Source organism: Thiocapsa bogorovii (genome assembly GCF_021228795.1).
GTDB classification, from domain to species: Bacteria; Pseudomonadota; Gammaproteobacteria; order Chromatiales; family Chromatiaceae; genus Thiocapsa; species Thiocapsa bogorovii.
On record NZ_CP089309.1, the window covers coordinates 1,441,247 to 1,498,917 of the forward strand.

The 57,671-nt window shown below is 63.6% G+C and carries 49 protein-coding genes (2 of these 49 running past the window's edge); 18 read left to right on the top strand and 31 right to left on the bottom strand.

Going from position 1 to position 57,671, the window contains the following annotated elements:
- The 9 genes from hrpA to LT988_RS06500 form a co-directional block, all read right to left on the bottom strand.
- On the bottom strand, window positions 1–3,693 hold the 5' portion of the coding sequence (gene hrpA, locus LT988_RS06460) for an ATP-dependent RNA helicase HrpA (protein ID WP_232409391.1). The gene continues 351 nt to the left of window position 1, outside the view; only the first 3,693 of its 4,044 coding nucleotides appear in the window; the start codon lies at window positions 3,691–3,693; its stop codon lies beyond the left edge, outside the window.
- A 172-nt stretch (window positions 3,694–3,865) separates the two neighbouring features.
- Window positions 3,866–4,015 carry a hypothetical protein gene (locus LT988_RS06465; protein ID WP_232409392.1) on the bottom strand — a complete coding sequence of 50 codons (150 nt, stop codon included), beginning with the start codon at window positions 4,013–4,015 and terminating at the stop codon, window positions 3,866–3,868.
- Window positions 4,012–4,314 (bottom strand): nucleotidyltransferase family protein, encoded by a 303-nt coding sequence (locus LT988_RS06470; RefSeq protein WP_232409393.1) that lies wholly within the window; start codon window positions 4,312–4,314, stop codon window positions 4,012–4,014. The genes LT988_RS06465 and LT988_RS06470 overlap by 4 nt, the downstream gene beginning before the upstream one ends.
- Before the next feature lie 313 nt (window positions 4,315–4,627).
- Window positions 4,628–6,316 (bottom strand): hypothetical protein, encoded by a 1,689-nt coding sequence (locus LT988_RS06475; protein WP_232409394.1) that lies wholly within the window; start codon window positions 6,314–6,316, stop codon window positions 4,628–4,630.
- An 83-nt stretch (window positions 6,317–6,399) separates the two neighbouring features.
- The gene (locus LT988_RS06480) at window positions 6,400–8,217 is read right to left on the bottom strand and encodes an alkaline phosphatase PhoX (protein ID WP_232409395.1); all 1,818 of its coding nucleotides are present in this window, start codon (window positions 8,215–8,217) and stop codon (window positions 6,400–6,402) included.
- Window positions 8,218–8,369: 152 nt separating this feature from the next.
- Window positions 8,370–10,382 carry a response regulator gene (locus LT988_RS06485; protein ID WP_232409396.1) on the bottom strand — a complete coding sequence of 671 codons (2,013 nt, stop codon included), beginning with the start codon at window positions 10,380–10,382 and terminating at the stop codon, window positions 8,370–8,372.
- Between the two features lie 135 nt (window positions 10,383–10,517).
- Window positions 10,518–11,522: a S49 family peptidase gene (locus LT988_RS06490; RefSeq protein WP_232409397.1), complete on the bottom strand. Its 1,005-nt coding sequence runs from the start codon at window positions 11,520–11,522 to the stop codon at window positions 10,518–10,520.
- A 237-nt stretch (window positions 11,523–11,759) separates the two neighbouring features.
- A complete protein-coding gene (locus LT988_RS06495) occupies window positions 11,760–12,443 on the bottom strand; it encodes an HAD-IA family hydrolase (RefSeq protein WP_232409398.1) in 684 nt (227 codons plus the stop codon).
- Window positions 12,440–13,435, bottom strand: a complete 996-nt coding sequence (locus tag LT988_RS06500) for an RluA family pseudouridine synthase (protein ID WP_232409399.1) — start codon at window positions 13,433–13,435, stop codon at window positions 12,440–12,442. The genes LT988_RS06495 and LT988_RS06500 overlap by 4 nt, the downstream gene beginning before the upstream one ends.
- 772 nt (window positions 13,436–14,207) lie before the next feature.
- Here LT988_RS06500 and rne point away from each other — a divergent pair.
- The 4 genes from rne to LT988_RS06520 all read left to right on the top strand — a co-directional run bounded on the left by rne (window position 14,208) and on the right by LT988_RS06520 (window position 20,669).
- The gene (rne, locus tag LT988_RS06505; RefSeq protein WP_232409400.1) at window positions 14,208–17,450 is read left to right on the top strand and encodes a ribonuclease E; all 3,243 of its coding nucleotides are present in this window, start codon (window positions 14,208–14,210) and stop codon (window positions 17,448–17,450) included.
- Between the two features lie 85 nt (window positions 17,451–17,535).
- Window positions 17,536–18,816, top strand: a complete 1,281-nt coding sequence (locus LT988_RS06510; RefSeq protein ID WP_232409401.1) for a sulfotransferase — start codon at window positions 17,536–17,538, stop codon at window positions 18,814–18,816.
- A gap of 7 nt (window positions 18,817–18,823) precedes the next feature.
- A complete protein-coding gene (locus LT988_RS06515; protein ID WP_232409402.1) occupies window positions 18,824–19,945 on the top strand; it encodes a glycosyltransferase in 1,122 nt (373 codons plus the stop codon).
- Window positions 19,932–20,669, top strand: a complete 738-nt coding sequence (locus tag LT988_RS06520) for a polysaccharide deacetylase family protein (protein ID WP_232409403.1) — start codon at window positions 19,932–19,934, stop codon at window positions 20,667–20,669. Before LT988_RS06515 ends, LT988_RS06520 begins: the two co-directional genes overlap by 14 nt.
- An 82-nt stretch (window positions 20,670–20,751) precedes the next feature.
- Here the strand turns inward: LT988_RS06520 and LT988_RS06525 are convergent, their stop codons facing one another.
- Complete coding sequence (locus LT988_RS06525) at window positions 20,752–21,258, bottom strand: low molecular weight protein-tyrosine-phosphatase (RefSeq protein ID WP_232409404.1); 507 nt, start codon at window positions 21,256–21,258, stop codon at window positions 20,752–20,754.
- A gap of 239 nt (window positions 21,259–21,497) precedes the next feature.
- Here LT988_RS06525 and LT988_RS06530 point away from each other — a divergent pair, with 239 nt between their 5' ends.
- The 5 genes from LT988_RS06530 (at window position 21,498) to LT988_RS06550 (ending at window position 28,791) form a co-directional block, all read left to right on the top strand.
- Window positions 21,498–22,643 carry an SPOR domain-containing protein gene (locus tag LT988_RS06530; protein ID WP_232409405.1) on the top strand — a complete coding sequence of 382 codons (1,146 nt, stop codon included), beginning with the start codon at window positions 21,498–21,500 and terminating at the stop codon, window positions 22,641–22,643.
- Between the two features lie 37 nt (window positions 22,644–22,680).
- Window positions 22,681–24,837 (top strand): HAD-IIB family hydrolase, encoded by a 2,157-nt coding sequence (locus LT988_RS06535; RefSeq protein ID WP_232409406.1) that lies wholly within the window; start codon window positions 22,681–22,683, stop codon window positions 24,835–24,837.
- Window positions 24,834–25,673, top strand: coding sequence for an HAD-IIB family hydrolase (locus tag LT988_RS06540; RefSeq protein WP_232409407.1), 840 nt, complete (start codon window positions 24,834–24,836; stop codon window positions 25,671–25,673). Before LT988_RS06535 ends, LT988_RS06540 begins: the two co-directional genes overlap by 4 nt.
- Window positions 25,674–25,683: 10 nt before the next feature.
- Window positions 25,684–26,604, top strand: a complete 921-nt coding sequence (locus LT988_RS06545) for a PfkB family carbohydrate kinase (RefSeq protein ID WP_232409408.1) — start codon at window positions 25,684–25,686, stop codon at window positions 26,602–26,604.
- Between the two features lie 192 nt (window positions 26,605–26,796).
- On the top strand, window positions 26,797–28,791 hold the full coding sequence (locus LT988_RS06550; RefSeq protein ID WP_232409409.1) for an alpha-amylase family glycosyl hydrolase: 1,995 nt from the start codon (window positions 26,797–26,799) through the stop codon (window positions 28,789–28,791).
- A gap of 48 nt (window positions 28,792–28,839) precedes the next feature.
- Here the strand turns inward: LT988_RS06550 and sohB are convergent, their stop codons facing one another.
- The 5 genes from sohB to gpmI all read right to left on the bottom strand — a co-directional run bounded on the left by sohB (window position 28,840) and on the right by gpmI (window position 33,287).
- Complete coding sequence (gene sohB, locus LT988_RS06555) at window positions 28,840–29,856, bottom strand: protease SohB (RefSeq protein ID WP_232409410.1); 1,017 nt, start codon at window positions 29,854–29,856, stop codon at window positions 28,840–28,842.
- A 163-nt stretch (window positions 29,857–30,019) separates the two neighbouring features.
- On the bottom strand, window positions 30,020–30,367 hold the full coding sequence (locus LT988_RS06560) for a nucleotidyltransferase family protein (RefSeq protein ID WP_232409411.1): 348 nt from the start codon (window positions 30,365–30,367) through the stop codon (window positions 30,020–30,022).
- On the bottom strand, window positions 30,349–30,747 hold the full coding sequence (locus tag LT988_RS06565; RefSeq protein ID WP_232409412.1) for an HI0074 family nucleotidyltransferase substrate-binding subunit: 399 nt from the start codon (window positions 30,745–30,747) through the stop codon (window positions 30,349–30,351). Before LT988_RS06565 ends, LT988_RS06560 begins: the two co-directional genes overlap by 19 nt.
- Window positions 30,748–30,896: 149 nt before the next feature.
- Window positions 30,897–31,736, bottom strand: coding sequence for a thymidylate synthase (locus LT988_RS06570; RefSeq protein ID WP_232409413.1), 840 nt, complete (start codon window positions 31,734–31,736; stop codon window positions 30,897–30,899).
- A gap of 3 nt (window positions 31,737–31,739) precedes the next feature.
- A complete protein-coding gene (gene gpmI, locus LT988_RS06575; RefSeq protein ID WP_232409414.1) occupies window positions 31,740–33,287 on the bottom strand; it encodes a 2,3-bisphosphoglycerate-independent phosphoglycerate mutase in 1,548 nt (515 codons plus the stop codon).
- Window positions 33,288–33,499: 212 nt separating this feature from the next.
- Between gpmI and LT988_RS06580 the strand changes: the two genes are divergently transcribed.
- Window positions 33,500–34,759: a glucose-1-phosphate adenylyltransferase gene (locus LT988_RS06580; protein WP_232409415.1), complete on the top strand. Its 1,260-nt coding sequence runs from the start codon at window positions 33,500–33,502 to the stop codon at window positions 34,757–34,759.
- Between the two features lie 20 nt (window positions 34,760–34,779).
- Window positions 34,780–35,652: an SDR family oxidoreductase gene (locus LT988_RS06585; RefSeq protein ID WP_232409416.1), complete on the top strand. Its 873-nt coding sequence runs from the start codon at window positions 34,780–34,782 to the stop codon at window positions 35,650–35,652.
- 63 nt (window positions 35,653–35,715) lie between these two features.
- Here LT988_RS06585 and LT988_RS06590 read toward each other — a convergent pair whose 3' ends face one another.
- The 16 genes from LT988_RS06590 to dsrA all read right to left on the bottom strand — a co-directional run bounded on the left by LT988_RS06590 (window position 35,716) and on the right by dsrA (window position 50,460).
- A complete protein-coding gene (locus tag LT988_RS06590) occupies window positions 35,716–35,925 on the bottom strand; it encodes a DUF2061 domain-containing protein (RefSeq protein ID WP_232409417.1) in 210 nt (69 codons plus the stop codon).
- Window positions 35,926–36,219: 294 nt separating this feature from the next.
- A complete protein-coding gene (locus LT988_RS06595; RefSeq protein WP_232409418.1) occupies window positions 36,220–37,338 on the bottom strand; it encodes a sulfur reduction protein DsrS in 1,119 nt (372 codons plus the stop codon).
- A 20-nt stretch (window positions 37,339–37,358) separates the two neighbouring features.
- Window positions 37,359–37,673, bottom strand: a complete 315-nt coding sequence (locus LT988_RS06600; RefSeq protein ID WP_232409419.1) for a HesB/IscA family protein — start codon at window positions 37,671–37,673, stop codon at window positions 37,359–37,361.
- A gap of 248 nt (window positions 37,674–37,921) precedes the next feature.
- Window positions 37,922–39,304, bottom strand: coding sequence for a cobyrinate a,c-diamide synthase (locus LT988_RS06605; protein WP_232409420.1), 1,383 nt, complete (start codon window positions 39,302–39,304; stop codon window positions 37,922–37,924).
- A 137-nt stretch (window positions 39,305–39,441) separates the two neighbouring features.
- Window positions 39,442–40,695: an NrfD/PsrC family molybdoenzyme membrane anchor subunit gene (gene nrfD / locus LT988_RS06610; protein WP_232409421.1), complete on the bottom strand. Its 1,254-nt coding sequence runs from the start codon at window positions 40,693–40,695 to the stop codon at window positions 39,442–39,444.
- A gap of 21 nt (window positions 40,696–40,716) precedes the next feature.
- Complete coding sequence (dsrO, locus tag LT988_RS06615) at window positions 40,717–41,517, bottom strand: sulfate reduction electron transfer complex DsrMKJOP subunit DsrO (RefSeq protein WP_232409422.1); 801 nt, start codon at window positions 41,515–41,517, stop codon at window positions 40,717–40,719.
- 1 nt (window position 41,518) lies between these two features.
- Window positions 41,519–41,992 carry a sulfur reduction protein DsrJ gene (locus LT988_RS06620; protein WP_232409423.1) on the bottom strand — a complete coding sequence of 158 codons (474 nt, stop codon included), beginning with the start codon at window positions 41,990–41,992 and terminating at the stop codon, window positions 41,519–41,521.
- Between the two features lie 17 nt (window positions 41,993–42,009).
- Complete coding sequence (locus LT988_RS06625; protein WP_232409424.1) at window positions 42,010–43,974, bottom strand: NAD(P)-binding protein; 1,965 nt, start codon at window positions 43,972–43,974, stop codon at window positions 42,010–42,012.
- Window positions 43,975–44,085: 111 nt separating this feature from the next.
- Window positions 44,086–45,618, bottom strand: coding sequence for a sulfate reduction electron transfer complex DsrMKJOP subunit DsrK (dsrK, locus tag LT988_RS06630; RefSeq protein ID WP_232409425.1), 1,533 nt, complete (start codon window positions 45,616–45,618; stop codon window positions 44,086–44,088).
- Window positions 45,619–45,656: 38 nt separating this feature from the next.
- A complete protein-coding gene (locus LT988_RS06635) occupies window positions 45,657–46,388 on the bottom strand; it encodes a respiratory nitrate reductase subunit gamma (protein ID WP_232409426.1) in 732 nt (243 codons plus the stop codon).
- Window positions 46,389–46,467: 79 nt separating this feature from the next.
- Window positions 46,468–46,806 (bottom strand): TusE/DsrC/DsvC family sulfur relay protein, encoded by a 339-nt coding sequence (locus LT988_RS06640; protein ID WP_232409427.1) that lies wholly within the window; start codon window positions 46,804–46,806, stop codon window positions 46,468–46,470.
- 28 nt (window positions 46,807–46,834) lie between these two features.
- Window positions 46,835–47,143 (bottom strand): sulfurtransferase complex subunit TusB, encoded by a 309-nt coding sequence (gene tusB / locus LT988_RS06645; RefSeq protein WP_232409428.1) that lies wholly within the window; start codon window positions 47,141–47,143, stop codon window positions 46,835–46,837.
- A gap of 9 nt (window positions 47,144–47,152) precedes the next feature.
- On the bottom strand, window positions 47,153–47,563 hold the full coding sequence (gene tusC / locus LT988_RS06650; protein ID WP_007193784.1) for a sulfurtransferase complex subunit TusC: 411 nt from the start codon (window positions 47,561–47,563) through the stop codon (window positions 47,153–47,155).
- A gap of 12 nt (window positions 47,564–47,575) precedes the next feature.
- Entirely contained in the window at window positions 47,576–47,968 is a 393-nt protein-coding gene (gene tusD / locus LT988_RS06655; protein WP_232409429.1) for a sulfurtransferase complex subunit TusD, read from the bottom strand.
- A gap of 53 nt (window positions 47,969–48,021) precedes the next feature.
- Entirely contained in the window at window positions 48,022–49,092 is a 1,071-nt protein-coding gene (gene dsrB / locus LT988_RS06660) for a dissimilatory-type sulfite reductase subunit beta (RefSeq protein ID WP_232409430.1), read from the bottom strand.
- A gap of 114 nt (window positions 49,093–49,206) precedes the next feature.
- Complete coding sequence (dsrA, locus tag LT988_RS06665) at window positions 49,207–50,460, bottom strand: dissimilatory-type sulfite reductase subunit alpha (protein WP_232409431.1); 1,254 nt, start codon at window positions 50,458–50,460, stop codon at window positions 49,207–49,209.
- A 412-nt stretch (window positions 50,461–50,872) separates the two neighbouring features.
- On the opposite strand from dsrA, the gene LT988_RS06670 reads away from it, so the two are divergent.
- The 7 genes from LT988_RS06670 to LT988_RS06700 form a co-directional block, all read left to right on the top strand.
- Window positions 50,873–51,844, top strand: a complete 972-nt coding sequence (locus tag LT988_RS06670) for a TauD/TfdA dioxygenase family protein (protein ID WP_232409432.1) — start codon at window positions 50,873–50,875, stop codon at window positions 51,842–51,844.
- Between the two features lie 156 nt (window positions 51,845–52,000).
- Window positions 52,001–52,192: a sulfur relay protein DsrC gene (locus LT988_RS06675; RefSeq protein WP_093028002.1), complete on the top strand. Its 192-nt coding sequence runs from the start codon at window positions 52,001–52,003 to the stop codon at window positions 52,190–52,192.
- Between the two features lie 49 nt (window positions 52,193–52,241).
- Window positions 52,242–52,961, top strand: a complete 720-nt coding sequence (locus tag LT988_RS06680) for a hypothetical protein (RefSeq protein WP_232409433.1) — start codon at window positions 52,242–52,244, stop codon at window positions 52,959–52,961.
- Between the two features lie 59 nt (window positions 52,962–53,020).
- Window positions 53,021–53,722 carry a type I-MYXAN CRISPR-associated protein Cas6/Cmx6 gene (cas6, locus tag LT988_RS06685; RefSeq protein ID WP_232409434.1) on the top strand — a complete coding sequence of 234 codons (702 nt, stop codon included), beginning with the start codon at window positions 53,021–53,023 and terminating at the stop codon, window positions 53,720–53,722.
- A gap of 284 nt (window positions 53,723–54,006) precedes the next feature.
- Window positions 54,007–54,345: a TusE/DsrC/DsvC family sulfur relay protein gene (locus tag LT988_RS06690; protein ID WP_232409435.1), complete on the top strand. Its 339-nt coding sequence runs from the start codon at window positions 54,007–54,009 to the stop codon at window positions 54,343–54,345.
- Window positions 54,346–54,807: 462 nt separating this feature from the next.
- Window positions 54,808–56,016, top strand: coding sequence for a carbohydrate porin (locus LT988_RS06695; RefSeq protein WP_232409436.1), 1,209 nt, complete (start codon window positions 54,808–54,810; stop codon window positions 56,014–56,016).
- A gap of 278 nt (window positions 56,017–56,294) precedes the next feature.
- Window positions 56,295–57,671, top strand: partial view of a protein adenylyltransferase SelO gene (locus LT988_RS06700; RefSeq protein ID WP_232409437.1) — the 5' portion only. Its footprint extends 111 nt past the window's final position; 1,377 of the gene's 1,488 nt are visible here — the first part of the coding sequence; it begins with the start codon at window positions 56,295–56,297; its stop codon lies off the right edge, out of view.

Here is a 57,671-nt window from a genome sequence, read left to right on the forward strand (position 1 = left end):
ATCCTGTGCCGTCGGCTGCCAGTTGACCTGGGTGATGGCGGCGAGACGTTGGCGCAGCGACTGGTAGGCGGCGAGGATCTCGGCGGCGAGCCGGGTGACCTCGTCGGCCGTCGGCTGAAGCCGGCCACGCGAATCGGCGAGGCGGTCCTCGAAGTCGCCCTGCTGTCGGATCGGCGGACGGCCGTCGAGGAAGGTCCGATCCAGGATCAGGGCCAGCAGTTCGTCGGAGAGGTCGGGTGGGCGGGGCTCGGCTCCACGCGACAGGCGCGACACCTGCCCGCCTGTGGTTGCCGCTGTCGGTGATCCGGGGCGCACCTTCTCCGGACTGGCTTTCTCCGTGCCGGCGCTCTCCGGGGTGTCCGTGACGGGCGCCTTGGCGTAGAGCAGACGCAGCCGGTCCAAACCTTTGAGCGATTGGCGGATCGGGCGCAGGGTCGCGCCGAGCGTGAGGGTCAGAAGCCGGCGCAGGCCCGCACGGTGGGCGCGCGCGGCGGCTTCGGGCGAATCAAGCACCCGCACCGCCACGTTCTGGCCTTCGTCGACCAGGGCCGGGAAGCCGCGCATCCGGATCCCGCCACGAGTGATCTCGACCTGCTCAGGCAGGTCTCCGAAGTCCCAACGCGTGAGCTCCTCGCGCTCCAGCTCGGCGTCCGGGATGCGGGCAAACCGCGCCTGCCCCGCTTGGCCGAAACGTTGCTTGAGCCGTTGCGGATCCTCGTCCAGCGCGAGCGCCCTGCCCGCCTCGTCGACGAGTCGGACCTTCATGCGCAGATGCGCCGGGATGGCGTCGTGGTCCCAGGCGTCCTCGGGGATACGCAAACCAAGCTCGGCCGCGATCCGCTCGGCGAGGACCTGCGTCAATGGCCGATCGATCGGTGCCTTGCCCTCGGCGAGCGCGGCCTTCAGCCCGCCGGCCAGCCGTGCGGCGTTGTCCGGCACCGGGACCAGCGCCGTGCGCAGGCCTTTCGGCAGACCGCGCAACAGGGCCGTGATGCGCGCCTCCAAGAGACCCGGCACCAGCCAATCCAGCCGCTCGGCGGTCACCTGATTGATGAGAGGCAGGGGCACGATCAGGGTCAGACCGTCGGCCGACTCGCCGGGCTCGAAACGGTATTCGAGCGGCAGGGCGGTGGCGCCGACCTGAAGTCGGTCGGGGAAATGCTCCGGCGTAATCCCGTCGGCATCGTGCTGCATGAGGTCGGCCGGACGCAGATGCAGGAGCTTGGGATCCGTGCGGGTCGCCTTGCGCAGCCACTGCTCAAACTGTGGTGTGGAATAGATCCCGGCGGGGATGCGCTGATCGTAGAAGGCGTAGAGCGCCTCCTCGTCGACCAGGATATCGCGGCGTCGCGACTTGGCTTCGAGCTGATGGATCGACGCGATCAACTCCTGGTTGTGACGCCAGAAGGGTGCGCGGGTGCTGAAGTCGCCCTCCACCAATGCGAAGCGGATGAAGATCTCGCGCGACTCGGCCGGATTGATGGGGCCGTAGTTGACCCGCCGCTTGGGCACCAGGGTGACGCCGAACAGGGTCACCTTCTCGTAGGCCGCGACCTGTCCGGACTTGGCCTGCCAGTGCGGCTCGAAATAGCTGCGTTGCAGCAGATGCTGCCCGGCGGCTTCGATCCAGGCGGGTTGCACGCGTGCGACGATCCGCCCGTAAGCGCGGGTGGTCTCGACCCGCTCGGCCGCCAGGATCCATTTGGGCGATGCTTTGAAGAGAGCCGAGCTCGGATGAATACGGTAGCGGCTATTGCGCGCCCCAAGGTACTCGTGATTGGTGTCGAGCGCGCCGATGTGATTCAGGAGTCCGGTCAGCAGTGCCCGGTGGATCTGCTCCTCCGTGCCGGCGGTCTGGTTCTCCTTAAAACCCATCTCCAAGATCTGCTCGCGCAGTTGGGTCTCGATGTCGCGCCACTCCTGAACCCGGTTGTAAGAGAGGAAGTGACGCTGACAGAGGAGACGGAACTGGTTGCGCGAGCGCGCCTTGCGCTCCTTCTCCAGGAAGCGCCAGAGGTTGAGAAAGCTCAGGAAATCCGAATCCGGATGGGCGAAGGTGGCGTGGATCTGATCGGCGGAGGCGCGTTGCTCGTGCGGGCGCTCGCGCGGGTCTTGGACGCTCAGTGCGGCGGCGATCACCAACACCTCGGCCAGACACTGCTGCTCGGCGGCGGCGAGCAGGATGCGCCCGATCCGCGGGTCGACCGGCAGCCGGGCGAGCCGACGCCCCAGCTCCGTCAACTCGCCGCGGGCATCGAGCGCGGCCAGCTCCTCCAGCGTGCGCTCGCCGTCGGCGACCAGACGCGGATCGGGCGGATCCAGGAAGGGAAAGTCGGCCACGTCGCCGAAACCGAGCAGCTTCATGCGCAGGATGACGGCGGCCAGATTGGTGCGCTGGATCTCGGGCTCGGTGAAGGGCGCCCGCGCGGCGAGGTTGTCCTCGCTGTAGAGCCGGATGCAGATGCCGGAGGCGACCCGCCCGCACCGCCCCTTGCGCTGATCGGCCGAGGCGCGCGAGATGCGCTCCACCGGCAGACGCTGGAGTTGGCGGCGATGGCTGTAGCGGCTGATCCGGGCAAAACCGGGGTCGATGACGTAATGGATGCCGGGAACGGTCAGCGAGGTCTCGGCAACATTGGTCGCCAGCACCACGCGTCGGGTGCCGTGCGACTGGAAGATCCGCGCCTGCTCCCGCGGCCCTTGGCGGGCGTAGAGCGGCAGGATCTCGGTGGCGGGGGGATGATGCTTGCGCAAGGTCTCGGCGGTCTCGCGGATCTCGCGCTCGCCCGAGAGGAAGACCAGCACGTCGCCGCGTCCGACGCGCGCCAGCTCGCCGACCGCTTCCGAAATCGCCTGCTGCATCGTCTCGTCGCGCTCGCCGACCGACTCGTCCTCGGGCGGGCGATAACGCACCTCCACCGGATAGGTCCGACCCGAGATTTCCAGGATCGGCGCCGGTCGGCCCTGCGCGTCGGCGAAGTGCGCAGCGAAGCGCTGCGGATCGATGGTCGCGGAGGTGACGATGAGCTTCAGATCCGATCGGCGCGGCAGCAGACCCTTCAAATAGCCGAGCAGGACGTCGATGTTGAGGCTGCGCTCGTGAGCCTCGTCGATGATCAAGGTGTCGTACTCGTTGAGCAGCCGATCCTGCTGGATCTCGGCGAGCAGGATGCCGTCCGTCATCAGCTTGATGGCGGTCTCGGGACGCACCCGGTCGTGAAAACGCACCTTGTCGCCAACCAGCCCGCCGGCTGTTCCGCCGAGCTCCTGCGCGATCCGATTCGCCAGGGTACGCGCCGCGATGCGCCTCGGCTGGGTATGGCCGATCCGCCCGGCGAGCCCGCGTCCGAGCTCCAGACAGAGCTTGGGCAGCTGGGTCGACTTGCCCGAGCCCGTCTCGCCGCAGAGGACGATGACCTGGTGGGCCGAGATCGCTTTGGCGATCTCCTCGCGGCGCTCGCTGACCGGAAGCTCGGGCGGATAGGCAATGACCGACGGCACGCCGGCCCGGCGGCGTTCGAGAACGGCTCGGGATTCGCACAGCGTCTGCCAAACCGCGAGCAGACCGCGCTCGAATGGCTCACCCGCCCGTGCACGGCGTCGCAGACCACGCAGACGCTGGCGCAGCCGATGGCGGTCCTGGATCAGACAGGTGCTGAGATCGGCGTCGGAGGGAAACGATAGGTCGGTCAAGGATGTTTAAACCGCGCCCGGCGCGCTATGCGATGTCGTTGGATGAGATCGGACTCGGCAGACTTGACGACTGTAGGAGCCGGCGCGGTTTAAAAAATTAAAGCACTGATCATTTTAAACCGCGTCCCCGCCAAGGGTTGTGGATGCGGTTAGCGTCGAAGTCACTCGAAATTCAGCATTTCGCTCGGGGCGCGGTTGAAATCAAGAGGTCCAGGTCGCCTGCGATGGCCGTGAACTCTTCGGCAAAATCGTCGTGGAGCGGCAGGATGCCAAGTAGCCCGGCACGGTGCGCGCGTTCGACATTCAGCGCTTGGCTCGTCATGGATGAGCCTCCAGGCGGACGGCAGCCGCCCGCACGATGCGCCGAAAGGGTGTCGGCTCTTCGTCCCGCGCGTGGGAGATGACATCGACCGGAAGCCCCAGCCTTTCCTCCAGCTCAAGCTTGAGACGCGCACGTTCGAGGAGCATCAGGCCCTGCGGGGTCTCGATCAGCAGGTCGACGTCACCACCTCTGGCCCGTTCGTCGAGCCGCGAGCCGAAGAGATAGACCACAGCCGTCTCCCCCGAGAGACGTGATGCCGTGCCGAGGATGGTGAGTACCTGATCGGATGTCAGTCGCATGGATGAAGTCGCTCGCTCAGCACGAATCCGGAGCGTGGGATCCTCGTCCGGCTAGCGACAGACTAACGCCGATCGGAGTCCCACGCTACGGCACCCCGACCTTCGCAACTTCGCTTCCAGGCGGTAAGCCGGGGCTCGCCGGGCTCGCCGCGCTCGCCCCGGCCTCCTCATCGCAGCGTCGCACATGACTGGACGCCGGCATTGCGTCACGAGGACGCTGGCTTTGTCCCTGGGCCTCCCGATCCGGAGCAACGTGCCGGGCCCGGATCGCGCCAGGCATCGAGTCGTTCCAAAGACTGCCGACGGATCCAGGTCAGAGACCGGAAACCGCCTCTTGCACACCGGTTGCCGTGCCGCCCTCGACGACCTCGTGGACGTTGCCGAACGGCGCAAGGGTTGCGTCGCGCCCCAAGACAAAGCCCTGTTCCTTCACGATCACGCGGTAGGCCTTGTTGAGGGCCAAGGCGCGCTCGGGAGAGGCATACAGCAGCTCGGCGATGTCCTGCCGCAGCGCGTCGAGACGCTCGGGGATCAGGTCCCCTTCCGCGGTGAAGAAGCGCGCGCGCACCTCTTCATTCTCGCGCAGCTCGTCCCCTGCCCCGTTGGTTTCCAAGTAAAAGGCGTACTCGGGTAGGCCGTCGCGACGCACCGGTTCCGGCAGGCCACGCAGACCACGCTGACTCCAATGATACCAGCCCCTTCGATAACCGTCCGCGTCGAGCTTGCGCGGAAAGGCGAAGCTCGAATCCGTGGTGGCGCCGATCCCGCTGTGGCAACCGATACAGAACACCAGCTCCTCGTAGCTTTGCGGCCGCAGCGCACCGTCGGCATCCTCGATCATCGCGGCATAGACCCAACCCTGGTCATTGCTGACACCGGCTTCGAGATTACCGCGAACAGTGCGGATGCGATCCGGAAAGTCATGCTTCTCTTTGAGCTCGCCAGCCATCCGGCTCTCGAGCCTGGCATAGCTCATCCAGTAGCGCTTGCGGGCGTAACGGACCTCCTTCATCCGCGCCGAGAGGCGGTTGTCGGCGATCTTCACGGATTCTCCGTATGCAACCGGACCCTCGGTCTCGGTATACCGCACCGTATGGAGAAATTCGGTGCCCTCCGGATAGAGACGCGCGGCGAGATGGATCCGGCCGGAGTGCTGCTCCGCCAAGGCCTGTCCGACATACCACATCGAGCGGCCTTCGAGCGGCGCCCAGTCGTAGACGACCTTTTGCGCAACCCCGAGCGAGCCGTTCTTGTCGAGATCGACGCCACCGATGCCGATCTCGTCTACAGGATCGATAGGGACGTCGGCCTCTCGGACCAAGGCCTCGACGATCGCGAGATTGGTCTTGTAGACGCCGAGGTCCAACGCTCCATCGGTGTTGCGTCGGAACGGCTCGGGCAAACGGATCAGCACATCATCGGTCGAGCCGTTGGTCGGCCAGAAGCTCCCGAGGAACGGGGAGTAGGCAAAGGCACGCCAGCCGGTCAAGGTGCCGTCGGGTGCGCGATCGAATCCCTCGGCATCGAACCGGAAATAGGCATCCGGGACGAAACCCTCCCATTGGCCGTTGTCGTCGTAATCCCAATCCGGCGGCACCGAAGCGAGGGTCGCCGCGGGAATGATGTTGCCGTCGTCGTCGAGATAGTTGCTGCGCCGAATGTAGGCCAGGATCTCCTCGTCGCTGATCGCCTGGACGGCTTCCCTGCGATCCTCGAAGAGATTTCGCCAGGGATTGCGCTCGGCAGGCAGAGGAAAATCGTAGGCGAGCTGAAGATCCCCGTCATTGAGGTAGTTCGGGGTATCGGATGGTGTGTGGCATGCATAGCAAGGGTTGTGCGCTCCCCCGAGTACATCCTCGGTCTTGGTGTAGCACTGAGCGGGTATATGGGCTGTCTCGTTCGACAGGATCCGCGCCTTTAATGGCAGGGGCTCCGATCCACCGCCGGCGACGGCAGTGCCGACCACTGCAGCACACAGCAGCATGCCGTATCGAATGATCATCGTCTCGCTCCGAAGGATGCTGCGCGGTCACGGCGGGGCTTCGAATCGAGCGCCCGCCGAGACCCATGGGTTACCGCGATTGGTTACCGCGGAAATACGAAGTAACCCGTGTAGCCGCGCGCGTCCGCCGGATCCTCGAGCTTGTCGCTGTCCGACTCTCCGTAAGGATGCTGAATGACCGACATCAGATAGGCGAAGCCATTGATGTTGGGATAGAGGTACGGCGAGGTGGTCTCCGAGCCGTAAGGCGTGGTCTGGATCCGGGTCAGCTCGCGAGACGTCAGGTTATAGGCCCAAACCATGTCGTTCTGATGCCCGCTGCCCGTGTCTTCACCAATGATCAAGGTGTCGTAAGTCGGCACATAGGTGATGTTGTCGGGATTGGCGATGCCCTCGACGTCGCACTTGTTGATGCCGTCATAATCGGGCGACTCCGCGCTCGCACCGTAGTCCGTCGTCATCGGCGTGCCTTGCACCAGCCCCCAAATATTCCAGGCCGTGTAGTTGCTGTCCAGGTCGAGTGCGTAGACGGCCCCGCAGACGTTGCCGGACGGGAGCGCGATGTGATTGGGACCGCCGATGTCGTATTTATCGTAGACGCCGTCGCGACCGACTCGACCGAAATCGAGCATGCCTCGATCGACCTCGGACATCGCCAGGTAGAGTCGATTGTGGTCGGCATCGAACGTGATCCCTTCCATCTTCCGGAACTCTGTCGTCATGCCCTGCATCGCGCCCCAGCGACGAGTCTCGAGGCGCGACGCGATCAGTTCGTCGTCCCAGCCGATCACGCCGTCTTGATTGACGTCTCTGAGCTTAAGGCACTGATGATCGCCGTCTTCGTGCCCGGCGTTGATGGAGGTGAATCCATCCGGGCAGAAGCCGCTGCCCTCGTCCGGCTCGACTTCATCGAAGATATCTTCGAAGCGATAGCTGGCGATCCATTCCTTGACCTGCTCGGCGGTCGCATAGCCGAGATTGATCCAGTTCAACTTTGCGTTGCCCACGCCCTGCTGAGGTCCGACGGCCTTCCACTGCGCACCCCAGAGCGTGCCTGCGCCGAGGTTGCCCGGAATCGATGCCACGAACCGGTAGAGGCCTACGTTCGTTCCGTCGTCCGAGAGATAGACGGTCTTTCTGTCCGGCATCACGTAGGCGAGCTCCAGCGCAACACGACCCATCGCGTATTGCTTGCGGACCGTCGCGCTCTCGAAGCTTTCGACCTTCACCTCGACCGGGTAGCCGTAGTCGTAGGGGTTCATGACCGTCCCGGCGTCGCTCGGCGAGGCGTTGAAGTAGCTCGCCATGGCCGCGTTGTAGTCACTGATGGTGCCGTCGCGCCACTGCTTGGCATCGGGCTCGTATTCTTCGGAGCCCAGATGGGTTCCCCAGGGTGTCACGCTGCCGGCACAGTGCACCCAGCCGCCGTTGACGTCGGAGAGATCCAGCGGGCGGGTGCGTTCGGCGGTGAGGATGCCGTTCAGTGGACTCTGACGCATCTCGGTCAAGTAAAGCCCGCCGGGGCGAGACTCGAAGTGCGACACCATGTAGACGATGTCCTGCTCGCCCGGAAGCAACGACGAGAAATCGTTGTCGCTCGAGATGTAGGAGGAGCCATCTTCGGCCAGCAGCGGGTTGCCGTTGATGTCGATGAGCTGCCCGAAGATCCCTCCCGCCGGATCATTCGTCCCGGTATCGCCGGAACGGAGAATCGTCCGATAGGGCATTGGGATCCGGACTCCGTCGAGTATGGCGTACTCCGAAGTCAGGATCGCCCGCTTTTCGGCGTCGGTCCGCGGCACGGGCGCTTCCAGAAACTCCACCGTCCCTGCCGAGGCAAGGGATGCCGCCGTGGTGCCGAGCAACAAGCTCACGGCGACGCTTATCTTGGTTGGACGCATCGCGTCTTCCTCCGTCGGGTTAGGTATCGATTGGTTGAACACTCGCCCGACCAGCCTATCGGACGGTCGTGTCGGCTCGGTGACCATTCGTTTGCCATGCGGTTGCGGAGTGAAGGGACGGCTCGGACCCGATCAAGGCTTTCGAGCCGCGATCAGTTCGGATCGACGCCGCTGAAGTCGTAGTCCATGACGGGGCTCGGGGGCTGGACGAAGGGGCCTTGTAGGAGATCGACACCGGCGCGGCACAGGCGTGCGATGGTCTCGGGCGCATCGACCCCGGCGGCGATCACGGCAAGGCGCCGTTCGCGCAGACGCGCGGCAAGCTCGGCCAGGGGCGCAGGGTCGAGCGACTGGACCAGTGCGCGCCCGAGACGCGCGAAGGCGGCCGGGACGCTCGCAAGCACCCGCTCCGAGGCGTCGCCGCCATCGACACCGTTTAGGCAGACCGGGATGCCGAGTCGTGCCAATCGAGCGACACGGTCGGCTGCGAGACCCAGGTCGGCCGCCGCTTCGTCGACTTGAAACTGGATGACGGGCCGCAAACGAAAAAGATCGCGCCGGTTGATCTCTTCGCGAACCTGGTCGACCCAATCCCCGCGCCCCGCGCCGACCATCGATTGGTACAGGAAAAGCTGTGCCGGCTGGCCCGCATCTCGACAGGCCGCGATGGCATCCAAACCGGTGCACAGGAGCCAACCGTCCAGTCGCTCGACCAGTCCGCAGCGCTGCACCGTCGGCATGAAGTCGACCGGCGACAGCAGCTCGCCGTCCGGTGTGGCCAAGCGAGGCGAGACTTCGTAACGTGCGCTCGGTGCCGAGCTCAGGGAGACAACGGGCTCGAAGAGGAGTTGCAGCCGCTCGGCCAAGATGGCCGTCGACACGGCGTCTCGGTCGGACGGACGAGTCGGCACCGGGTCGCAACCGTAGCCCACGGGGAGACCATCGCCTGCCTTCCGGGCCGAGCGCGCCGCCTTGGCTGCACGCGACATCAAGGTGACGGCGTCCCCGCCGCTGCTCGCCAGGGCGCACCACCCGATTCCGACGGCGGGGCCGGGATCGGATGCGAAGCCGGCCCGAGACAGTGTCTCCGCGAGGTGCCCGCCTGCGCCTGCAAGGCTTGCGGCGGCGTCGCGTCGGATCAGGACGGCCAAGCTGCGCTCGCCGACGCGCGCGGCCAGATCGGAGGCGCTACAGGACTCGGCAACCACGACGGCAAGGCGAATCAGCGCGGCCTCATCGCCCGCAAGATCGAGTACGACGAGCGCGCGTCGATCCGCGCCCGCCCCGCCCCGGCCAATCAACTGGCCGAGCCGCCCCAGGAGACGCCCGAGACTCGCAAGACCCGTGAGCACATCGACGGCATCCGGACCAGCCTGGCGGCGTGCGCGCTCGCGTGCGCGGGCCAAACGCTGCTTGACGCAGGCGACGAGATGATCCGGAGCGACCGGCTTGGCGAGGAAGTCATCGCCCCCGACGCGCAGCGCCGCCATCTGTTGCTCGGCGTCCAGTTCGGCGGAGAGAAAGACGATCGGCAGATCGGCGAAGCGGTCTTGCTCGCGGATGATGCGGGTCAGCTCGATGCCGCTCGCGCCGGGCATGTGCAAATCCATCAGGACGAGATCAGGAACGAACCCGTCGAGCGCGTCGAGCACCGCCAAAGGATCGCAGACCCGCTCGGCGAGCATGCCGGCCGACTCGAGCACGCGGGCGGCGAAGAGCGCGGCGACGGGCTGATCGTCGACCACGAGTACACGATCGGGAACAACCGCCTGCGTGCCGGCCAGATCCAGAAGCCGATCGCTCAGCTCTTCGACCTCTATCGGCATCTTCAGGTAGTCTGTGGCGCCTGCGCGCATTGCGGCAAGTCGGGATCGGATGTCGCTCCCGGAGGCCAGGCAGACCAGCGGGGTCGGTTTCTTGTCGCGCTGCTGCAGTTGCGCGACGAGTCCGCCGAGCGTGTCCGCATCGGGGAGCGCATCGAGATGGACGAGCAAGAGCGCACGGGAGCTCGGCTCCGCGCCGACCAACTGCTCCGGCGTTTCAAAGGTTTCGAGCATGACCCCCTGCGCGAGCAAGAGCGTCCGGAGCGGCGTTGTCAAATCCGCATTGCGGGTCAGGAGATGGATCGCGGGCGCGGATCCGACATCGGCGATTGTCTGATTCATGGTGATCGGTCTCGTCCAGAGTGGGCCGAGACCTCGAAGGCGCATGCCGACGCGGCGCGCTCGGCCCGAGGTCATCGGCGCCGAGGATAAACCGAGCACGTTACGTGAACAACTCCCGAGCCCGCGGGACTGGCGTCAATAGGTGATGCGCGGTGCAGCACCGCCGAGCGCCTCGACCAGTCCGGCCGCAAAGCTCGCGCCGATCCGTCGCGAGAAGCTCTCGAAAAGATCGCGCTTCTTCGTGTAGTCGACCAGCGTCTCCGCACCGATCACGTCGCGCGCAACCGAGCTGGAGCTGCCGAGGTCGTCGACCAAGCCCAGAGCGACCGCCTCCTGGCCGCTCCAGAAGAGCCCGCTGAAGATCTCCTCGCCGCCCTTCAACCGATCGCCGCGGCCGGCCTTGACCTCTGCGATAAACTGGTTGTGCAGGTTATCGAGAACGGTTTGGATAAAGGCCCGTTGATCCGGCGGCAGCGGAGAGAAGGGGTCGAGGATCCCCTTGTTCTCCCCGGCGGTCAGCAGACGCCGCTCGATCCCGATCTCCTTGATCGCCTCGTTCAGACCGAAGCTGCCGATGCGCACGCCGATGGAGCCGACCAGACTGGCCTTGTCGGCATAGATTGAATCGGCGGCAACGGCGATGTAATAGCCGCCCGAGGCGCAGATGTCGGTCGCCACTGCATAGACGGGCATCTCCTTGTCGTTGTCCTCCTTGTACTTGGCCTTGAGCCGCTTGATCTCGTCGTTGATGTAGCCGGCCTGGACCGGGCTGCCGCCGGGGCTGTTGATGCGCAGGATAATGCCCTTAACCTGGTCGGCCTCGAAGGCGTCGCGCAGGGCCGTGATCACCCGATCGGCGCTCGCGTCGGCCTCGGGCGCGATGACACCCTTGATGTCGATCACGGCCGTATGCTCCTCGCTCGGCGAGAGACGCTCGATCAGATCCTGCGAGTAGGCGGCCACCACCAGTGCGATCAAATAGACCAGAATCAGGGTCTTGAAGAAGATGCCCCAACGGCGGCTGCGCTTCTGCTCGCGCAGGTGCTCAAGCGCAAGCTTGTTGATCAGGGCGCGCTCCCAATCGGGCGCGTCGGTCGACGGCATCTCGTCGCGGCGCTTGGTCCAAAACTTCCAATTCATGGGTCACTCCCGGGTTAAACCGCGCTCGGCGCGGTCTGCAATGTTTGTGGATGGGATCGGCCTCGGCAGACCTGACGACCGCTGGAGTTTGCGCGGTTTAAGGGATTAAAAAATATATCATTTTAAACCGCGTTTCCGCTAAGGGGCGTGGCTGCACCAAGCGTCGAGCTCACTCTAAAACGAGCATCTCGCTCAGGACGCGGTTTAGGCGTTCAGCCTCGGCGACATCAGGCTGGGTCAGCGAGCTGCTGCAGTCTCGACACTGCGCATGCCGTGAGCGTTTAGCCATGCAGGCAGCGCCGAGATATCATGGATGCAGTCCAACGGGGCGTGCGGCATTAGTCGCTCGACCGGATGGACACCGTAGGACACGGCAAGCGCCTTGGTGCGTGCATTCACGGCCATCTGCATGTCGTACTCGGTGTCGCCGATCATCAACGTCGCGGAGGCATCGGCGCCGAGCTCGTCCATCAGCTCGAGCAGCATCTGCGGGTTGGGCTTGGAGAAGGTCTCGTCGGCGCAACGGGTCGCGTGAAAGAGCGCACCCAAGCCGGTATCGGCGAGGGCCTTGTCGAGTCCGACACGCCCCTTCCCGGTGGCGACGGCCAAGCGGTAACCTTCGTCTGCCAGCTGATTCAAGGTCTCGCGTGCCCCGGCGAAGAGCACGGAGGGCGTCGGGTCGATCTCGAGATAATAGCGGCGATAGCCGGTGACTAAGTCTCGAACGGTCTGCGGATCCGCCCCGGGATGCAACCGCAGGAGGGCCTCGTCCAGGCCCAGGCCGATCACATCGCGTGCGGCCTCGCGCCCCGGCGGCGGCAGGCCGAGATCGCCGAAGGCCGCCTGGAGACAATTGACGATGCGTGCCTCGGAATCCATGAGGGTTCCGTCCCAGTCGAACACGATCAAGTCGAAGGTCACGCGGCGGGCTCCAGTGCAGAAAGGAAGCGCTCGAGGTCATCGGGCAGCGGCGCCTCGACCCGGTTTGGCCGATCGGCGCTCGGGAGCTGAAAGCTCAAGGCGGAAGCATGTAAAAACAAGCGCGACAAACCTTGAGTCTTGAGTGCGCGATTCGCGATCTCGTCGCCGTATTTGGGATCGCCTGCCAAGGGGGTTCCCAGATGTGCGGCATGGACGCGAATCTGATGCGTGCGCCCGGTGATCAGCTCGACCTCGACAAGGGTGAGCACGCCCGACTCGGAACGGAACCGACCCAAACGTCGAAACACCGTGCGTGCCGGTTTCCCGTCGTCCGGATCGACCTGGACCATCCGCTCGCCGCCTTGCAGCACATTTTTCTTCAGCGGCGCATCCACGCCGACCTTCGCCCGCTCCAGCTCCCCGACGATCAGTGCCAGATAGCGCTTGTCCATACCGCCTTCGCGGATCAGCTCGTGGAGCTCGCGCAGCGCACTGCGACGCTTGCTGATGACGAGACAGCCGGAGGTATCGCGATCCAGGCGGTGCACCAGCTCCAGCTCGCGACCGGGCCGCAGCTCGCGCAGGGACTCGATCAGACCGTAGCTCAAACCGCTGCCGCCGTGCACGGCCAGACCGGCGGGCTTGTCGATGACCAGAAGGCGTTCGTCCTCGTAGAGTATGGCCTCCGCGAGCGGGGCGAGACGCGAAGCCGGCACCCTGACAGGCGTCTCCGCGAGGGCCGTGCGCATTGGCGGAATGCGCACCAGATCGCCCTTACGCAGCCGATGGCTGGCCTTGACCCGACCCTTGTTGACGCGGACCTCGCCGCGACGCATGACCCGATAGAGATGGCTGCGCGGCACACCCTTGAGATGGCGCAGGAGAAAGTTGTCGATACGTTGCCCGTCGGACTCGGCATCGACGCAGAGCACGCGTACGGCCGAATCCTCCCGCGGTAACGCAGGCTCGGGGCGCGAACGCTCGGCAACCACGGGCTTCGCGCCGAAGCGCTGAGGCTCCGTGCGTCCGGGGCCAGCGCGCTTGGAGCCGGTCGGCCCGGGGCCGACGCGGTCGGAAAGCGGGCGGCCCGGAGAGGCGTCTCGCCCCCCTGATGCGCGGGGGGCGGCCTGCTTACTCGGGCGGCGAGCGGCACGGGAATGAGGTCGATTCACGAAGGATGGCGCCTGCCTGGGTGGCTTAATTGATGCTAAATAAGGTTTACTGATACACTTGGGCGCTTGCGCTGGCCAGCGGAAACGCGATTTTTCCCGGAGCGGCGAGCGCAGCCAAGGGTCGGTCACGATACCGGAGCGAGCGGAGCCAAATCCGCTCGGAAGGCCCTGACCCTTATGCCGGCATCCGATGTCCGAGCAGGCCGATGTGCGGGATCTCGAGTGGTGTCGCGGACTCGTTTCGTCGAGTGACCGCGCATTCTACACCCTGTGAGCGCCGCGCGCCCTGCACGACGGCAGACCAGCGCAGCCGGCGCCGACCTCGCCGCTCCCGAGATCGACCCCTCCAACCGGGCGGGCCGATCAGGTGCGAGTGCCCGAATGGGCGCTCGTCGACGACACAACACTACTGACTACGCGCGTGCCCGTCCGGGTCGGCCGAAGAGCCCAGCCCGGCTGAACGGACGCTGCCGAAGCCGTCGCGCCGATTCGTCGGCGCGACGGCGACACGCCGAGCCGCCCGCACGTTTGCCGGGTGCGCGGCGAGCAGTCCCCGAAACGGGAGACGCGTCGTGGTGCGGAATATAACCCTATGAAACGCATGCTGATCAACGCAACTCAGCCCGAAGAGTTGCGTGTTGCGACCGTCGACGGTCAACAGCTCTATAACCTCGATATCGAATCCCCCGGCCGAGAGCAGAAAAAGGCCAACATCTACAAAGGCATCATCACCCGCGTCGAGCCCAGTCTCGAGGCGGCTTTTGTCGACTACGGTGCCGATCGGCACGGCTTCCTCCCCCTCAAAGAGATCGCCCGGGCTTACTTCGAGCCCGACAGCGTCAAAGCCGGCTCGCGCGTCAGCATCAAGGAGTCGGTGCGCGAAGGCCGCGAGGTCGTCGTCCAGATCGACAAAGAAGAGCGCGGCAACAAAGGCGCGGCGCTCACGACATTCATCTCGCTGGCCGGCCGATATCTGGTCTTGATGCCCAACAACCCGCGCGCCGGTGGCGTGTCGCGACGCATCGAGGGCCAGGACCGCAGCGAGCTGCGCGATGCCATGAGTCAGCTCGAGATCCCGGAGGACATGGGCCTGATCGTGCGCACCGCGGGTGTGGGCAAGAATGTGGAGGAGCTCCAGTGGGATCTGGACTATCTGCTCCAGCTCTGGAAGGCGATCGAGACCTCGGCGCAGGACCGCAAGGCACCCTTCCTCATCTATCAAGAGAGCGACGTCATCATCCGCTCGATCCGCGACTATCTGCGCGTGGACATCGGCGAGATCCTGATCGACAACAAGGCCGTCTTCGAGCGTGCCGAGAGCTTCATCCGCCAGGTGATGCCGAGCAATCTGAAGAAGCTCAAGCTCTACCAGGACGAGGTCCCGCTCTTCACGCGCTACCAGATCGAGAGCCAGATCGAGTCGGCCTTCCAGCGCGAGGTGCGCCTGCCCTCGGGCGGATCGATCGTGATCGACCACACCGAGGCGCTGACCTCGGTGGACATCAACTCGGCGCGCGCGACCAAGGGCGCGGACATCGAGGAAACCGCGCTCAACACCAATTTGGAGGCCGCCGACGAGATCGCCCGCCAGCTGCGCCTGCGCGACCTCGGCGGGCTCTTCGTCATCGACTTCATCGACATGACGCCTCCGAAGAACCAGCGCGAGGTCGAGAATCGTCTGCGCGACGCGCTCAAACACGACCGTGCAAGGGTGCAGGTTGCGCGCATTTCCCGCTTCGGTCTGCTGGAGATGTCGCGCCAGCGCCTGCGCCCCTCGCTCGGGGAATCAAGCCAGCAGGTCTGCCCGCGCTGCAAGGGCCAGGGAACCATTCGCGGGGTCGAATCGCTCGCGCTCTCGATCCTGCGCATCGTCGAAGAAGAGGCGATGAAGGAGAACACCCACCGCATCGTCGCCCAGCTGCCGGTCAGCGTCGCGACCTTCCTGCTCAACGAGAAGCGCCGCGGCATCCTCGAGATCGAGCAGCGCCAGGGCGTCGAAGTCCTCTTGCTGCCCAACGAAGCATTGGAAACGCCGGAGTATCAGATCGAGCGCGTCCGCGCCCAAGACGCGGGGAAACTCGTTCCGGATCAGTCGAGCTACGAGCTGACCGCGCTGCCTGAGACCAAGGCGGCGCCCTTGTACGCCAAACTCGGTCAGCCGGTTCAGGCGGAGGAGCCGGCGGTCAAACAGGTCTCGCCCGCAACACCGGCCCCGCAACGCTGGACACCGACGCCGCAACCCGAGACGCCGGTGCAGCAGGAAGTGGAACGCGGCGAGCCCGAAAGCCTGCTCAAACGCATTTGGACCGGTCTTTTTGCGCCGCGCCAGCCCGAAGCGGCAGCCGCCGCAGGCCGCAGGCCCGCCGCGGCCGAACCTATCGCACGGGAGACGGCACCGCGCACGCAGCCGCCGCGACAGAGCGCCCATTCCGGTGAGCGTCGTAGCCAGGCCAGACCGACGCAGGGACGCCGCGACGAATCATCGGGCGAACGCAGCCGCCCGGACCAGGGGCGATCCGGTCGACCGGCACAGGATCAGCAGACACGACCTGAACCGAGTCGCGGCCGCGGCGAAGGCACTCAAACCAGCGAGGATACCCCTGCAGCAGGCGCGACGCGATCCGAGAACGACGAGCAAGCGCAAGCCCGCCGCAGCGCCGAGACGCGCTCGCGCCGCGGCGGTTCGCGCGGACGCGGGCGCCGTGGCTCCGGTTCAAGCGAAGCCGCCCGCTTGAGCGGCGAGAACCCGCGCGATCAAGACTCGCGCGGCGACGAGGGACCCGGCGAGCAGAACGAACGCCGTGGCGAGGAGGCTACGCCGAGGCCCGAGGATCGCGCAGCCACGGCGTCGCGCGGGACACGACCGGAGGATCATCCGCTGATGGTCACGCCGGTCGGAAACACCCCGCGACCCGAACCGGCATCTCAACCCGCCGCGGAACAGCTTGCTGCCGAGCCGGGTGAAGCCGTGAGACCATCGACGGAATCAAACGACCGCCGACGCCCGACGGAACGGACCGAGGAGCCCCGCCTCGCCGATCAACCCGAGCGGGTGGACACCGCGTCGAATGAACCCGCCGATGCGGGAGCCGACCAGCAACGGGACGGCAACACCACGCCGGCCGGCGAGCGGCCGCGATCCTCGCGCCGACGCCGCGGCGGCCGCAACCGCCGACGCTCTTCGGCCGGCGCAGAAACCAAAGAGGGCACCGGAGCCGATTCGGGCAGCGCCGACGGCGCTTCGGAAGGGCAACCGGCCTCGGACCCAGCGAGCGACGCATCGCAGGATCACCAGGCCGCACGCGAGGGGTCCATCGAGCCGGTCTCGAAACCGCGCGAGCACCGATCCGAGCCAAGGGTCCGGCACAGCACAGTCCCCGCGCAGGGCGACAGCACTCGCGTGGAACCACAAGCGGCTGGATCGGGCACCGATGAGTCGATGGGGAATGAGCGTAGCGCACCGATGAAGCAGGAGACCCCGGCGAGCGAGCCGTCCGCATCGAGCACGCACGATACCCCGGCAAGAGAGGCGACTGCGCCGATTGCGCATGAGCCACCCAAGAACGAGCCGCCCGCCATGATGCACCGCCCGGAGCCGGTCGCCGAGCCGGTCCAATCTCGGACGCCAACCGATCGCGCGACCGCCCCCGATGCCGGCCATCGCGAAGCCGAAGGGCCCCATGCGGACAGCACCAGCACCTCGACAGACCCCGACGGACGGGCAACGCAGAGGCCTGATCCCGGTGCTTCGGAACCGGTCACCGCGCCGCCGACACCTGCTGTCCAAGCGCCCTCCCCGGCCTCCGACCCGAGCGATCCCAAAGGCGGGGCCTAAACGCACGACGGCGGTTGATTCGTGTCGATGCTCGGCGCGAACCAACCGAATCCGAAAAGGCAGGATTCGGCTCATCGGTATCGCCATGCTCACTCTGTTCTTCGAGAGCCTCACCAACCTGCTCATCCTGACCTACCGGACATTCATACCGAGTCCGGGTCGTCCCCGGCCAAGCGCCAAACGCATGCTGGTGATGAGTGGATTTATCCCGCTCTTCGCGCTTGTCCAGGGGATCCACTGGATCGGTTTTCTCCTCGACGAGATCTTCTACCGCGGCTATCGCCGTGTCGAAATTCGCGAGCCTTTGTTCGTACTCGGGGTCCCACGCAGCGGGACCACCTACCTCCATCGTCTCACCGCGAACGACACCGCCTTGACCACCTTTTCGACCTGGGAATGCCTGTTCGCCCCATCGGTCACGCAACGACGTTTCTGGCTCGGCCTCGGTCGCATCGATGCGCGCATCGGCCGCCCGCTCGGGCGGATGCTCGACTGGATCGAGAGACACGCCTTCAAGGGCCTCGATGCGGTCCACGCTATGCGTCTGAGCGACCCGGAGGAAGACTACTTCGCGCTCATGCCGGCGCTGGCGTGCTTCATCCTGGTCATTCCCTTTCCGCAGTCGGATCTCTTATGGCAAATTGGCCTGTTCGACCGGGACATGCCGGAGGCCCGGCGCGCACGACTGATGGACTTCTATCATCGGTGCCTGCAGCGACATCTCTTCGTCCACGGCCCCGAGAAGCGGCTGTTGTCGAAGAACGCCGCCTTCGCCCCTCTAGCCGGCAGCCTCGCCGCGCGCTTCCCCGACGCGCGCTTCGTCGTCTGTCTGCGCGAGCCGCACGCCACGCTGCCGTCTCAGCTGAGCTCGCTCGAGGCCGGAATCAACTTCTTCGATGTCTTGTCGGCGTGCCCCGATTTCCGCGAACGCTTGACCAACCAACTGGGCTTCTATTACAAGAATCTGGAACGCGCGCTGGGAGAACAACCCGACGAGCGCTGCGTATGGGTTACCATGCGCGCATTGCAGTCGGCTCCCGCGCGTCTGATGCTGATCATCTACGCGCAGCTCGGGCTACCGGCGAACGAAAAGCTCCGCGGCGCACTCGCACGACACGCGAGCGAGTCCGGAACTTACCGAAGCGCCCACGCCTATAGCCTGGAGCAGTTCGGACTCTTTCGAGGGGACATCGATCGCGATCTGGGACCCGTCTTCGCGCGTCTCGCCGCTCGCGCGGCACGGACTACAGCGGATGCATCGCCGATGCAGTCGGGCGCAACGCCCGGCGACGACCCCATGGGCTCATCCTCAACCAGGACACCCGTGCGCCATGCTGAACCGATCCACTGCGGAGACTCCTGCTAGGACGCTCATGCCTCCGCGTGCCGCCGAGCTGCGCGTTGCCATCGTGTCCGACGCCGCACCCGAGCGCAACGGTGTCGGCGCCTATTACCGCGACCTCGCCGACCATCTCAGGGCCGCAGGGGTTCGAGTGGACTTGGTCGCCCCTCGCTGCCGCGCGGGATCCTGGTATGGCGGCTTGACGCTCCCGCTACCCGGCGACCCCACCCAGAAGATCGTCCTGCCCTCACCTTGGTTCGTGAGCAGGCGCCTCGATCGCCTCCGCCCGACTGTCGTCATCGTGCCGACTCCCGGACCATTCGGAATGCTCGGGATGCATCTGGCCGAGCGCAACGGGGCTGCGCTGGTGGTCGGATTCCATACCCACTTCGAAGCCCTGACGACGCTGTTCCAGAACTGGGGTATCGGCGCCCGCATCGCCAACGGATACCTCGGCGCCTGTCATCGGCTCCTTTTCGGCAAGAGTGATCTCGTCTTGGCAAACTCGTCCGAGATGATGGCGATTGCGCGATCGATCGGTGCGCGCCGCGTCAGCCTCATGGCGACCCCGATCCCGCAGCGGTTTCTCGATTTTCAGCCGGTGCCGGCGCGCCGAAACGTGACTCGCGTCCTTTTCGCCGGGCGTCTGGCGCCTGAAAAGAACCTGGACGCCATCGTCACCGCAGCGCGTCGACTCCCGGACATCGAGTTCCTGATCGTCGGAGACGGTCCCATGCGTGCGTGGGTCGAGGAGCAGTGCCGCGGGTTGCCCAACCTAAGACTCTCGGGCTGGGTGCGCCGCAGTCGGATCATGGCCCTTATCGACGAGATGGACGCCTTGATCCTGCCCTCGACGGTCGAGTCGTTCGGGACCATTGCGCTCGAGGCGATGGCGCGGGCACGCCCGGTGTTGGTCTCCTCGGCCTGCGGAATCCTGAGCTGGGATGTCCTGAGCCGGGGCATCTTCCGGATCCACGAGGGCGAGCACCTCGCCGACGCTTTGGCGCGGCTGCGCGACCTGGACCCTGCGATTCGCGAGCGCAAGGCGCGCCTGGGACGCGAAGGGGCCCGGGACATCAACCATCGCAACCTGCAACATTGGCTCGCGGTCTTGTCGGGTGACTATGCGGATTCGGTCGATGCCGAACACTAAGCCCGCAAACAGCTCGAACGGCGGCCACATCCGCGCGCTGGTTTCGGTGCACGACGTCATGCCCGAGACCCTGCCGCAAGTGGATCGCATCCTGTCCGTGCTCAATGAAGAAGGGATCGCTCCTGTCACGCTGCTGGTGGTTCCCGGCGCCGGCTGGAGCAGCGAGGGTATCGAGCGGCTGGACCGATTCCGAGCGAGGGGCTGCGAGCTTGCCGGCCACGGCTGGCTCCACCGCGTCGAGCGCATCACCGGATTAGCACACCGCATGCATTCGCGTCTCATCTCGCGGAACGTCGCCGAGCACCTTGCACTCGACCGGGTGGGCATCCATCGCCTGATCGCACGCTGTCACGCCTGGTTCGTCGACCAGGGACTCGGCGCCCCGGCACTCTATTGCCCCCCGGCTTGGGCGATGGGACCCATCCCGCGCTCGACGCTCGCAACACTGCCGTTCACACGCTACGAGTTATTCAGCGGCGTTCTGTCGGCCCAAACCGGACGGATGCATCCGGTCCCGCTCACCGGCTACGAGGCGGATACCGGGGTGCGCACGGTCGCCATCCGGGCCTGGAACCGACTCAATCGTCGGCGTGCGGCCCAGCGGGGCTGGATCCGCATCGGGATCCACCCCCACGATCTCGACCTGCGCCTCGCCGAGGATCTGCGTCGGGATCTTCGCCGCTTTCGCTGTCACGCCGGCTACTCGGAGATCGGTGCGGCCTAAACCGCGTCGCCTTGGATGCCCTTGATGTGCTCGGTATCTCCCTCCGATACCGACCACGCAGGCCTGGCCCGAAGAACGCGGCTTAACGCAGATGCCGCTGCAGCAGGTCTTCCAGAAGGCCTTGAGACGCCGCCTCGACCAGATCGAAGACCTGATCGAAACCGCCTGCCCCGCCATAGTAGGGATCGGGTACGTCCCGGACCCCGAGATCGGGCGCGAACTCCATAAAGAGCCGCAGCTTGGACTCCATCCCCGCGGGGCAAAAACCCGATAGGATGCGGTAGTTGTCTCGATCCATCGCCAACACATAGTCGAAGGACTCGAAATCGGAGCGCTCGGCGAGCCGGGCACGCAGATCGCCGATATCGATTCCGCGCTCGAGCGCTGTCGCACGCGCCCGCCGATCGGGCGGCTCGCCGACGTGATAGGCGTGTGTGCCGGCGGAATCGATCTCCACGCAATGCGACAGGCCGCGCTCGACGACCAGCTTCCGAAAGACGCCGTGCGCCGTCGGAGAGCGACAGATATTGCCCATGCACACGAAAAGCACCCTGACCTTCTGCGACTCAGTCTGTTTCGATTCACTCATGATGGTCTCGGCCCGACGAAATCGATCATGGCTGGTATGATATACCGAGCGCGCACGGGATTTTCGGAAAGCAAGCTGCGGCGAAAAACCTACCCGCGCTCGGTATCGACCGGCCTCACACGAACATTTCGGTGCATTGCCGATCCTGCGCAAGGCGCTGCCGCGTCCGGGCCCCGGCGGCGTGAGATCGAGGCCGCAGGTCAACTCGAGCATCGCTTTCACTGAAGGACTCGGCTCCCATGGAGAACACGCCAGACACGGCCGCTTTGGCCGATCAGATCGTCTCGCTGGCCGACGCGTTGGCGCGCCATCGGCTTGAGTTTCAAGCGGCAGAGAGCTCGCTTGTGACGCGAATCGCGGATGTCGACGACGACCGGCGCCTGACGACGAATCGGCTGCAGCGCGCGTGGCAGACACATCGCGAAGACATCGACGCCAGACTCAAGCATCAGGCATCGGTCTTCGCCGGAGCGCTCCTCTTGGTCGCCGCGATAATGGGTGGTGCCTTGTTCTTGACCTACGGCCAACTGGATTCGGCGCGCCGCGCACTGCTGGACGACGTCGCCCGGTTGCGTGTCGATTACGAGCAGCTCGCTGCCGTCGCGACTCAGGATGCGGCCCTCCAGGAGAGCTTGGACAGTCTGCGTGCATCGGTTGCAGCCATGTCGGAGTCCTTGCCGCTGCGATCCGAGAGCATTGGCCCGCAGCCTCCAACCGTTGAGACGGCACCGACCGAGCCAACCGAAGACAGCCCGGCGATCGCCGCGGAGGAGATTCAGGGCAAGCCGGCAGAAGATGCGTCGGCACCGACCGTGCCCGCGGTTCCGGAGTCAATCGCGGCTTCGACAACGCTCCGCGACGAGCTTGCCGAGTCGCCACCGGAAACGCCCCCGGCATCCGCGGACCTTGCCGCTGGAGTGACCGAGCCCGTACCCGAGGCACCACCCGAACCCAGCCCGGCAACCGACCTCCAACCGACCGGAGACCCGCTCCCTCGCGCCGAGGATGCCCCTCCGGAAGATATGGCGTCGACCGCTCGGACCCTCGAGACCGACGCAGAAACGGCGCAGTCGGTCTCGACCCGCATCGCCGAGGAGTCGGTGATGGTCGGGAATACGCCATTCGCCCTGCAACTGATCGGATTTTATTCGCTCGACGATCTGCTCGATTTCGCGCGCCGCGAAGCGCTGCCGTCCCGCGTCTACTTCCGCGAAGAGAGCTACCAGGGCCGGCCTTGGTTCGTCCTGATTCACGGCCTCTATGCGGACTATTCCGACGCATCTGCCGCGATCGACACGCTGCCGACTCAGCTGGCGATACTCGACACCTGGATCCGAAATTTTCCGCCCGAGACCAGGCTCGGAGTTCTCGACATCGTGCGGTAGCCGCTTTCGGCCAGACCGCTTCCAACGGGTGGTACGCATGTACGTTTTGTTGCTCAGCATTCATGGCCTGATTCGCGGACACGACCTCGAGCTGGGTCGCGACGCGGACACCGGAGGCCAGACGAAATACGTCGTCGATCTCGCCCGTGCACTGGCCGAGCGAGACGATGTCTCCCGCGTCGACCTGGTCACTCGCCGCGTGGTTGATCCGGCCGTCAGCCCGGATTATGCCGAACCCACAGAGGTGCTGAGCGAGAAGGCGCGCATCGTCAGGATCGACGCCGGACCCGAGGGCTACATCCCTAAGGAACAGCTCTGGGATCATCTCGACGGCTTCGTGGACAACCTCACCGCCTTCCTGCACGACGAAGGTCGGTGGCCGGGGATTATCCATAGCCACTATGCGGACGCCGGATACGTCGGCGTCCGGCTCTCCAATCTGGCAGGCATTCCCCTGGTCCACACGGGTCATTCATTGGGGCGCGACAAACGCCAGCGCTTGCTTGCTGCCGGGCTCGACGGCGAGCAGATCGACGCACGCTACAACATGGTGCGTCGGATCGATGCCGAGGAAAGCGTCCTGGGCACGGCGGAGCTCGTGATCACCAGCACCTACAACGAGATCGAAGAGCAGTACGCCCTCTACGACTACTACCAACCCGAGCGTATGGTCGTCATCCCGCCGGGTACGGACTTGGTCCAGTTTCATCCGCCTACGCAGGTTGATCCGCCGATCGGTTTCGCCGCAGACGTGGACCGCTTCCTCGACGCGCCCGACAAGCCTTTGATCTTGGCGCTATCCCGCGCCGATCACCGCAAGAATATCGTCGCGCTGCTCGAAGCCTACGGCGAATCGACCCAGCTTCAGGCGCTCGCCAATCTCCTCATCATCGCGGGGAACCGGGACGATATTCGCGACCTCGACGAGGGCGCGCGGACCGTTCTGACCGACGTCCTGCTGACCATCGACGCCTACGACCTCTACGGCAAGGTCGCAGCCCCCAAGCATCATCGCTCCGAGGAGGTGCCCGAGATCTATCGTCTTGTCGCTCGTTCCGGCGGCGTCTTCATCAATCCGGCCCTGACCGAGCCTTTCGGACTGACCCTCTTGGAGGCTGCCGCAAGCGGACTGCCGCTGGTCGCTACCGAGAACGGCGGGCCTGTGGACATCATCGGCAACTGCAAGAACGGTCTCTTGATCGACCCCTTGGATCGCCAGGCCATGGCCGACGCCCTGATTCGCATCCTGAGCGACGATGGCTTCCGCCGCGAGCTCATCCAAAACGGTCTGACCGCCGTGCGCGACCGCTACTCCTGGAAGGCCCACGCCGAGACGTACCGCGAACGGATCGCCCCGCTCACGAAGCGGGCCGAGCCGATTCCGGCCACGCCGCCCTTACGCCGGCGGCTTATCTACCGAGACCGCGCCCTCTTCACCGACCTGGATCAGAGCCTGCTCGGCAATAGCGAGGGGGTGCGGCTGTTCATCGAGATGATGCGGGCCAACAAGCGCTGCGCGAATTTCGGGATCGCGACCGGCCGCCGACTCGACACACTCCTCATCGAGCTCAAGCGCCACGGCATCCCGATTCCCGACGTGATGATCACCAGCCTCGGGACCGAGATCCATTACAGTGCCGCCCTGGTCGTCGACGACTTCTGGAGCGACCATGCGGACCATCTGTGGAATCCTCGGGTGGTCCGCCGCGCCCTGGAGGATGTGCCGGGTCTCGTTCCCCAACGCAGGACCGAGCAGAGTCGCTTCAAAATCTCCTACCACTACGACCCAAACGTGGCCCCGCCGGTCGAGGAGATCACCACCCTGCTGCGCACCCGCGAGCTGACGGTGAACGTCATTCACGCCTTCGGGCAGTTCCTCGACGTCGTGCCGATCCGCGCCAGCAAAGGGCAGGCGCTGCGGTATGTGGCCCATCGCTTCGGGATCCCGCTCGAGCACATCCTCGTCGCCGGAGGCTCGGGTGCGGACGAAGACATGATGCGCGGCAACACGCTCGCGGTCGTGGTCGCGAACCGTCACCATGAGGAGCTTTCGCGGCTCGTGGAGATGGACAACATCTATTTCGCCCGAGAGGCCCACGCGTTGGGCATCCTGGAAGCCATCGATCACTACGACTTCTTCGCGAGTTGTCGTGTGCCCGAGACGGCTGCGAATACATCAGGTATTGCGTCATGAAGCCACTGTTGCTCTGCACGGATCTCGACCGCACCCTCATCCCCAACGGCGCAGAGCCCGAGTCGCTCGACGCACGCCCGCGCTTTCGGCGCTTCGTGTCGCGACCGGAGGTGACGCTCGTGTACGTCACGGGCCGCCATCAAGCACTGGTGCGCGAGGCGATCGCCGAGTACGACCTGCCCGTTCCCGATACGGTCATCGGCGACGTCGGGACCAGCATCTTCAGGGTCACGGCGAGCGACTGGGAGCCGTTCGCGGACTGGCACGAGGAGATCGGTCGCGACTGGGGCGGCGTCGGTCGCGATCGACTCGCCGAGCGCTTCGCCGATCTCGAGATCATGCGGCTTCAGGAGCCGGAGAAGCAGGCGCCCTTCAAGCTCAGCTACTATGCCCCTGCCGACACCGACAGCGGTGCGCTTAAGTCCGAGCTGGAAGCCCGCCTGGTCTCGCTGGGGGTGAACGCCAGCCTGATCTGGAGCATCGACGAGGCGGCAGACATCGGATTGCTGGACGTGCTGCCCGCAGGGGCGACCAAATATCACGCCGTGGACTTTTTGATGCGCCGCCTCGGTCACGACGAGACGACGACCGTCTTTGCCGGCGACAGTGGCAACGACCTCGAGGTCTTGGTCAGCCCGATTCCTTCGGTGCTGGTCGCCAACGGTCACCCCGAGGTGCGGGAGCAGGCGCTGCGCCTTGCAGCAGCCAACGGACAGTCGGAGCGTCTCTACTGCGCACAGGGTGGCTGGTCCGGGATGAACGGAAACTACAGCGCGGGTATCCTCGAAGGTATTGCCCATTTTCGGCCGGATCTCGCGACCGAACCGACGAGATAGGAGCCAGCCCATGTCAGATTTGTCAGCCGAGCAACCGATCGTCGACATCTTCGGCGAGGTCCTCTTTGACTGCTTCCCCGGAGGTCGACGCGTCCTCGGCGGAGCGCCTTTCAACGTCGCCTGGCATCTGCGCGCCTTCGGGACATCGCCACGACTGATCAGTTCGGTCGGCGACGACCCGGAAGGCAAACAGGTGCGCCGCGCGATGCAGGACTGGGGGATGGACACGAGCACCCTGCAAACCGATCCGGATCATGCCACCGGCGAGGTGCGGATCACGCTCGAGGAGGGCGAGCCGACCTACGACATCATTCCCGATCGCGCCTTCGACCATATCCGCACCGTCGACCTTCCGCCGGCCGGGGAGCTGCTCTATCACGGCACGCTGGCCCTGCGCCGCCCCGTCTCCGCCGCGGCGCTGAAGGCGCTCAAGGCACGCGGCCACGGCATACGCTTCCTCGACGTGAATCTTCGCGACCCCTGGTGGTCTGCCGACGAGACCCGCGCACTGTTGCAGGATGCCGACTGGGTCAAGCTCAACCGCGGCGAGCTGACCCTCCTGGCGGACGGCTCCGGCGCGAACACCGAAGACATCGATGATGCGCAGCTCACGCTACTGGCGTCGGCATTCCTTGCCCGACACGACCTGACCGGGCTCGTCGTCACACTCGGCGGCGACGGTGCCTTCGCACTCGGCCGCGAGACCTCGCCGGTGCGCGTCGCTCCGGCACCCGCGCTCACGGTCAAGGACACGGTCGGCGCGGGCGACGCCTTCGCCTCCGTGCTCATCCTCGGCATCGTTCGACGCTGGCCGCTCGAGGCGACCCTGGAGCGGGCTCAATCTTTCGCCTCTCGCATCGTCGAGCAGCATGGCGCAACGGCTGCCGATCCCGCACTCTATCGGCCTTACCTCGATCAATGGGGTATTTGAACCGCGATCAACAGTTCATGCGCGGATCGCCACCCACCGACAGCGGTCACTCCCTTGCAAGGATCGGCGCCGCGCGGTTCAAAGATTCAAATACTTAAATGATTTTGAACTGCGTCTCCGCCGAGACGATGGGTGGCCGCCAGACCCACAAAAAACAATTCACAGCACTCACAGACTCCGGACGCAGTTCAAATGTACGAACAGGTTTCACACGCCCTTCTCAACGACATTCTCGATGAATTCGACCGCGAGATCTGTCGCGAGGATCTTCGGCACTTCTACACACGCCTCGGCGCCAATTTCTACGCCATCCATTCGCTGTTTTTCCATCTCTACGGTCATCGCGAAGACTTCAAGGCTCAGATGGTGCACCTCACCGAGCGTCTTGCTCGAGCCTATATCGACCGCCCGGCGGCGCTCAAGCAGGTCGACATGGCGCGCGAGGAGGACCACAACTGGTTCCTGAGCCAACAATGGGTCGGCATGGCGCTGTATTCGGACGGATTCGCCGGCAACCTGCAGGGACTCAACGAGCACCTGCCCTACCTGCAAGAGCTCGGCGTCAACATTGTTCATGTGATGCCGATCCTCAAATGCCCGCAAGGCGCGAGCGACGGCGGCTACGCGGTCAGCGACTTCCGCGACATCGACCCGCGTGCCGGCACTGTCGAGGACGTCCGGGTACTCGCGGACTCCATGCGTCAGCGGGGCATGTTGCTCACGCTCGATGTGGTGGTGAATCACACCTCCAACGAACATGAATGGGCGCAGCGCGCCCGCGAAGGCGATCCGGATTACCAAAACCTGTATTACTGCTTCCCCAACCGCGACGTCCCCGACATGTTCGAGGCGACGATGCCCGAGATCTTCCCGGAGAACGCCCCGGGCAACTTCACCTGGGACGAGGAGATGGGCAAGTGGGTGATGACGGTCTTCAACAACTATCAATGGGATCTGAACTATTCCAACCCTGCCGTCTTCATCGAGATGCTCGATATCATCCTCTTCTGGGCCAACCAGGGGGCGGACATCGTGCGGTTGGACGCGGTCGCCTTCCTCTGGAAGAAGATCGGTACGACCTCGCAAAACGAGCGCGAGGCGCACCTGATCCTGCAACTCATGAAGGACTGCTGCCAGGTCACGGCGCCGGGCGTGCTCTTCATCGCCGAGGCGATCGTGGCCCCATCGGAGATCATCAAATACTTCGGCGAGGATGCAGTCATCGCCAAGGAATGCGAGATCGCCTACAACGCCACCTTCATGGCCCTGCTTTGGGACGCCGTCGCGACCAAAAACGCCAAACTCCTCAATCAGGGCATCAAGAGCCTGCCGAACAAGCTCGATCGAGCGACCTGGTTGAATTACCTACGGTGTCACGACGACATCGGCTTGGGTTTCGACGACGCCGACATCCGCGCATGCGACTACGACCCCTACTCGCACCGTCGTTTTCTGGTGGATTGGTATACCGGCGCCTTCGAGGGCTCCCCGGCGCGCGGGAGGCCGTTCGGCGTCAACCTCAAGACCGGCGATGCCCGCATTGCCGGCGCGCTCGCATCGCTCGCGGGTCTGGAATCGGCACTCGAGGCCGAGGATCAGCATGCGATCGATCAGGTTGTGGATCTCATCCTGATGCTGCACGCCATGATCCTCTCGTTCGGCGGCATCCCCCTGCTCTGGTACGGAGACGAGATCGGCACGCTCAACGACAACTCCTTCCTCAACGACACGCACAAGGCGAGCGACGCGCGCTGGATCCATCGTCCACGGATCGACTGGGCGCGCGCAGAACGACGTCATATCAGCGGGACCGTCGAACGCAGCCTTTTCGACGGCCTGAAACGGCTCATCGCCGTGCGCAAGGACACGCCGGCATTCGCCGACTTCAACAACCGCGAGCTCATCGACGTCGAGAATCCGCATCTCTTCGTCTTTCTGCGCACCCATCCGAGCCTGGCCGCCAACTCGGTCTTGGTCGCGGCGAACTTCGACGCCAAACCTCAATATCTGGATCTCGACACCCTGAATCGACGCGGCCTCTTTCGTTACGGACAGATCATCGATCTGGCCTCGGGCGAATCACCCGCCGTCTTCAACAACCGGGTGGTGGTCCCGCCCTACCATTTTTACTGGCTGTCCAACCAACGCCCGGGGGCGTTCTTCGACGGAAGCCCGCTCCGAAGCTGATCGGACCGCGTCTTCGGGGCGGATGGATCGATACGTCGGGATCCTCGCTCAGCTTGTACGGCGCCAGTTTGCAACGGCGCCGTCCAAGCTCGCTCGGATACTCGAGAGAATGCGCTCGATCGGCTTCTTGCGAACGCGGTATTTGAGCTTGAGGAGATCCATTTCACTGTTCGCGGCGAGAAGGAAGTCGTCGCTGGTCTGGATGGCATCCACCAGACCGAGCTCGACCGCACGTTGGCCGTGCCAATACTCGCCGGTGGCCGCGCGGTCGAGGTCAAGTGCCGGACGATAGGTCGCGACGAATGACTTGAAGAGTGCGTGCGTTTCTTCCAACTGCTCGCGAAGCTTTTGACGACCCTCGTCGGTGTTTTCGCCGAAGAGCGTGAGCGTGCGTTTGTACTCGCCGGCGGTATGGAGCTCGAAGTCGACCCCGTAGCGTTCCAGCAAGCGATGAAAGTTGGGCAACTCGGCCAATACACCGATCGAGCCGATGACCGCAAAGGGCGCGGCGATGATGCGCTCCGCCACACAGGCCATGAGATATCCACCGCTGGCGGCGACCTTGTCGACCGCGACCGTCAGCGGAATGCCCTTGTCGCGGATGCGGGCCAATTGCGACGCGGCCAGCCCGTGATCGCTCACGAGACCACCCGAGTTGTCCAGACGCACCAAGACCTGATCGCCATCGCGAGCCTCCATCAGGAGGGTCGTCACCAACACCCGCAGCGCTCCGACCTCGCTGGCCCGGATGTCGCCGTTGAACTCGATGACGAAGAGCCGCTTGCGATCGGCATGCCCCGCCTTCTCGCGGGCCTTCTCCTCCTTGTGCTCCGCCTTTCGGTACGCCTTGAACGCCTTCTTCGAGAGCGAAAACGCCTTCAGCTCAGAGGTCAGATCGCGATAGCGCTGGTTGAGATCGGTGATCTCCAACTGCTCCGAGTCGCCGTGGCCGCCTTGTCGAAGGCGCATGGCAAGGATCAGCAGCACCGCAATTCCGAACAGGATCGTGATCGTCTTGGCCAAAAAAAGCCCGTATTCGAGCACGACTTGAATCAGTGACTCCATCAGCGGCAACTCCTCGCCCGGAAAGTTCGTGGATATTGCGTAAGACCTCGCAACCTAACAGGAGAACAAACAACCGAACGCGCAAATCTCGCCGCCCGACCGCTCACCCGGTGCTCACTCGACTGATCAATAGAATGGATGCCACGGGATTTGATCATTGACGTCATGCCGCGCTCCTCGCCGGGCGATCCGCGGACGGCTCGTAAAAGGGGCGTCCTTCGACCGGGATCTTATCCTTCAACCGTGCGTTCGCGAGACTGTCCCAATGGAGGAGGTCCACCTTGAACACCAGCGGCAAGTCGTCGATCTCGTTCCAGAGACGGGCGAATTCCTGGTCGCTCATCCGGGGCGCGATCACGGCCAGATCGATATCCGAACCCGCCCGCTCTCGCCCCTTGGCCCGCGAGCCGAAAATCAGTACGCGCTCGATGCCGGGATAGCGCGCGAAAACACGGATGAAGTCGGCGCGGATGCGCTCCGAAAGGCCAAAGGTCAAGGTTGACTCTGCCATGCTACGGCCTCGCGTGCCAATGCCTGAAATCGCGCCAGGGCCTGGTTTCCGATGAAGGCATACACCTCGTCGGCCAGACGTTCGTCATAGGTGTGGCTGGTGAGATTGCGATAGCGCTGGATCTCGCTCCAGGCATTGCCATCGTCAAGCAGGGCGGCCTGCAAGGATTCCCGCAGAGCTTGCCTTGGGGTGAGTGCACTGATGCCCTCCTGTTCCAGCTTGAGCTTGAGCATCTTCCAGGCCAGCTCGTAACAGAATTCAAAGCGTTGAATGACGGCATCGCGCGTGAATTCATTAAATGGTTGCGCCACCGCCCGTTCGAGCTGATGTACACCCTTGAGGAAATCCGCTGTACGTTCGTTCAGTCGTTCAATGTCCATGACCGTCTCGGCTGAATTCAACGGAGCCTAACTCGGCCTGCCGGAATGATCGATCCGTCCTTGCAGGCCAATACCAATCGATGCCGGGAGGACGATCCCGACCCTGAGCCTGCCCCTCACAAGCCTCATCCGATCCCACTCTGCAGCCGTCAAACCGCTATGGGCGCGCGAATCGCGGGATCCGGCTCATACCCGACAATCTCGATATCCTCGAAACGGTAATCGAACAGGCTCGGCGGACGACGCAGCAGACGCAACCGCGGCAGCGCCCGAGGCTCGCGCCCGAGCTGCGCGAAGACGATGTCGTCGGTCAGATGATTGCGGTAGAGATGCAGGTCGCCGAAGGTATGGATGAATTCGCCGACCTGCAGATCGCACTGGTGCGCGATCAGATGGGTCAACAAGGCGTAGCTGGCGATATTGAAGGGGACGCCGAGGAAGAGATCGGCACTACGCTGATAGAGTTGGCAGAAGAGCCGCCCTTCGGCGACGTAGAACTGAAAGAGACAATGGCAGGGGGCAAGCGACATACGCCCGGCATGCACGTTGTCGCGCGGACTGCGGGTCTCGTCAGGAAGATCCGCCGGATTCCAGGCCGAGACCACCAATCGACGCGAATCGGGTCGGATCCGAATGGTCTCCACCAGCTCGGCGAGCTGGTCGATGACACGACCGTCCGGACAGGCCCAACTGCGCCACTGGGCACCATAGATGGGTCCGAGACTTCCGTCCTCGGCGGCCCATTCGTCCCAGATCGTCACGCCGCGATCCCGCAGCCACCCATTGTCCGTCGAGCCGGCCAAGAACCACAGCAACTCGTGGATCAGGCTCTTGGTATGCACCCGCTTGGTGGTCAACAGCGGAAAACCCTGCGTCAGATCGAAGCGCACCTGACGACCGAACACCGAGCGCGTCCCCACGCCCGTACGGTCGGCCTTGTCAATACCGTTGTCGATCACGTCGCGCAGCAGATCGAGATAGACGCGCATCCGTCAGACCGTCGCCGGCCCGAGCAGAAGGGAGTGCCCGTCCATCTGTTCCGGGATGGGGATGCCCATCAGATGCAGGACCGTGGGCGCGATGTCCTTGATCCCGCCGCCAACCGAGAGGCGCCAAGGCACCTCGTCGATCACCAGACAGGGCACCGGGTAGATCGTGTGTTGGGTATGGGGGTCACCCGTGACCGGATCGACCATCTCGTCGCAGTTGCCGTGATCGGCGGTCAGGATGACCGAGTAGCCAGAATCCACGGCCGTATCGAGCACCCGGCCGACCTCGCGATCGAGTGTCTCCACGGCGGCGATCACCGCCTCGCGAACGGCCGTATGACCCACCATGTCGCCGTTGGCGAAATTCACCACGATAAAAGGAAAATCGCCGCCGCGCAGTGCTTCGATGACGGCATCCGCCACCCCGGGCGCGCTCATCTCCGGCTTCAAATCGTAGGTGGCGACCTTCGGCGAGGGGATGAGCGCGCGCTCCTCGCCGGGGAAGGGGTCGCCCCGCCCGCCGTTGAAGAAGAAGGTCACATGCGCGTACTTCTCGGTCTCGGCGCAATGAAACTGCGCGATACCGTCGTCGCTCAGGATCTGCCCGAGGGTCGTTTTCGGCGTATCGGTGTCGAAGGCAAAGGGCAGGCCGAACCAGGGGTCGTACTCCATCATTCCGGTGACCTGGACCTGGGTGACGCCGCGGCGATCGAACTTGTCGAAATCCGGCTGGTGCAAGGCCGAAACCAGTTGTCGCGGACGGTCCTTGCGGAAGTTGATGTGGATCACCTGATCGCCGTCGCGGATCGGCTCGGCGCCTGCAACAACCGTGGGACGGATGAACTCGTCGTCCTCGCCCGCGGCGTAGGCCGCCTCGATCGCCTCCCGCGCGCTCTCGGCATGCCGGCCTTCGCCGTCGACCATGGCCCGCCAAGCCATCTCGGTACGATCCCAACGATTATCCCGATCCATCGCGTAATAGCGTCCGCTGACGGTGGCGATCCGCCCGCCCGAGGTCTCCAGCGCCTCGTCGAGACACTTGAGATAACTCCGGGCCGAGCGCGGCGGGGTATCCCGACCGTCCGTGAAGACATGGACCATCGGGCGCGCACCCTGACGCTTGCACAGCTTGATCAACGCTGCCAGATGACGGACATGACTATGGACACCCCCGTCGGAGACCAGGCCCATGAGATGAATCGGCCGCCCTTGCTCCGCTGCCGCACGGGCCGCATTCACCAAGGCATGGTTGTCGAAGAAGCTGCGGTCGTCGATCGCGCGATCGATCAGGACCAAATCCTGGAGCACGACACAGCCAGAGCCGATGCACATGTGCCCCACCTCGGAGTTGCCCATCTGACCGTCGGGGAGCCCGACCGCCAGCCCGGAGGCCTGCAGCGCGGTGTGCGGATAGCTCGAGAGATACCGATCGAGGTTCGGCGTGTCGGCGAGTACGACCGCGTTGTTGGCCTTGGCCGGATTCAGACCGAAACCGTCCAAGATGATCAGGATGACCGGGCGTCCTGGGACCTTCTTCCTCGGCTGACTCATCTCTCGCTTACTCCTCTACCGTCGGGGTGGACCATTGTAGACATTCGGGAGGATACGTCGCCCGAATTTCGATCGCATCCGACGGCGTGTCGAACGGACCTGCGATAATCGGGAAAGCTCAGGTCGACGGGTTTATCATCCTCATGTGGGTCTAATGATCGGATCCAGCCATCACAACACAAGCTCCTGAATGCGGGGCAAGCGGAGGAACCATGCAGACCGATCGAATCATCGCTTTCGTCATGGCCGGTGGCCAAGGCTCGCGACTCCAGCCGCTGACCACGGCACGCTCCAAGCCGTCGGTACCGTTCGGCGCCCGCTACCGCATCGTCGACTTCGTGCTCAGCAACCTGGTCAACTCCCAGATCCAGACCATCTATCTCCTGGTGCAGTACAAGTCGCAATCCCTCATCGAACATGTCCGCAAGGCCTGGACCATCTCGCCCTTGCTGCAGAGCCAATTCGTGACCGTCGTACCACCCCAGATGATGTCGGGGACGCATTGGTTCCAGGGCACGGCCGACGCGGTCAATCAGAACATCGCGCTGATCGAGGAGCATCGGCCCGACCTGGTAGCCGTCTTCGGAGCCGATCACATCTACCGCATGGACATCCGACAGATGGTCGATTTCCACAAGGCGCGCAACGCCGACGTGACGATCGCAGCCTTGCCGGTACCGCTCGCCGAGGCGTCGAGCTTCGGCGTGATCGCCGCGGACGAAGAGGGTCGGATCAACGCCTTTGAGGAAAAGCCTGCGAATCCCTCCCCGCTGCCCGGCGATCCGAGCATGGCCTTCGCCTCGATGGGCAACTACATCTTCGACGCAAAGGTCCTGATGCAGGCACTCAAGGAGAGCGAGGCCGCCGGCGAATCGGACTTCGGCCAGCATGTGCTTCCGCGGCTGCTCAACACCCATCGACTCTTCGCCTACGACTTCGCGACGAATGTCATACCGGGGGTGCACCCCTACGAGACCTCGGTCTACTGGCGCGACGTCGGCACCATCGATGCTTATTTCGACGCCCACAAAGATGTCCTTGGCGGCGAACCGGTCTTCGACATGTTCAACCCCGAGTGGCCCATCTATTCGAGCGGCTATCAGGGACCTGTTGCTCGGGTGCTCGGCGGCGAGCTGCGCAATACCCTCCTGGGCGCGGCGACCATGATCCACGAGGGTGCTCGACTGACCAACTCGATCATCCGGCGTGAGACCGTGATCGAAGAGGACGTTGTCCTCGAGGACTGCATCGTCATGGACTATGTCCGCATCTGCCGCGGCGCTCGCCTGCGCAACGTCATCGTCGATCGGCACAATGTCATCGAGGCCGGCGACCGGATCGGTTTCGATCCGGTGAAGGATCAGCAACGCTTCCATGTCACTGCAGGGGGCGTGACCGTGGTTCCGATGGGGCGCGTCAGCTATTTCGCACGCGACACCCGCGGCACCGGACGCGGCGGCTATTCCGAATAGCGTCAGCGCGGGAGTGGTGTATGGCGGATGCGAATCGCAAGACGGTCCTCGTTACCGGAGCCAACTCCGGGCTGGGAAGAGCCCTCGCTGAGTCCTTTGCCCGCGACGGGACGCGCGTCGGAATGCTTGCCCGAAACCGGTCGCGCGGTCGGGCCGCCCGAGACGACATCGTTGCCGCAACCGGCAATCGAGACATCCATCTCTTCATCGCGGACCTTGGCAGCCAGCAGGAGGTTCGCCAAGCCGCGACGGACATCCTCGACCGCTTCGAACGCATCGACGTCCTGATCAACAATGCCGGAACCGCCTATGCAAGCCGCCGGATCAGCCCGGAGGGCATCGAGCGCTCGCTGGCCGTCAACCATCTCGGCCCTTTTTTGCTAACCGGCCTCCTGCTCGAGCGCATCAAGGCCAGCGCGCCCGCCCGCATTATCACTGTCGGAACCCGCATCGACACCGCGATGGATTTCGACGACCTGGACTGGACACGGCGCCGCTATCGCATGATGCAGGCCTACGGCCAGTCCAAGCTCGGCAATCTGCACTTCACCTTCGAGCTTGCGCGGCGGCTTGCCGGCACCGAGGTGACCGTCAACTGCGTCTTCCCGGGCGTCTTTCGATCCAACCTCGGCGGATCGGACGGCGCACAAGGTGTCTTCTGGAAATCAGTCGACCTGCTGCTCGGTTGGGCCCTGCCGACCCCGACGCAAGCCGCCGAGCGTGTGCTCTACGCGGCCCGATCACCCGACCTGGACGCAGTCACGGGGCAGTATCTCGGAGACCGTCGGCCCATCAAGGCACCGTCTCAGGCGCTCGACCCCGGCGCCAATCGGCGACTCTGGGACATCAGCGAGAGACTCGTCGGTTTCGTCCAAGACACCGAGCCGTCTTAGGTTTGAGCGCTGCGGCTCGTCTCATCGGCGGCCAACGGGAAAGCCAGGGATCGAAACGCCGTCTCAGGCGGGCAGTAGGCTGCCCGGGACCCCGTCTGCACGCTTTTGCCGGATGTGCTCCCAAACCTGTTCGTGGAAAAAATAGACCACCGTGTTGATCGCAGGCTCGACCAGGGCGATCGCCCCGCCGACCAGGAGGCTGCCGCTCAACAGGTAGGCCACGCTGAACGCCACCGTCATGTGCAGGATCGCGAACGTGATCGTTTTGGCCATGTGAGTGCTCCTTTTCAACGCTTTGGCAGGAGCATAGCGGCGATGCGTCAATCTTAAAAATCGATTGTTCTTAACTTGGCGATCGTAAACGACAATCAAATAAGCCGCAGGCGCGTGACCCATGAGGTCGCCCGTCTGCCGCGGCCGGTCAAAACCTCGAGTCTCGGATCACACCCTCGTTGACCGCACGGCGCGGAGCGCCACGGGGCACGCTTGACACCGCGAAGCGAATGTCACCAGGTCCCTGAAGGTCGGTTGGCCTGGTCGCTCTAATGATCGAGGCTACGCGGAACATCATCGGCCTCTTGCGAGAAGGCCCAGCCGATCCTGGAGCGGTTCGATGACGGGTGTGAGCTTACGACGCATCAGGCTGCCGAGGACGCTTGGATCCAGCGCCAGTGCACGGATGAGCCCATAGCCCACACCGGAGAGGACCCTCATGGCAGCGACCTCGGGGGCGATGTCGGGGGTATCTCGCAGGAGCCGGACGACGTGCGAATCGGGGCTCTCGGTGGTCGCGAAACGCTCGGCATCGCCGATCAGATCCGCGATCGAGAGGTCCGGATCTCCGTCCGGCCGCACGGCCGCGAAGTACTCCCTCAAAAGGTCGAAGGTCGCGGTGACCACGTCTTGGCTCGGCGGCTTCGCCAACACCTTGGCGACCGTCTCGACAAATGCCTGGCCCGCCGGCGAGTAGACCCGCCGCAAGAGCGCCGCACAGACGTTGCCCGCGTCAGCCAACCGGGCGATGGGCTCGGGCAGATGGCGAGGACTCGCATCCGCGCTCGGGGGCAAATCATCGGGCAGCGCCTGCAGGAAGCCGACAAGATAGACCTGCTTGCGTGAGGCCTTCTTCCAGAGGTCGTCACGCCGATCGGCGTCGACGAGACCGGTCTGCAGGATCAGCCTGATCGACTCGGTGATCTTGTCGCTCTCGGTTTCGAACGGAAGATAGTCGATGAGATAGTCCACCAGAACCCGACCCATCTTCCCCGCAACGATCCCCGGGTTGCTCAGCATGCGGCGTGCATTCTCCGCATCCTCCATGGCCCACCAGGCGCGCCGAGCCAGTTCGTCGGTGAGGCCGGGCGAGCAGACGGCCGCCACGACGGCCTCCGGCTCGCCGAGCAGGAGCAATTGCTCCAGGCTCTCGTCGCGCATCTGACCCATTCGGGTCCAGCGGCTCAAATAGATGGGATAACCGCCGGGAGAGCCCAGGACATGTCCGGAAATAAGCTCCTTCACGCGACGCAGATATTGATCGGGACGTGCGTTCGGGTTGAGACGAACGGTCGCCTCGCCCTGCGGACCGAGACCATAGACGATCAGCTTGGATTCGTCGATGCGGATGGCCTGCGGGCGATTGGCCAGCAGGACGTTCAGCCGGAAGCTGTCTTCGGTGCTGAGATCCATGGCGACTCGGCCTGCCCCAATCAGACCTCGGTCGGCGGCTTGTAGTGCGGATCCTTCGGGTTCAGAAAGATAAATCGGAACTGGCCCGGCTCCATCTCCACGTAGTCCATCGTTGTCTGGTCAAGCAGCGGGACCTGCTCGGGCGTCATGACGATATCCACGCCTTCACAGGCCATGCGGATATCGTCCTCCGTCGGCTCGTCGAAACCGATCCGATAGTCGATCGCCCCATCGGGCATTTGAAACGCGGCCAACCTGAGTGACATACCCTCGGTGCCGCCTTGCTGTGCCGCCTTAAGCACCTGATCGGCCGCTGCTGTCGTAAGTTTAAACATCTGAGACCTATTATCCTGTTGAATAGTCGCTTGAGATGCGTCCGATCCGCTCCGCTCCAAACCCCGCCGGACGTGATCTGCATCACTTCAACCGATGAATGCTCCGACTGCGGGCTCGACGACTTCGCGGTCGGAGCGGGTTGGAAGCGCGATACCAGCAGGCCTTTAGACGTTACAGTCGCCGAGCGGACGGCGGAATCCCGCGCTGACATGTCCGGGCGCCAACCGCCAACCGAATCGGCCGCGCGCTAAGCCCCGAGGCAGCGCCGGACGTGCTCGACGAAGCGCCGCGTCCAGCCGACGCCGCCCACGTCCCTGAGGTGACTGTAACAGGCCAGCAGATGACCTTGAACAACCCCGTCATGGGCGCCGTCGATTCCGACACCTCGCAGCACATCATAGCCGTACCGCCACGCGGGGTCAGGCGCGAGGACCGAGGAATGGTGAAATTCGTGCGCGGGAATCTCGCCGGCTCTCCCACCCGGCTCGCCCGGCCATGGAAAATCCGAGGTTTCGCGCAGTCGTACATAGCCGCGCCCTTGGGGTCGCGCATGCAATCGGACCTCGGCCTTGAGCGCGCCCACCATTTCGCGTCGCTCGTCCTTCCAACCGATCGCCTCGCACAGATACATCAGCCCCCCGCATTCGGCGTAGACAGGCCCGCCCCCGGCAATGAAATCGGCGACCTGCTCGCGCATTCCTCGATTGGCCTCCAGCTCGGCCATACGGCATTCGGGAAACCCCCCGCCGATGTAGAGGGCATCCACAGGTGGAAGCGCCGGATCGACAAGCGGGCTGAACTCGACCAGCTCGGCACCCGCTGCGGCGAGCGCACGCAGATCGTCCGGATAGTAGAAGCCGAACGCCGCGTCGCGGGCGATTCCGATACGCACCACATCCCCCGTGGGCACCTTAATCAACGAGGCAGAAGCCGGGGTTGGCAGACAGGGTGCACCCTCGGCAATCGCAAGCATCCGACTCAGGTCGACCTGCTCGGCCACCCGCACCCGGATGCGGTCGATCCATGCCTCGGCGGCCTGAGCCTCGTTGCTCGGCATCAGGCCCAGGTGGCGCTCGGCGATCTCGATGTCGTCGTCGCGATGCATGACGCCCAGCACCGGAAGATCGGTATAGTGTTCCAGCGCGGCGATCAGATTGCGGGCATGGCGAGCCCCGCCGACTTTATTGAGGATCACACCGGCAAGATTCAGGTCGCGGTCGAAGGCCTGGTAACCGAGCAGAAGGGGGACGATGCCACGTCCCATGCCATGACAGTTGACCACCAACACGACGGGTGAGCCCAGGAGCTTGGCGAGCTCGGCGTTGCTGTTGGAGCCTGCGGGATCGATGCTGTCGAAAAGGCCAACGTTGCCCTCGATCAGTCCGAGATCCGCCGTGTCGAGCTCGTGCGCGAAGGCGTCGACGACCTCCGCGCGCCCCATGGTGTGGAAATCGAGGTTATAGCAGGGGCGTGAGCAAGCCTCGGTCAGCCAGAGCGGGTCGATGTAGTCAGGGCCCTTTTTGAAGGGCTGAACGCGTACGCCCATGTCACGCCAAGCACGACACAGCCCGATGGAGAGGGTGGTTTTGCCCGATGACTTCTGAGCCGCGGAGATGTAGAGATGCGACATCGACCCGTCACCCGAGCTTCGACTGCTTAGGAATTTCGATGGCCGCACGCATCCGACAGCAAACGCAGGCCCGGACATCCGGGGTCACATAGAGCCACGCCGGCCCCGTCCTCGCCGGACGGGCCGACCGGCTCACATCAGGCTTTGGCGCCTGCCGGACCCTGCTCCACGATCTTCTCCTCGTCGACCGGCAGAACATCATCCGCCAGTGACTCCGGAAGGAACTGCAGAACCCGTACACCCACCGACGTGACCAGTAGGGCAACAGCCACACCGCCGAGTCCGAGCAGAACCTCGGGAATCGTCGGGCGATATCGTGACGCCTCGCCCTGAACACCGTCGAAGAAACCGGACGCCAGGACCGTCTGCCCGGGGAACATCTGCATCGGATACGCCTGGCTGCCGATGATGATGACGTACATGCTGGCCAACCCGCCCACGATCACCAAGCCGCAGGCAGCCGCAATCCAGTTCTTGTCCTTGCTCAGCACCGGGTGGTAGATGATCCCGAGCGGCATGAGGCCGCCGACCAGGACCCAACCGACCCAAAACATGAACGTATAGATTCCGCCGTCGAGGAGAAGCCAGCCGACCAGATCGTGGTTCTTAGCCCCGTAGAGCTTGGTGAGATGGTAGACCAGCGTGAAATAGAAGACGCCGAGAATAAAGATGCCGAGCAGATTCTTGAGACGACAGAGGATGCGCTCGCCGATCGGGCGACCTTCCTCCGCGAAGGTGAACATCAACACCAGCATGAAGATGGCGAGACCGTATGCGAAAGACATCACGACGAACATCGGTGCGAGGATGGCGGCGTCGTAGGCCTGGCGCGCGACCAGGAAACCGAAGATCGAGCCGGTACCCGTCGTCAACGCCAGCCGCCAGAAGGTTGCGACGATCCCGATGGGGCGGTTGTAAGGCTCGCCGTGGCGGTCCGCCATGCTCCAGAGATAGGCGATCACGATCGCCATAAATCCCGAGTAGAGGAAGATATTCCAAGCGAAGATCGACCGGAAATTGTAGGTGGTCATCGCCACCACCAAACGCTCCGGGCGCCCGAGATCCAGTACCAGGACCAACAGACCACCCATCAGGAGCGCCGCGGCGAGCAGCCCGGAGAGCCGTCCGAGCGGCTTATAGAGCGGCTTGCGAAAGACCGTCCCGATCGAGGCGATGTTCAGTGCGCCGGAGGCCGAAATGATGAGGAATACGGCGAAGACATGAGGCGTACCCCAGACCACCGAGTTGCTCATCCCGGTGACCCAGTGTCCTTCGTGCTCCATGTAAGCGAAGGCGAGCGCACCGATTCCGACAACCGAGGCGAGAATGCCGAGGAGACTCCAGTACCGAGCCGGCGGAATTCGCCACTCGCGATAGATGATTCGCTTCATGTCCTGCTCCACTCGCCCAGGTCAGATTCCGGAATACCGAACGCCCGTGTTCAAGCTCAGATCTTCTCGGATCTGGCGGCTCGACATCTCGGCGAGATGCTTTCGGATGTTGCTTTCGGGATCTTTGAGGTCACCGAAGACGATCGCCTCATGCCCGGCCTCGCGACACGCATCGACGCAAGCGGTCGACTCCTGCCCGAAATCGCGCCGATGCACACAGAGGTTGCAGCTCTCCACGCATCCCTTGCCGCGGGGTACGAGGGTGAGTTGTTCCTCCATCACCTTGTGGATGAAGCTCCTGGCCTTGTACGGACAGGCCATCATGCAATAGCGGCAGCCGATACAGGTGTGGCGGTCAACCATCACAATACCGTCGGCCCGCTTGAACGAAGCCCCGGTCGGGCAAACGTCGACACACGGGGGATTCTCACAGTGCTGACACATCATCGGGAGATTGGTCACACGCCCGGTCTGATTGTCCTGGAGCTTGACCTTGCGGATCCAGACCGCCTTCTGGTCGTCCCAATGCCCCTGCGATGCGCCCTCTGGCTTGGTTTGAAGATTCAGGCCGTTCTCGCGATCGCATGCCTCGACGCAGGCCGAGCACCCGTCAACACATTTCGCGGTGTCGATCAGCAGGCCCCAGCGCACGTCGCTGGTCACCGCTTCCGAGCGCGGTGCTGCCGTAACGGAATGCAGAACGACCCCGGGTGCGACGACCGCCGCCGTCACGCCGGCGGCGACGCCCATAAACGCCCTGCGTCCAGAATCGGCGGGGCCGGTGTCGACCGGATGATCGGTTGATTCGTGGTGATCTTTCATCTCAGTGGTCTTCCCCATCAGGTCGAGCCTGAACCGATCGATCGCCTCCGACGGCTTGGAAGGCAGCGTGCGACGCCAGCTCGGCATCCGGCCCTTTGGGCACGGACGCATGGCAATCGAAACAGTTCAAGTTGACCGCCGCAAAGGCATGACAGGCACCGCAGAACTCGTCCTTATGATGAATCGGTGTCGGCCCCTGCTCCGCGTCGGAGCGGATGTGACACGCGACACAACCGGCAAGACTGTGTTTGCTGGAGCGGATGCCGCCGTGGACCGTCTCGTCGCGCTGGTGCTTGATGAGCTCCATGTGCTTGCGCCGCATCACATCGGTCGGCTCGACACAGGACTCCAAGGTCGCGGCCTTGGATCCCTCGAGCACATAGGTCTTCGCGTCGGCCGCCAGGACGACTTGGGCAACCAGCACCCAAGCCAGTCCAACGGCGACGAGGCCAGCTCTCACTGCGGCTTTTGCCATCGACGCCTCCACTGTGCTTACTCGCCGAGACCCATCTTGATGTACCCGGTCGGGCAAACATCGGCGCAGATGTGGCAGCCGATGCACTTGGCATAGTCGGTGTCGACATAGCGCCCGGTGGTTCGGCTGCTCTTGTCGACCCGGAAGACAGCGTCTTGCGGGCAGAAGATCACGCAGTTGTCGCACTCGAAGCACATGCCGCAGCTCATGCAGCGCTTGGCCTCGTCGATTGCCTCGGCCTCGGCGAGACCGATCACCCGTTCCTTGAAGTGGCCGAGGACGTCGTCGGAGCTCGGTACCTCTTCCTTACGCAGATTGCGGGGGTGGAAGTTGAAGTGGCCGAGGAAAAGCTCTTCATGCGGGATCACCTCGGCACCCGAGCGATCCTCGTAGTTGTGGATCGCATAGTTTGCGCTCGAGGTTCCGCGCATGTCTCCGCGCTCGTCGGGAACGAACGACTCGGGCGCGAGGTTCGCCTCGGTCATCTTCTCGAGCAGGTTGAAGTGGTGGACATCGACCTTGGGGCGACGCTTGTGCTCGACCTGACGGACGTACTCGTCGATGGAGTCGACGGCGATGGACGCCTGACCGATCGCCGTCGTCAAGAGATGCGGGCGAATGATGTCGCCCGCGACGAAGTGACCAGGCTTGTTCGGCACCTGATAGAACTTGTCGGCGTTCATGAGACCGCGCCCGTTGTCGAGGTCCTCGAGGCCGGTCAGATCACCGCCCTGACCGATCGCCGCGACGATCAAGTCGGCCGCCAGGACGCGCTCGGTCCCTTCGACGGGTGTCGGACGGCCGTCGACCATTTGGCAGTCGGCGACACGCAGTCCGGTCGCCCGACCGTTCTCGCCGAGCATGACCTCCAGCGGCATGACGCCGTCCAGGATGGTGACGCCCTCATGGGTCGCATCGTGAACCTCATGCTCGGAGGCCGTCATCTTGTCGCGCGTGAACAGCGAGGTGAGCGTCACCTCCGCGCCTTCGGCAGCAGCGGTCATGGCCGCGTCATGCGCAACATAACCGTCGTGGATTACGGTTTCGGGGAGATCCTTCGGTCCGGTCTTGCTGATATGACCGAGCCGGCGGGCGACCGAGACGACGTCGATCGAGGTGTCGCCGCCGCCGACGCAGACGACCTTATCCGCGGTGATCTTCATACGGCCTTCGTTGAAGGCCTTAAGGAAAGCGACACCGGAGACGCAGTTTGGCGTGCCCTGCCAGCCCGGGACAGGCAGACCTCGACCGCTTTGACAACCGATCGCCCAGAGCACCGCATCGAACTCTTTCTCGAGTTGATCGATGGTCACATCCGTGCCGACCTTGGTCTTCAGGCGAACCTCGATCTGACCCATATCGAGGATGCGCTGGATCTCGGCGTTGAGCTTGTCGCGCGGCACGCGGTAGCCGGGGATCCCGTAGAAGAACATCCCGCCGAGTCCGTCGTTGGCCTCGAAGATGGTCGCGGCGTGTCCTTTGCGGCGCAGCTGGTAGGCGGCAGCAAGACCGGCCGGTCCGCCGCCGATGATGGCGACACGCTTGCCGGTGTCGACGGGGGCGGCTTCGAACCCGTAACCCTTCTCGATCGCGGTATCACCGATGAACTGCTCGACGGCATTGATCCCGACGAAGTCCTCGAGGGCGTTGCGATTACAGCCGTCCTGACAGGGGGCAGGACAGACCCGTCCCATCATCGACGGGAAGGGGTTGGCGTCGGTCGAGCGACGGAAGGCATACTCATGCCAGTCCATCCCTGCCGGCGGCTTTTCCATTCCACGCACGATCTGCAGCCAGCCCCGAATATCCTCGCCGGACGGACAGCTGCCCTGACACGGCGGCGTCTTATGGACATAGGTCGGGCATTTGTGGGAAGTGTCCTGATTGAAGATCTTATCCGTCAACTTCTCCCACTCATGCTGACCGTCCTCGAAACGGCGCCAGGAAGGTTTACTCTTCATTTCGTCGGTTGAAGTCGCCATGTCGATCACTCTCCGTACCGGTTGAACCCTGATGCATCGTCAGGGGGTTCGTATCAGCGTGCAGCTCACGGCCCGCGAAGCCCGCGCTATTCGGCGCAGGACTCCGGGGGGTCAAGCGGCCTCGTCCGCCTCGTCTTCGTCGTCCTCGACATCCTGTCCGGTCAGCACGATGGCGTTCGACACCAGCTGGTGCAGACTCACGATCTGGTCCATCTCCATGCCGTAGTAAGGAAGCACCTTCGTGAATTGGCTTTTGCAGATGGCACAGATTGCGGCCATGTGCGTCACGCCCTTTTCGAGCATCACGTTGTTGAGGGCCTCGACACGCGGCTTCGCGCCCTTGACGCGCAGCTCCATGAGGTCGTCGGTCAACAATCCGCCGCCACCGCCGCAGCAGAAGGTGCGGTCGCGGATGGTGTCCTCGTCCATGTCGTAGAAGTGGTTGCAGGTCGCCCGAATGATGGCGCGCGGAATCTCGAACTGTCCGCCGGGCGTATTGCCCATGCGCGATGCCCGGGCGACGTTGCAGCTGTCGTGATAAGTGAGAACCTTGTCGTCGTTCTCGCTCTTATCGAACTTAAGCTTGCCCTCTTGGATGAGGTTGTAGGTGAACTCGCAGATGTGCTGCGGCACCGGATATCGTGGATCCAGGAAGTCCCAGGGGCCCGCCAAGGTGTTCAGGAAGCTGTAGGCGACGCGCCATGCGTGGCCGCATTCTCCGAAGACAATGCGTTTGACCTTGAGCTGGATCGCGGCTTCGCGGATGCGCTGGGCGACCCGGCGCATATTCTCGTACGAGCCGATGAACATGCCGAAGTTGGCTGCTTCGGACGCATGCGAGCTCAGCGTCCAAGTGACACCGGCCTCGTGAAAGACCTTTCCGTAGCCGATCAAGCCGTCGACGTGCGGCTCCGCAAAGAAGTCGGCCGAGGGCGTCACTAAGAGGATCTCGGCGCCGACCTCATCCATCGGGTAGCGTACGGCCACACCGGTATCGTCGAGGACGTCTTCTTCGAGACCTTCCAGGGTGTCACGCAGCGCGGGTCCGGGCAGGCCTAGATTGTTGCCGATGGTATAGACCTTGCCGATGATTTCGTTGCAGTACTTTTGCCCCACACCGATGCTGTCCATGATCTCGCGGGCCGCCATGGAAATCTCGGCCGTGTCGATACCGTAGGGGCAGAAGACCGAGCAGCGCCGACACTGCGAGCATTGGTGGTAGTAGCTATACCAATCATCAAGAACGTCTTTGGTGAAGTCCTCGGCCCCGACCAGTTTCGGAAAGAGCTTTCCGGCCAGGGTGAAATAACGCCGGTAGACCTTGCGCATCAGGTCCTGCCGACCCACCGGCATGTTCTTCGGATCCTGGGTGCCCAGGTAGTAATGACACTTGTCTGTGCAGGAACCGCACTTGACGCAAGAGTCCAGATAGACCCGCAAGGAGCGATACTTTCCGAGGAGCTCGCCCATCTTGTCGAGCGCTTTCTCCTGCCAGTCGTCCATGAGCTCGCCGGGAAAGCCGAGTTGCGCCTGGAACTCGGGCTTGGCCACGAACGGCTTGCTGTGAGCCATGGTATCCGGCGTCACGGGTGGGACGTCGAGGTACTGACTCAGCTCGGGAACTTCAAACGTTGCCTTAGCCATGGATCAACCTTTGCTGCGGACTGGATGGCGCGAAAAATCTATTCCTGCTCGAGTCGTTTCGCCCATGGCGCGACGTGTCTGTGCTCGCGCGGGTTGTCGACCTGATTGCGGCTGGGACTGAAGAAGAGACCCGGCGCATGGAGCAACTTGCTGTAGGGAAAGATGATCATCAAGGCAGCGACCAAAAACAGGTGCAGCAACAGAAGCGGATCACCTGGCAGCGGCTGCGGGTCGAAGCTGTAGAGTCCGATGAAGAACGATTTCACCGCGACGACATCGGTGTGAAAGACGAATTTCATGAGCAGGCCGGTGCAACCGATTGCGATCAGTAGCGCCAAAATCAGGTGATCCGAGGGCGAGGAGATGTACCGGACGCGGTCGACGAAGAAGCGTCGCGCCCACAAGCCCGCGAGACCGACGACCATCGCCATTCCGCCGTAGATGCCAAACGGCTGAACCAGCTCGATCGGGAGCCACACCGGCTCTATGAAGTAGCGCAAATGGCGCAGGGTGACGAGAAAAAGACCGAAGTGAAAGATCCAACCGAAGATCCAGGTCCACTTGTTGCCCCGAAACAGGCTCTCGAAGAGCACGACTTCTCGCGTCATTCGGAACACCACACCCGAACGGGTGGTCGGTGCCGGTGTCGTCGGAATCTTCAGCGGAGCCGGGGTGCGCGCGTACTGGACGACCTTGAAGGCCACGCCGGCCAACAACACCGAGGCTGCGAAGTAAAACAAATAGGCGTAGACCATGGTCAGGAACGACATGTGCCCGGTACCTCAATGGATCGGAGAGTCGCCGGGGGTCGAGTCAGAAATGCGCTCGCCCCCGGTCACGGCCGCCGCGTCAGACGCAGCCGGTCGGCTTCGGCAGTCCGGCGAAACGGCAAGCCTGCTTCGCAGGGCCGTAGGGGAACAGGCTGTAGAGATACTTGCTGTTGCCCTTGTCCTTGCCGAGCTTCTTGCCGACAGCCTTCGTGAGCACACGGACCGCGGGTGCGATCTGATACTCCTCGTAGTACTCGCGCAAAAAGTTGATGATGTCCCAGTGTTCGTCGGTCAACTCGATGTTGTCCTGCGCTGCCATCACGGTGGCCACACCCGGCACCCAGTCGTTCAGGTTGGCGAGGTAGCCTTCCTCGTCCACGGCGTATTGCTTGCCCTCGACTTCGATCGTGTCTGACATCTCGATGCTCCTATCGGTTTCTGAAAAACTACAACCAGGCCTGAACTTTCCCGTTTTCCGCGGCAAGATCCACGAATCCGGCATAGTCCACGACGCTGATACCCTCGATGATGCGCTCCGCGGAGAAGCCGCGGGCCTGAAGGTCCGGGCCTAGGACATAGACCTTCAGACGGCCGAGCGCATCGCTCACATGGGGCTCGACGGCGGTCCCCTTAAGGGCAGCATAAACGCCGTCTTCGAACAGCAACAAGGCCGAGCCGTCGGTGGCGAACTTCAGACAGGACTCAAGCGCATTACGCTCGAACGGCGACTTGTTGACGGTGTGCAGAATACTCATGACGTCCCTCTAGAAGCTAAAGATCGCATCGGATTCGTTCATCAGCTCGCCGACGCGGGCCGAGTCGATCACTTCGACGATGTTCTCGATCTCTTCTTCGGTCTCGAAGTCCTCCCAGGCGATCTCGACAAGATCCTCTTGGGTCAGACCGCGGGCCTCCAGCGAGGCACGGTCCACGTAAATCTTTTTGACCTCGTAGTCGCCCAGGGTCCGGAATGTCGGCGAGAAGTTCTTCATGCCGATTGCTTTGGTGTCTTGGCCCTTGGTGAGCTGGTAGACCCCGTCGTCGAGGAACATCACGCTGACGTCTTGATCGAAGGCGGCTCCGATCAGCACCACCTCCAGCGCCTCCCAGGCATAGATGGTCCCGTAAGGCGCCTTGCGGTTGAGGTACATGAATTTCTTCACGACTTCCGACATCTCAACTCTCCTTTAGTCGCCGAAGACGACGAGACGGTCGGCTTGGATGGCCGCCTCGACCAGCTGCCCGAGTCCGGAGATACGGAACTTGGGATGAATGTTGGTGGCATCCTTGCCGTTGCGGCTCGCTTCGCCCTCGTCGACGATGCCGCGGCGCTGAGCCGCGGCCACGCAGACGACCAGATCGAGATTGTGCTGCTCGGCCAACTCCGCCCAACGGTTGACGATATGGCGGTCGTCCTGCGGCGGCGTCGTCAGACGCGTCGAGTTGTTGACCCCGTCATGATAGAAGAAGACCCGAAAGATCTCGTGCCCCTTCTCCAGTGCCGCCTTGGCAAAGTGATATGCCGAGTCGGATGACTGATGCTGATAGGGTCCCTCGTTGATCTGAAGTGCGAACTTCATGCCGACCTCTCGACTGATTGCGATAGCTCTTGAACCGATCCCGCAGCCCGCCTTTAGAAGCGGATGTAGGAGGAGCTGTTGAAGCTGGCCCGTGCGCCGCGCCAGGTATCGATATGATACTTGGTGAAGGGCAGCTCGACTTCTTCGAAGAAGCGGGGCCAGCCGATGCGCTCGATCCACTCGTTGACCCGCTCCCAATCGCGCGCGCCCTCTTTATACGCCTTGAGAATACGCTTGACGATGGCGGTTGCCTCGGGCCAGCGCGGCGGGTTATTCGGGATGCCGGCCGCGACCAGTTTCTGGAAGGTTGGCTTACCGCGGGCGTTGGAGTGGTTGCCACCGACCCAGATCGCCAACTTGGAATGCTCGGCGTCGTTGATCTGCATGGGCGGACAGGGCGGATAGCAGGCACCACAGCAGATGCACTTGCGCTCGTCGACTTCCAGCGAAGGCTTACCGTTGACCATGGCCGGGCGAATCGCTGCGACCGGGCAACGCGCAACGACCGACGGACGCTCGCAGACGTTCGCAACCAGATCGTGATTGATCTTCGGTGGCTTGGTGTGCTGGATGTTGATCGCGATGTCGCCCTGACCGCCGCAGTTGATCTGGCAGCAGGACGTCGTGATGTGGACGCGATTGGGCATATTGGCGTTGCGGAACTCGTCGATGAGTTCGTCCATCATGGACTTCACGACGCCCGATGCGTCGGTACCGGGGATGTCGCAGTGCAACCAACCCTGCGTGTGCGAGATCATCGCCACCGAGTTCTGGGTCCCGCCGACGACGAAGCCGGCACCTTCCAACGTATCGATCAGGGGCTGTACTTTCGCCTCGTCCGTCACCATGTATTCGATGTTGGAACGCAGCGTGAAGTGCACATAGCCCTCGGCGAACTCATCGCCGATGTCGCACAGCTTGCGCAGGGTAAAGACATCGAGAATGCGCTGCGTTCCCGCCTTCACCGTCCAGATCTTGTCGCCGCTGTAGGCAACGTGGAGCAGGACTCCCGGACGAGGATGGTCGTGGTATTTCCACTGGCCGAAATTCTTGCGCATCATCGGATGCATATATTGCCAGGGATCAGGGCATCCGGATTCGATCGGCTCACGCATGTCTGCCATCGCCTTAACTCCAATATTTCAGTCTGATGGTAAGTCAGTCGGCGGCACCCGTCAGTGCCTGCACGTCGGGATCTCGCAGATCCGACGTGCGGCACTTGGGGCGTCGCTGCGGGTTTACTTGCCGGCTTCGGCTTGACGCTCGAACCACGACTCGGCCGCCTCGTCCCATCCGTCCAGCCGAACGTAGGAGCTTTGACGGGGATGGCTCAGCATGTTCGGATCCGGCTCGATGCCGATGCCGTCGAGGAAGTTGGCCAAGCCAATCCGCTCGATCATCTCGCCGCAACGCTCATGCTCTAGACCGTTCTCAGCCCAGAAGTCAATGATCGTCTCGGCGAGCTCGACCATGGACTCGTAGTCCTCTTCGGTCTCGAGCTTCTTGAAGGGAACGACAACCGTACCCATCAGGTCGCCGATCTTGAGGGTACGCTTTCCGCCGATCAGGATGGTGACACCCTTGTCGTCTCCCGGATGCAGCGCCTTCGGCATCACGTTGAGGCAATGCATACAGCGCACGCAATCGCGATTATTGACCACCAACGTGTTGTCGTCGGTGAGGCTGAGCGCCTGAGTCGGGCAACGCGTGATGACATTGTCGATATAGTACTGACGGCCTTTATCGGCGATGTAGTTCTTGACCTCGGCTTGGTCGACCTTCATGTCGTCTCGCCAAGTGCCGAGCACGGCGAAATCCGAGCGCTCGATGGCGTTCTGGCAGTCGTTCGCGCAGCCGGAGACCTTGAACTTGAACTTGTACGGGAGGGCCGGGCGATGGACGTCGTCGACGAAGTTGTTGACCAGCGCTCGGTGTGCCTTGAGCTCGTTCGTGCAGGACATCTCGCAGCGAGCAGCACCGACGCAGGACATCGCCGTGCGGACACAAGGTCCGGCACCGCCGAGATCCCAGCCGTACTCGTTGATCTCGTCGAAGAAGTGCTGCGTATTCTGGGTGTCGGTGCCGATGAACATGATGTTCCCGGTTTGACCGTGGAAGGTCACGAGGCCCGAGCCCCACTTCTCCCAACTGTCGGCCAATTGACGCAGCATGCCGGTTGAATAATGGTTACCCGCCGGCGGCTGAACGCGCAGCGTATGGAATTCTTTGGACTTCGGGAAGGCCTTGCCGACCTCGGAGAAGCGCGGAATGATCCCGCCGCCGTACCCGAATACCGAAACGGTGCCGCCCTTCCAATAGCCCTTGCGGGTTTCGTATGAGTGCTCGAGCTGACCTAGCAGATCATTGGTCATCTCATTGATACGGGCGTCCGGATGCTCGTCGCGGAGACGCTTAATGCCCGAAATGAAACTCGGCCAGGGGCCGGTTTCGAGCTGATCAAGCATCGGGGTCGTGTGCTTCTCGATAGCCATGGCGCTGTCTCTCCGAATCAGAATGAAGCAGGAAGGGATCGGGATGTCGATAAAACCGAATCGGACATGTGTCGCTACGCAACCGATTCACCGAGTGTCTGGCCATGGCACGGGCTGGTTGGCGTACCTGCACAGCCGGCGCGCATCGGGCCCGAAGTCTTACCGAGACCCCATCGGCATTCGCTAAATTACCGGCTCTCGGGGCCGACGCCCATTCCACGATTGGGAGGGCCATCACCCCACGGACTATCCCATTCGGGATAGAGGCATCAAGAGCGCCGCGGCGGGTGTCCTCCCGGTCGTTTTTGGCGGCGAACATGCTTGAGCAAATTGACAGGAGATGCTACATCCGGATGACTGCTAAGTCAACATTCACTAATATTCGAGTTTGCTCATTCAGGGGGTGGACGCCGTGGACGACCCTTTCGATCTCTCGCAGACCAACGCTTATTCGAAGTGGAGGGCTCGGAAGCTGCGGGCTTACCCGGCCGAAAACGCCGACCTGCGCGTTCCCGTCGGACGGCTCGATCAACCCACGCCGGAAGAGCGCGACGCGCTGAAGACCCGGATCGATACCTTCAATATGGCCCTGGTCGCGGTCGATCCCGCCGAGATCCAGACCGAAACTCTTCTGGCATTCACGCGGGCGCTCGGACTGCGGAGGGCGGATGCCAATCTGTTCGCCGACGCCTCTGCGGTGAGCCACATCGCCGCTTCACGAACTCACCCCGGTCGACCTCACTCCGGTCGAACCCACTCCGCTGGACCCAACCCCGGCGACGAGACGCGCGTGGACACAGACCTCGAGCCTCCCGGCGGCACCACTCTCGGCGAATTCATCCCCTACACCGACAAGCCGCTGAGCTGGCATACCGACGGGTACTACAACACCACGGACGAACAGGTCGGTGCCTGGTGCCTGTTCTGCGTCCGCGCCGCGCGTCACGGCGGGGAGAATGGCCTGATCGATCACGAGATGGCCTATCTGCAACTGCGCGATGAATCACCGCAGCACATCGCGGCACTCTCTCACCCGCAAGCCCTGACCATCCCGGCGCATGTTCAAGACGGGCGCACACGTCGGGCGGAAAGTGTCGGGCCGGTTTTCTCGGTGCGAAACGGACATCTGCACATGCGTTATTCGGCACGCGCACGCCATGTCCTCTGGCGCGACACGCCTGACACGCATGCGGCGCGAGCCGCGCTGGATCGGTTGTTTTCCCGCCCGGATGTCTTCACGTTCAGGTACAAGCTAAGGCCAGGTGAAGCGCTGGTGTCGAACAACGTCCTGCACTGTCGCTCTGGCTTCGACGATGACGAGGATCCCGCGAAGGCGCGACTGCTCTATCGAATCCGTTTCCTGGATCGAATCGACCTCGACTGAGGTTCGATCCCAAGCGACGCGCGTGCGCGGCCTTCGGTGTCGTCCTACCGCCAGACACCACGAAAACAACGAGGCAACGACTCGTGGCCGCAAGAACGCCGGCCGGGCGAAGGTCTCAACATCAACCCAACGACAAGGGAGCAGTAGCAGCGATCCATGCTCAAGCTCAGCGAAATACTGGTTTCGAACCAAGACATCGAATCGTTCGACGAGCTCGTCCCCGTCATCCAGGCGGTTGCGCGCTCTGGCGAGCGTTTTTTCAGGATGGACGTCAAGCCACCCTACCCGGATACCCCGGAAAACTGGGAGGACCGCCTCGAGGCGGCCTTCAGCGGGCTCGTACGATGATCCCAGAGCCCAGATCCGAGCATCGCCCCGAACACGGGAAGGCGGCATCATGAAACAGTTCGACCTTCTGGCAACGCAGATCTCCGATACGGCGGCCGATTCGATCATCAATCGCAGCGCCGAGAACGCATCTCTCGAGTCGCACTTGAAGGTGCAGCAGGATCAGCTGCAAAACCTGATTCGGATCCATGCGCCGGCGCACGCGGTCGCAGACGCCCGGCTGCAGGTCGCACGTACACTGGTGAGCCTGGAGCGGGGAGAGGAGGCTTGGCCGCTCGGGCGCGCGGCCTTCGACCATTTCATTGCGCACGACTCCTTCGAGCTTGCCGCAGACGCCTGCGATGTCTTGTTTCAGGCTGGCCAAGAGGAATCTCTTGTTGCGCTCGGCCAAGGAATCTGGCTGGCAGTGACATGCCCAATCGATCCGGAGCTGACGATCGAGCTTCTGAGCCACGTGATCGACGATACGCCCGACGACGCCGACGGCGCCGCAGTGGCCGCGACCACTGCGCTATTCATCGCCGACGTGCGTGCCCGAGACCGTCAACGCGACGATCTGATGTTCTTCGCGACACAAATGCTCGGCATGGTTGCTCGGCGACACAGCGGCGTCGATACGCCCGAGCAGCTCGAGCACTGGATGGAGCGCCTCGAGCTCAAGGAGCCGGAGAAGTTCTTGGTCCGCTTGCGTAACGTCGTTGATGTTCTGGTTCAAGATGACTGGTGGTTCGACCGCCGAGCACTGCAGGATCGTCTCCCGTTCGCATAACCGGATGCCCGCCTGATCAGGCCCTGAACCACACCCAAGCGCACCCACGGACAACGACGATGTTTTGGAATGACGACGACAGCAACGACCGGATTCGCGTGCCCGACGACATTGTCGATCTCCTCTTCGGGATCGACTGCAAATGCATCCCGGTGGACCACGCCTACCTACTCGCCGAGGCGCTGCGACAAACGCTGCCCTGGATTGCCGAGGAGCCCGGTGTCGCCGTGCACTCGGTGCACGTTGCCGGTTCACAGAACGGATGGGAGCGACCCGAGCACGGGACTGACTCCTATCTCGCCGTCTCCCGGCGGACCAAGCTGACTCTGCGGGTTCCCCGACACCGCGTCCCAGAGCTGCTGCGCGATCTTCCCGGGGCCAAGCTCGATCTCGGCGGAGAGACACTCGTCGTCGGCGCGGGCAAGGCCAAGCCGTTGAGCACCGAGACCACCCTGTTCTCTCGATATGTTGCGCTCGATCTCGCCGACCGGGCGGGCGAAGACGAGAGTGTCTTTCTCGAGACCGCCGCGCGCGCCCTCGCCGAGATGGACATCCGCGTGCGCAAGGCCGTCTGCGGCAGGACCAACCGGCTCGCCACGCCCGAGGGCTCCATCCCGACACGCAGCCTGATGCTCGCCGGACTCACGCCCGACGAATCCATCCGGCTTCAGCAACGGGGACTCGGTCGCCACCGCCTCCTCGGTTGCGGCATCTTCATCCCCCATAAGGGCGTCGACTCGGTCAAACAGAGCCAGGGCTGAGCGCGACTCGCCGCCGGTCTTATCCGAAAAGACACGCTTGCCCCGAGCGCGCTGCGGCGTCGCACCGTAGCCGCCGAACACCCTCCGCTCCAGGCACCTCGGGTGCCCGCCTCCCCAGACTCGGACCACCGCAGCCGCAGACTCGAAAAACGACGGCGCGCAAAAAAATGTGACGAGTGCATCACAAAATCATAAGATTAGGAAGTTTGAATCAAACCCTAATGACGGGTACATCGTCACGCGTATTGACTGTACCCCGCCGAACAAAGACGAGAGGAGCAACCATGGCCATCGAAGTCAATGGCAAGACCGTCGAGACGACCCCAAGCGGCTACCTTCAGGATCTCGCAGACTGGAGCGAAGATGTCGCGCTTAAGCTCGCCGAAATCGAGGGCATCACCTTGACCGACAAGCACTGGGACGTTATCAACTATCTGAGGGAAGAGTACTACGACAACGCCCAAAACCAACCCATGGAGCGCGTGGTTCTAAAAGAGATGGCCAAGAAGTGGGGGTCCAAACCCACGAGCAAGGACCTCTACACCCTCTTCCCCCTTGCGCCGACCAAACAAGGCACCAAGATCGCGGGCTTGCCCGAGGTGCTGCGCAAGGGCGGTTACTGACGCGACCGGCATTGCCCGCCGGACGATCCACGGACGGATCGAACACCTCCCCGGGGTCACCGGGGACAAGCCTTCGCAACAGCTACAATCGACCCGGATCCCGGCCGCGCAAGACCCCTTCTTCCATCCCGCGCCCCCTTCCGATTCTCGCGGATCCGACGCAAGGAACCTCACGAGCCCCTCCCGACGATTTCGCGCACGCCGTCCGACACTGACCGCGACACGAATGACAACGACTCGATCCTCCGCGACCTCCACCTGAGCATGCTCGCGCCACGCGCCCTGCGTTTGCGCGTGATTCGTCGATGATCCGGGCCACCCCCCAACCGGTGTCCGCTTCGCGTGATCGAGATCCATGTTCCAGGGTTCGCCGGAGAAAGATTCGCCTTTACTCCAAGATCGATGCCATATATAAATGCGAACGATTCCTATTTGTTTTCGTATCGGCATGGAGTTTCGGATATGTATCCCATCGAATACCCGACTCGCCGAGGGCTCGCATTGGCCGCGCTCGCCTCGGGTCTGTTGGCTACCTTCGCCTCGCCGAGTCGGGCCTACGAGCTGAACGACCGCGTCTCGCTCGGCGCAGTCTTGGCTGCGGCGGGGCAGTGCCAGGAGGGTCTCGGCGGCTCGGTCGATGCCGACGGCCAGGAGCGCGCCGAGAACAGCTGCCGCGGCGGCATGCCGTTCCAGCTCGCGCTCGACGTTCGCCCGAGCGCCCGCGACGAACTCTACGTCCTGCTAGGCTTCGCCGTCGAAGACGGCCTGAACGCGATCTCGCCCTTCGTGCTCGCCCCCTGGGCGGTCGATCTCGAGGACGATCTTCAGGACATCAACGGGCGCGGGCGCGACCACCTGCTGCAGGTCTGGTACAAACACACCTTCACCCTGGGCGAGGACGCCACCCTCGGCACCACCTTCGGCATCATCGACTCCACCGCCTATCTGGACGAGAACGCCTACGCCAACGACGAGTTCACCCAGTTCATGAACGAGGCGTTCGTGAACTCCGGCGGCTTCAATCTGCCCTCCTACGACGCCGGCGCGGCGCTCGAGCTCGCGCTGGGAGACTGGGAGATCAAGGTCGCGGCGCTGAACATCGGCGAGAACGACGACGGCAACAACTACAACTTCTGGGGCGCGCAGCTCGGCTATCGGCTCGCCACCGCACTCGGGGAGGGCCAATACCGCGCCGTGATGACCGGAACCTCAACGGCTTTCTTCGAGCCGCGCCCGGAGCGCGGCGAGGAGACGGACGGGCCCGAGAACGCAGGGCCGCTCGCTGCCGAGGACACCCCTGAAAAGACCGACCTGATGGGCTACGGCCTGTCCTTCGACCAGGCCCTCGGTGATCGTGTCGGTGCCTTCCTGCGCCTGGCCTGGACCGACCACCAGGGCATCCTGGACTACCGCGGACTCTACACCGGCGGTCTGCAGCTCGGCGGCGGCCTCTGGGGCCGCGAGGCCGATACCGTCGGCATTGCCTACGGCTATCTCGACGGCGCCGATACCGGGATCACCAACACGAACGTCGCCGAACTCTATTACCGCTTCGCCGCCAACGACGTGCTCGCCCTCACCGCCGACATCCAGTACATGGCCGACGCCTACGACAGTGGCGAGGACATCGATGGCTGGATCTTCGGTATGCGCCTGGTCGCGGAGCTTTGATGAAACCGCGATGAAACCGCGTCCGGTGCGTCATGCCTTGTTGCCGGGATCGTTCGCCTCGCGGCGACCAAAGAACCGCTGGAGCCGACGCGGTTTCATGATCTTAAAAACGATCTCCTGAACCGCGTCGCGCCGAGGCTGCTCTCGGGCTAGAGGGCCGAAAACACCTCGGAGCGCACGTCTCGCGGGGCACGCGGTTCAGTTGCGGTTCAGTTGCGAATTGCCGGGATGGCCGCATGCATACTGTAACGACTCCCAGACGACAGCAGACCAGCCGCATGACTCAGCAGGCCATTCGCTTCCCGTTCGACAACAGTTATCGACGTCTCCCGGATCATTTTCACGCCCGCATCCACCCCACGCCCGTTACGGCGCCCGGCTTGATCAAGCTGAACGGGGCGCTGTTCGAAGAGCTCGGCCTGGATCCATCGGCGGCGGAGCCGGAAGTGGCTGCGCTGCTTTTCGCCGGCAATCTCCTGCCGGACGGCGGCGAGCCGATCGCGATGGCGTACGCGGGCCATCAGTTCGGCAACTTCGTCCCGCAGCTCGGCGACGGCAGGGCGATCCTGATCGGCGAGGTGGTCGACCGAGCCGGGAAGCGTCGCGACATCCAACTGAAGGGCTCCGGACAGACGCCCTTCTCACGCAGCGGCGACGGGCGCGCGGCGCTCGGACCTGTCCTGCGCGAATATATCCTTGCCGAGGCGATGCACGCGCTCGGGGTTCCAACCACCCGTGCGCTCGCCGCCGTCACGACGGGCGAGCCGGTCTATCGCGAGACGATCCTACCCGGCGCCATCCTGACACGCGTCGCGAGCAGCCATATTCGCGTCGGGACCTTCCAGTATTTCGCCTCGCGCGGCGACACCCGGGCCGTGCGGCATCTCGCCGATCACGTCATCGCTCGCCATTTCCCGGAAGCCGCCCTGGCCGACTCGCCCTATCTCGCGCTGATCGAAGCCGTCTTGGAGCGACAAGCCGCCCTGGTCGCCGCCTGGATGCACGTGGGTTTCATCCACGGCGTCATGAACACCGACAACATGGCGATCTCGGGCGAGACGATCGATTACGGGCCCTGCGCCTTCATGGACGCCTATGACCCGGCCACCGTCTTCAGCTCGATCGACCGCGGCGGCCGGTACGCGTACGGCAATCAGCCGGGAATTGCCCAGTGGAACCTCGCACGCTTCGCCGAGACCCTGCTGCCCCTGATCGACGGGGCATCTGACGCCGCAATCCAACAGGCGACCGACTTGATCCGCAGCTTCTTCGGCCGCTACGAAGAGCACTGGACCGCCGGCATGCGACGCAAGCTCGGCCTCGCCTCCAGCGAGCCGGACGATGTCGATCTCATCCATGGGCTCTTGGACGTCATGAAGGCATCGGGGGCCGATTTCACACTGACCTTCCGCCGCCTCTGCGACGCGGCCGCGGATCCACGGGCAGACAGCGGCGTCAGGGATCTGTTCGTCGACCCGCAAGCCTATGACGCCTGGTCCGCGCAGTGGCGCGCGCGTCTCGAACGGGATCCGCAAACCCCCGCCGAGCGTGCCGAGCGGATGCGCCAAACCAATCCGGCGGTCATTCCGCGCAACCATCGCGTCGAGCAGGCGCTGAATGCGGCCGTCGAGCAGAATGACTTCGGACCATTCGAA

Bases quoted from the DNA above. Each gene is read 5' to 3' on its own strand.
- LT988_RS06465 (WP_232409392.1), bottom strand. From the start codon at position 4,015: ATGACGAGCCAAGCGCTGAATGTCGAACGCGCGCACCGTGCCGGGCTA.
- LT988_RS06470 (WP_232409393.1), bottom strand. From the start codon at position 4,314: ATGCGACTGACATCCGATCAGGTACTCACCATCCTCGGCACGGCATCA.
- LT988_RS06475 (WP_232409394.1), bottom strand. From the start codon at position 6,316: ATGATCATTCGATACGGCATGCTGCTGTGTGCTGCAGTGGTCGGCACT.
- LT988_RS06480 (WP_232409395.1), bottom strand. From the start codon at position 8,217: ATGCGTCCAACCAAGATAAGCGTCGCCGTGAGCTTGTTGCTCGGCACC.
- LT988_RS06485 (WP_232409396.1), bottom strand. From the start codon at position 10,382: ATGAATCAGACAATCGCCGATGTCGGATCCGCGCCCGCGATCCATCTC.
- LT988_RS06490 (WP_232409397.1), bottom strand. From the start codon at position 11,522: ATGAATTGGAAGTTTTGGACCAAGCGCCGCGACGAGATGCCGTCGACC.
- rne (WP_232409400.1), top strand. From the start codon at position 14,208: ATGAAACGCATGCTGATCAACGCAACTCAGCCCGAAGAGTTGCGTGTT.
- LT988_RS06510 (WP_232409401.1), top strand. From the start codon at position 17,536: ATGCTCACTCTGTTCTTCGAGAGCCTCACCAACCTGCTCATCCTGACC.
- LT988_RS06515 (WP_232409402.1), top strand. From the start codon at position 18,824: ATGCCTCCGCGTGCCGCCGAGCTGCGCGTTGCCATCGTGTCCGACGCC.
- LT988_RS06520 (WP_232409403.1), top strand. From the start codon at position 19,932: ATGCCGAACACTAAGCCCGCAAACAGCTCGAACGGCGGCCACATCCGC.
- LT988_RS06525 (WP_232409404.1), bottom strand. From the start codon at position 21,258: ATGAGTGAATCGAAACAGACTGAGTCGCAGAAGGTCAGGGTGCTTTTC.
- LT988_RS06530 (WP_232409405.1), top strand. From the start codon at position 21,498: ATGGAGAACACGCCAGACACGGCCGCTTTGGCCGATCAGATCGTCTCG.
- LT988_RS06535 (WP_232409406.1), top strand. From the start codon at position 22,681: ATGTACGTTTTGTTGCTCAGCATTCATGGCCTGATTCGCGGACACGAC.
- LT988_RS06540 (WP_232409407.1), top strand. From the start codon at position 24,834: ATGAAGCCACTGTTGCTCTGCACGGATCTCGACCGCACCCTCATCCCC.
- LT988_RS06545 (WP_232409408.1), top strand. From the start codon at position 25,684: ATGTCAGATTTGTCAGCCGAGCAACCGATCGTCGACATCTTCGGCGAG.
- LT988_RS06550 (WP_232409409.1), top strand. From the start codon at position 26,797: ATGTACGAACAGGTTTCACACGCCCTTCTCAACGACATTCTCGATGAA.
- sohB (WP_232409410.1), bottom strand. From the start codon at position 29,856: ATGGAGTCACTGATTCAAGTCGTGCTCGAATACGGGCTTTTTTTGGCC.
- LT988_RS06560 (WP_232409411.1), bottom strand. From the start codon at position 30,367: ATGGCAGAGTCAACCTTGACCTTTGGCCTTTCGGAGCGCATCCGCGCC.
- LT988_RS06565 (WP_232409412.1), bottom strand. From the start codon at position 30,747: ATGGACATTGAACGACTGAACGAACGTACAGCGGATTTCCTCAAGGGT.
- LT988_RS06570 (WP_232409413.1), bottom strand. From the start codon at position 31,736: ATGCGCGTCTATCTCGATCTGCTGCGCGACGTGATCGACAACGGTATT.
- gpmI (WP_232409414.1), bottom strand. From the start codon at position 33,287: ATGAGTCAGCCGAGGAAGAAGGTCCCAGGACGCCCGGTCATCCTGATC.
- LT988_RS06580 (WP_232409415.1), top strand. From the start codon at position 33,500: ATGCAGACCGATCGAATCATCGCTTTCGTCATGGCCGGTGGCCAAGGC.
- LT988_RS06585 (WP_232409416.1), top strand. From the start codon at position 34,780: ATGGCGGATGCGAATCGCAAGACGGTCCTCGTTACCGGAGCCAACTCC.
- LT988_RS06590 (WP_232409417.1), bottom strand. From the start codon at position 35,925: ATGGCCAAAACGATCACGTTCGCGATCCTGCACATGACGGTGGCGTTC.
- LT988_RS06595 (WP_232409418.1), bottom strand. From the start codon at position 37,338: ATGGATCTCAGCACCGAAGACAGCTTCCGGCTGAACGTCCTGCTGGCC.
- LT988_RS06600 (WP_232409419.1), bottom strand. From the start codon at position 37,673: ATGTTTAAACTTACGACAGCAGCGGCCGATCAGGTGCTTAAGGCGGCA.
- LT988_RS06605 (WP_232409420.1), bottom strand. From the start codon at position 39,304: ATGTCGCATCTCTACATCTCCGCGGCTCAGAAGTCATCGGGCAAAACC.
- nrfD (WP_232409421.1), bottom strand. From the start codon at position 40,695: ATGAAGCGAATCATCTATCGCGAGTGGCGAATTCCGCCGGCTCGGTAC.
- dsrO (WP_232409422.1), bottom strand. From the start codon at position 41,517: ATGAAAGATCACCACGAATCAACCGATCATCCGGTCGACACCGGCCCC.
- LT988_RS06620 (WP_232409423.1), bottom strand. From the start codon at position 41,992: ATGGCAAAAGCCGCAGTGAGAGCTGGCCTCGTCGCCGTTGGACTGGCT.
- LT988_RS06625 (WP_232409424.1), bottom strand. From the start codon at position 43,974: ATGGCGACTTCAACCGACGAAATGAAGAGTAAACCTTCCTGGCGCCGT.
- dsrK (WP_232409425.1), bottom strand. From the start codon at position 45,618: ATGGCTAAGGCAACGTTTGAAGTTCCCGAGCTGAGTCAGTACCTCGAC.
- LT988_RS06635 (WP_232409426.1), bottom strand. From the start codon at position 46,388: ATGTCGTTCCTGACCATGGTCTACGCCTATTTGTTTTACTTCGCAGCC.
- LT988_RS06640 (WP_232409427.1), bottom strand. From the start codon at position 46,806: ATGTCAGACACGATCGAAGTCGAGGGCAAGCAATACGCCGTGGACGAG.
- tusB (WP_232409428.1), bottom strand. From the start codon at position 47,143: ATGAGTATTCTGCACACCGTCAACAAGTCGCCGTTCGAGCGTAATGCG.
- tusC (WP_007193784.1), bottom strand. From the start codon at position 47,563: ATGTCGGAAGTCGTGAAGAAATTCATGTACCTCAACCGCAAGGCGCCT.
- tusD (WP_232409429.1), bottom strand. From the start codon at position 47,968: ATGAAGTTCGCACTTCAGATCAACGAGGGACCCTATCAGCATCAGTCA.
- dsrB (WP_232409430.1), bottom strand. From the start codon at position 49,092: ATGGCAGACATGCGTGAGCCGATCGAATCCGGATGCCCTGATCCCTGG.
- dsrA (WP_232409431.1), bottom strand. From the start codon at position 50,460: ATGGCTATCGAGAAGCACACGACCCCGATGCTTGATCAGCTCGAAACC.
- LT988_RS06675 (WP_093028002.1), top strand. From the start codon at position 52,001: ATGCTCAAGCTCAGCGAAATACTGGTTTCGAACCAAGACATCGAATCG.
- LT988_RS06680 (WP_232409433.1), top strand. From the start codon at position 52,242: ATGAAACAGTTCGACCTTCTGGCAACGCAGATCTCCGATACGGCGGCC.
- cas6 (WP_232409434.1), top strand. From the start codon at position 53,021: ATGTTTTGGAATGACGACGACAGCAACGACCGGATTCGCGTGCCCGAC.
- LT988_RS06690 (WP_232409435.1), top strand. From the start codon at position 54,007: ATGGCCATCGAAGTCAATGGCAAGACCGTCGAGACGACCCCAAGCGGC.
- LT988_RS06695 (WP_232409436.1), top strand. From the start codon at position 54,808: ATGTATCCCATCGAATACCCGACTCGCCGAGGGCTCGCATTGGCCGCG.